A 57,448-nucleotide genomic window follows, 5' to 3' on the forward strand; every position below is an offset into this window, starting at 1 on the left:
GACGGCCTCCCCTCCGCGGGAGCAGTTCCGGACCCCGCGGGTGCAGTCCACGGCCCGGCCCCCGGCGACGGGGCCTCGGTCGGCCCGGACTCCGCGGCGGCGGTCCCGGCCGACCCGGACCCCGGAGCCGCGGTTCCGGTCGGCTCGGCGTCCGTGGAGGTCGGCTCGGCGTTCGTGGGGGCGGTCCCGGTAGGCCGGGACTCCGGGGCCGCAGCCCCGGTCGGCCCGGTCCCGGACTGCTCGGCCTCTGTGGGCCCGTTCCCGGCCGGCGGGGCCTGCCCGGCGGTCCCGGCAGCGGCGGGGTCCGCGCGGGCGGCGTGCCGGCCGGACGCCCCGGACCGGTCGGCGACCCGGCGGGCGATCTCCTGCTGCAACCAGTCCGAGCTGCCGCCGGTCCCGGGTCCCCCGCGGGCACGGCGGGCCGCCCGGCCGCCGCTCGACTCCGGTCCGGAGCCGCCGGGCCCGGGGTCCGCGGACGGGGCGGCGGCGCGCGGCGCCCGGGTCGGCTCGGGGTCCGGGCGCGGAGCGGGCCCCGGCGTCGGCTCGGGGGGTGGTTCCGGGGCCGGCTCGGCCGCGCTCATCCGGGCCGTCCCGGCGGCGTCCCGCTGCGGTACCAGGACGGGGCGGGGGTGCTCGGCCGAGATGCTCGGGCTGCGGGGTTGCTGCGGGACCGGTACCGGCGCGCGCTCCGACGGGCGGTGGTCGTGCGCGGCGTGGCCGGTGGGTCCGGGGGTCGGGCTCGCGGACCCCTCCCGGGACAAGACGTTCTCCGAGGCCGCGGTGTGCTCCGCGGGCGTGGTGTGCTCCGCGGGCGTGGTGTGCTCCGCGGGCGTGGTGTGCTCCGAGGCCGCAGGGCTTCTCCGGGCGGCAGCGCCCTCCCGGGCGGCAGCGCCCTCCCGGGCGGCAGCGCCCTCCCGGGCAGCAGCGCTCTCTCGGGCAGCAGCGCTCTCTCGGGCGACAGCGCTCTCCGGGGCGGCAGCGCTCTCTCGGGCGGCAGCGCTCTCCGGGGCGGCAGCGCTCTCCCGGGCCACGACGTGATCCGCGCCCGTGGCGCCGGCCCAGCGGTCGGTGGTGCCGTTCGGTCCCGCAGCGCGGCGCGTGCCCGCCGGGGACGTGCCGCCGTTCCGGGCGTCGGCGGCGCGCCGGAGGGCGGCGCCGTCCGGCCACCCCGCGGCGGTGTCCGGGTCCTCGGACCCGGCGAAGTCGTCCGGCGTCCGCTCGGACGTCGGACGCACCGACGGCTGGACGCCGCCGGTGGACCTGCTCACCTCTGGCTCCACGCCTGCTTGGTCGCGCGGACGAGGCGGTCCTTCAGTTCACGGGTGTGGCGGCGGCTGACCGGGAGCTCGGCCGTCTCCGGGCCGGACCCGATCCGGACGACGTAGCCGGACCCGGCCAGGCGCAGCTCGGTGACCAGCGGCAACGCGACCAGGAACGAGCGGTGGATCCGGACGAAGCCGGCGTCGCGCCAGCGGTCCTCGAGCACCGACAGCGGTATGCGGACGAGGTGGCTGCCCTCGGTGGTGTGCAGCCGGGCGTAGTCGCCCTGGGCCTCGACGTAGCGGACCGCGGACCGCGGGACCAGCTTCGTCGTGCCGGCCAGCTCGACCGGGATCACCTCGTCGTCGCCCGCGACGTCACGGACCGGCTCGACCGGGGCGGCGCGGCCGGTCGTCATGATCCGGTCCAGGGCGGCGGAGAGGCGCTCGGTGCGCAGCGGCTTGAGCAGGTAGTCGATGGCGCCGACGTCGTAGGCGTCGACGGCGCGGTCGTCGTGCGCGGTCACGAACACGATCGCCGGCTGCACGGCCATGTTCTTCAGCACCCGGGCCAGCTCGAGCCCGTCCAGGCCCGGCATCCGGATGTCGAGGAACACGGCGTCGATGTCGGTCTGCTCGGCGACGTCCGTCCCCCCACCGGGCCCGGCCGGACCACCGGCGGGTGCGGCCCGGCGACTGTTGAGGATGCGCAGCGCCTCGGTGGCCTCCCCGGCCTTCAGGACCGTCGCGACACGAGGGTCCTCGTCCAGCAGGAAGGCCATCTCCTCGAGCGCGGGCTGCTCGTCGTCCACCGCGAGCACGACCAGTCCCCGAGTGGTGGTGTCGTTGCTGTCCACGATCTCCTCATCCTGCTTCCGGGCCTGGGCCGGGAAGCCATCGTCATCGATGATCGCCCGGCGCCGCGACCATGGTGACGTGCGAACGCGCGGGATGCCAGGGCACGACCCGGATCGGTGACCGGCCGGACACGCTGGGCATCGTGGCGCACCCGTCCCCGGCCCGCTATCCGGGTCAGAGCCCGTACCGCGCCCAGACCGCTCTCGTCTCGATCGCGGAGAGCACCTCGGTCGCGAGGTCGCCCGGCCGCCCCGGCAGCGACGCCCGGGCGGCGGACCCCGCGCCGAGCCGGGCCAGCAGCGGCTTGCGCTGCTCGACCGGGCGCTGCTCGGCGTCCGGGAACCGTTCGGTCAGGACGTCGTGGACGTTGCCCACGCCGTCGACCAGGCCCAGCTCGCGGGCCCGCTCGCCCAGCCACACCTCGCCGTCGAACAGCTCGGCGCCGCCGCGCTTGAGCCGGTCCCCCCGGCGCTCGCGGACCCATCCGGTGAACCGCTCGTGCATCTGCTCCTGCAGGCCGTTCAGCCAGGCGACGTCCTCCGCTTTCTCCGGCAGGAACGGGTCCAGCCGGGACTTCGACCCGCCCGCGGTGTGCAGCCGGCGCGAGACACCCCACCGCTCGATCAGGCCGTCCAGCCCGAACCCGGCGCTGATCACCCCGATCGAGCCGACGATCGAGGTCGAGCAGGCGTAGATCTCGTCGGCGGCGCACGCGAGCCAGTAGCCACCCGAGGCGGCGACGTCCTCGCAGAACGCGAGCACCGGGACGCCCGACTCGTCGGCCAGGCGCCGGATCCGGTCCCCGATGAGCTGTGACTGGGTGGGCGACCCGCCCGGCGAGTTGATCACCAGCGCGACCGCGGCGAGCCGATCCGGGGCGAACGCGCGCTCGAGCACCTTCTCCACCGACGCGGCGTTCAGCGTCTGCCGCGGCACCGGGGCCGTCTGCGCGGTGATCACCCCGTGCAGGCGCACCACCGACACGACCGGAGCACCGGCCGCCGCACCGACGGTCGCGCCGAGCCTGCCGGGCAGCCGATCGGTCACCGCAGCGGGAATACGCAGGACGTCCATGCGGTCCCACCGTACGCGCGCGCACAGCGTGACGGCGGGTGACCGGAACGGCACAGCGGGCGCATCACACGTCGTCCGGGTGGAGCAGTCTCCCGGCCGGTTCAGGCCCGGATGCCCGCCCGGAACTTCGGCACCCGCAGCGTGATCTTCATACCGGCGCCGACGTTGGTGTCGACGACCAGGCCGAAGTTGTCCCCGAACGCGGAGCGCATCCGGTCGTCGACGTTGCCCAGGCCGACGTGCGCGCCGGAGAGGTGGGCGTCGTCGAGGTCCTCGTTCAGCCGTGCCGGGTCCATGCCGACGCCGTCGTCCTCCACCACGATCACGCACTCGGACCCGGCGTTCTCCGCGCGGATGGTGACGGTGCCACCGTTCGGCTTGCCGGACAGGCCGTGGCGCACCGCGTTCTCCACCAGGGGCTGCAGCGCGAGGAACGGCAGCACCACGTTCTTGATCTCGTCGTCGATCTGCAGACGGATGTTGAGCCGGTTGCCGAAACGGGCCTTCTCCAGCTGCACGTAGCGCTCGATGTTGTCGAGCTCGTCGGTCAGCGTCGTGTACTCACCGGCCGAGCGGAACGAGTAGCGGGTGAAGTCGGCGAACTCGATCAGCAGCTCCCGGGCCCGGGTCGGGTCGGTCCGGATGAACGACGCGATCGTGGTCAGCGCGTTGTAGACGAAGTGCGGCGAGATCTGGGCGCGCAGCGCGCGGACCTCGGCCCGGTTCAGCCGGGCCCGGGAGTCGTCGAGCTCGGCGAGCTCCAGCTGGCTGGAGACGTACCGGGCGACCTCCCCGGTGGCCCGCAGGACGGGCGGGCCCGCCGTCGACGGGGTCAGCGCGGCGAGCGTCCCGATGATGGCGCCGTCGCTCTCCAGCGGCACCACGACGATGCCGCGCACCTCGCAGCCCGGCTGGTTGCACTTGATGGAGGTGTGGCTCATCAGCTCCATCCGGCCGGTGGAGACGACGCGGTCGGCGAGCGTCTGGACGTCCTGCTGGTGCTGGTCGGCGCTGCCGTCCCAGCCCAGGACGGCGCCGCGCGAGTCGGTCATCGCCATCGCGGTGGTCTCCAGCAGCTGGCGCAGGTAGGGCAGCGCCTGCGAGGCCGACCGGGCCGAGAGTCCCTCCCGCAGCACCGGCGCGGCCAGCGCCACCGTGTGCAACGCCGAGAACGTCGCCTTGGCCAGCGGGGAGACCATGTTGTTGCGGCGGTTGCGCTGCCACATGAACACGAAGACCGCGACCACCACGACGACGACCACGACGGCCATCAGCAGCACCAGCGACGGCGAGATGCCGGCCGGTCCGTCGACCACCGCGAGATCCACCGCTCCGACTCCCGACACCGCCCGCACCTATTTCACCAACCGCGACAGCCGGCGGTCGGCGAGCGGCTTGCCGCCGGTCTGGCAGGTCGGACAGTACTGGAACGATCTCTCCGCGAAGGAGACCTCCCGGACGGTGTCGCCGCAGACCGGGCAGGGGAGCCCGGTACGGGCGTGCACCCGCAGGCCGGAACGCTTCTCCCCCTTCAGCTCCGCGGCCCCCTGCCCCACCGACCGGGCGACGGCGTCGGTCAGCACCCCGTGCACCGCCTCGGACAGCGCGTCCCGCTGCGCGGTGGTCAGCCGCGAGGCGGTGGCGTACGGCGACAGCCGGGCGGTGTGCAGGATCTCGTCGGAGTAGGCGTTGCCGATCCCGGCGAGGGTGGCCTGGTCGGTGAGCACCGTCTTCAGGCGCCGGCCGTCGCCGTCGAGGAGCGCGTCGAGCCCGTCGCGGGTCAGCTCCAGCGCGTCCGGGCCGAGCCGCGCGATGCCGGGGACCTCCGCGGGGTCGCGCACCAGGTACAGGGCCAGCCGCTTCTGGGTCCCGGCCTCGGTCAGGTCGAACCCCGGCCCGCCGACGGTGTCGAGGTGCACCCGCAGCTGCAGCGGGCCACGGCCAGGCTTCGGCGGACCGGCGCCGGCGCTCGCGTGCCAGCGCAGCCAGCCGGCCCGGGACAGGTGGGTGATCAGGTGCAGCGGGCCATCGTCCGGCCGGTCGACGAGGTCGACCGAGAGGAACTTCCCGAACCGCGACGCCCCGGTCACCACCCGCCCGGTCAGCGCCGACACCGGCGGATCGAACGTCTTGAGCGCGCTCATCGAGGCCAGGTCCACCCGGGCCACGGGGCGGTACACGGCGTGCTCGCGCAGGTGGTGGGCCAGCGCCTCCACCTCGGGGAGTTCCGGCACGGCGGCTCCTAGTCCGGGGCTCCTGGGGCGCCTAGTTGATGGGCTGCAGCGGGCTGTCCGCGTGCCCGGGGGTCGACCGGTTCTTCAGGCTGCGGATCACGACCTTCGTCTCCTCCCGGGCGGTCGCGAGCCCGCGCACCATCCCGGTCCACTTCTCCGGCGGCAGGTCGTAGCCGCCCTGGGTCTTCGCGGTGATCGTGAACGGCCGCCGCAGCAGCCAGCGGGCCGGGAAGAATCCGACGCCGACGAGCACCACGACCCAGTAGAACCAGGGGAAGACCACGTGCTCGGGCACCCAGATCAGCATCATCAGCCAGAAGAAGACGAGCATTCCCAGGATCAGCACGACCGCGCCGCTCCCGGCGTCCACGTCGTGCTCGAACTCGTCACCCACGGCCGGTGTGGTCCACTCGACCCGCCGCTGCACCTGCCACTCGCGGTAGTCCGCCGCGATCACCGTCTTCGTCGCCAAGGTCCGTGCTCTCCCTGCGCCGGGCCGGGCTCCCTGCCCGGTCCGTGGTCGATGTTCCCACAGCGCACCGCCAGAACCGAGCGAAACGCCCCACCCGCACCGTCACGCCCGACCCGCACCGCCACACCCGCACCCACCCGGACGAAGATCCGCCGCACGCTCACCGGATACGGGAACGCTCACCGGATGCGGCCCCTGCTCACGGGATCGGGTGCGCGTTCTCCGGATCGGTGAGCGACCGGCTCGGCGCGACGTCAGCAGGCCGGCGTCAGCAGGCCGGGGTGGTGGGTTCCCGTTCGGGGGTGTTGGGGGCCAGGAGCTCCGACCGGGTGAGGACGACGGGTTCCGCGCCGTCGTTGCGCAGCTCGTTGGGCTCGCCGTCGCCGAGGAAGAACGCCTGGCCGGGCCCGAACGTCTGCGGCTCGCAGCTGCCCGCCCGCTGCACCGTGACGGTGCCGGAGCGGACCGCCGACGTCGCTGTTCCGGGGTGCCGGATCCAGCCGGTCGCCTGGCCGGGCTGCAGCACCTCGGTGCGCACCAGCAGCTCCGCCGGCCCCGGGGTCGCGATCTCGACCGGGCGGTCGAGGGCGCCGCGGGCGTCCGAGCCGGCCTGCGCGACCGGTGCCCCCGGCACGCCGGGCAGTCCGGTCGCGGCCGGGGCGTCGGGCGCCGTGGATCCGGGATCGGCCGGTGCCGACGAGCGGTCCGGACCGGCGGCGCCGGACTCCTCGTGACCGAGCTGGCCGGGCTGCGCGCATCCGGCGAGCAGCGCGCCGACCACCACGAGCAGGGCGCCGGCGGCCACGTGGACACCGGTCGGGGTGCGGGTACGCACGAGCAGGGCCTCCCGGGGAGCGAGACGGATCTCCGCGAGGCTAACCCGGGTCGGCCGGCCCGGCTCACCACGCCAGCGGGAGCCGGGTGATCCCGTTGATGAAGTTCGAGGTCAGCCGCCGCGGCTCCCCGCCCGCGCGGGCCTGCGGCAACCGCAGGAACGCGGTGAAGAACACCCGCATCTGCAGCCGGGCGAAGTGCGCACCGAGGCACAGGTGCGGGCCCTGCCCGAACGCGAGGTGGTCGTTCGGTGCGCGGTCCGGGTCGAACCGGTGCGGGTCGGCGAAGCGCCGTTCGTCGTGGTTGGCCGAGCAGTGGTAGACGACGACCTTGTCGCCCGCCCGGATCCGCGCGCCGCGCAGCGTGAGGTCACGGGTGGCCGTCCGCCGGAAGGTCAGCACCGGCGGGTGCCACCGCAACATCTCCTCGACCGCGGCCGGCAGCAGCGCCGGTTCGGCACGCAGCCGGGCGTACTCCTCCGGGTGGTCGAGCAGGGCCAGCACCCCACCGGGCAGCGCGCTGCGCACGGTGTCGTTCCCGGCGATGACCAGCAGGAAGAAGAACATGTGCAGCTCGGGGCCGGTGAGCCTGCGCCCGTCGACCTCGGCTCGCACGAGCGCGGTCATGACGTCGTCGGCGGGCTCGGCCCGCTTGCGCTCGGCGAGGGCGTCGGCGTAGCCGAACATGTCGGCCAGCGCGGCCGGCGACCGCGGGTTCACCGGCGGTCCGGCGGCCGGGTCGTCCGTGCCGCCGTGCTCGGGGTCCTGGTAGCCGATGACCCGGTTCGTCCAGTGCAGCAGCCGGTCGCGGTCCTCGGCGGGCACGCCGAGCAGGTCGGACAGGTTCTGCAGTCCGAAGTCGTCGGTGACCCGGGTGGTCAGCTCGCACCCGCCGTCGTCGCGCACCGCGGTGAGCAGGCGTTCCGCCCGCTCGGCGACGACCGCCTCGAACGACTCCATCCGCCGCCGGGTGAACGCGCCGGAGACCAGGGTGCGCAGCCGCACCTGTTCGGGCGGGTCCATGTTGAGGATCATCCGGCGCAGGAACGGCAGGTCCTCCGGGTCCGGGTCGCGGATCTGGGTCGCGCCCAGCGACGAGGAGAAGTCGGCCGGGCTGCGCAGGACGTGCCGGACGTCGTCGTACCGGGTGATCGCCCAGAAGCCGGGCCCGGCGGGCCACGGGCCGACCGCGTGCTCGTCCTGCCAGGAGACCGGGGCCTCGTCGCGCAGCAGGCGCAGGTCCTCGTGCGGGATGCCCCGGGCGAAGGTCCGCGGGTCGAACACGTCCACGGTCACACCGGCACCGTAATCAGGTGGCGCGGCTCACGACCAGCCACTTTGCATTGCACTGGGTAACGGTGCAATGCTTGCGCGCGCCAACTAGTTGCGTGCTACATGCACTTTCGAGGGAGGGAGCCGCGATGCGCCCCGCGGAACCCACCGCCGAGCCGGACGAGGCCGAGCTCGAGCTCGCCGACACCGTCGTCCGCGAGCTGTTCCTGGTGACCCGGCAGGTCAAGCGCTCGGCCGAGCGGCACCGCCCCGAGATGATCGTCGACATGGCCGGCTACCACGTGCTGGCCCACCTGCACTTCGGCGGCCCGCAGCGGGCCACCGAGGTCGCGGCGACCTTCCACACCGACCCGTCGACGATCAGCCGTCAGGTGTCCTCCCTGGTCCGGACCGGGCTCGTGGAGCGCCGGGCCGATCCGGCCGACGGCCGCGCGTCGCTGCTCGCCGCCACCGCCGACGGCGTCCGGGTGATCGAGACCGAGCGACGCCGGCGCGCCCGGGTGATCGCGCAGGTACTCGGCTCCTGGGAGCCGGCCGACCGCGACGCGCTCACCGGGCTGCTCGGCCGCTTCCTCGCCGACTTCCAGGAGCACGAGGCGCAGCACGCCGAGGCCCGCACCACCGAGGTCCACACCAACACAGATCTCCAGCACGACCGAGCACAGGAGTCCTGAATGTCCACCGCTGCCGCCGGTGCGCGGCCCGCCGCCGCGAGTGCGGACGGGGAACTCACGCACCGGCAGATCCTGACCGTCCTGGGCGGACTGATGCTGGGCATGTTCCTGGCCGCCCTGGACCAGACGGTCGTCTCGACCGCGGTCCGCACGATCGCCGACGACCTGTCGGGACTGTCGCTGCAGGCGTGGGCGACCACCGCGTTCCTGATCACCAGCACGATCGCGACGCCGCTCTACGGCAAGCTGTCCGACATCTACGGCCGCAAGCCGCTGTTCATGATCGCGATCTCGATCTTCCTGGTCGGTTCGGTGGCCTGCACCGCGGCCTGGTCGATGTACTCGCTGGCCGCGTTCCGCGCGGTGCAGGGCCTCGGCGCGGGCGGTCTGATGTCGCTGGCGCTGACCATCCTCGGCGACATCGTCCCGCCCCGGGAGCGGGCCCGCTACCAGGGCCTGTTCCTCGCGGTGTTCGGCACCTCCAGCGTGATCGGCCCGGTGATCGGCGGCCTGCTGTCCGGCGTGGACACCTTCCTCGGGGTCGACGGCTGGCGCTGGATCTTCCTGGTCAACGTGCCGATCGGGCTGGTCGCGCTGGTCGTGGTCTACAAGGTCCTCAACATCCCGCACGTGCCGCGGCCGGCCCGGATCGACTGGCCGGGTGCGCTGGCACTGACCCTGTGCCTGGTGCCGTTGCTGATCGTGGCCGAGCAGGGCCGCGACTGGGGCTGGGCCTCGACGTCGTCGATCGTCTGCTACGTCATCGGTGCCGTCGGCCTGGTGCTGTTCCTGGTGGCCGAGCGCGCCTACGGCGACGACGCCCTGCTGCCGCTGCGCCTGTTCCGGACCGGCGTGTTCTCGCTGTCCAGCGTGATCAACCTGCTGATCGGCATGGCGATGCTCGGCGGGATCGCGCTGCTGCCGCAGTTCCTGCAGCTCGTGCACGGGGCCACCCCGATCGAGGCGGGCTTCATGATGCTGCCGATGGTCGGCGGGATCATGGTCGCCTCGGTCGCGTCGGGCCAGCTGACCTCGCGCACCGGCCGCTACAAGATCTTCCCGGTGCTCGGGACCGCCTTCATCACCATCGCGATGGTGCTGTTCTGGCAGACCCTGACGCCGGAGATCCCGATCCTGCAGCTCGACCTGACGATGGCGCTGCTCGGGCTCGGCCTGGGCCTGTGCATGCAGACCCTGGTGCTCGCCGTGCAGAACGCGATGCCCGCCCGGGACATGGGTGTGACCACCTCGTCGGTCACCTTCTTCCGGCAGATGGGCGGCACGCTCGGTACCGCGGTGTTCCTCTCGGTGGTCTTCTCCACCGCGGGCGACCGGATCGGCGAGGCGTTCCGCTCCGCGGCGGGCACCGCGGGGTTCCGCGCCGCCGTCGCCGACCCGGCGGTGCTCGCCGACCCGGCGAACCGGCAGGTCGTGCAGGGGATGCAGTCCGGCGCCGCGAGCTCGTCGGTGCTGAGCGACTCGTCGTTCCTGCAGCGAATCGACCCGCGGCTCGCCGCCCCGTTCCAGGAGGGCTTCACCAGCTCGATGACGCTGGCGTTCCTCGTGGCCGCCTGTGTGATCGCGGTGGCGTTCGTGCTGGTGCTGTTCCTCAAGGAGCTGCCGCTGCGCACCATGTCCGGTGCCCAGGCCGCCCGGGCCGAGGCCGAGGCCGAGGCGCGGGCGAGCCTGCCCACCGGGGACCCGGTCACCGCGGCGCCGGTCCCCGCACCGGCCGGGCGCGGGGGCGGGCACGAGCCCGCGGCGGCCCCGGTCCCGGTGGACCCGCCGACCGCACCGCTCGCGACGGTCCCGGCCCGCGGACCCGTCGCCGACGAGAGTGTCCCGGCGGACCGTGCGGTTCACGGGGGCCCGGAGCGCCTGACCAACCCGGCGGACGCGGCCACCGCCGGCGGACCCGGAGAGGGAGCCATGAGCAACGGAACAGCACCCGACGCCGCCACGGCGGGCGGACCGGGCAGCACGGGACCTGCCGTCGCCGGGCGGGTCCGGGACGAGGCCGGCACCGCGCTGCCCGGCGTGACCGTCACCGTCGCGCGGCTGTCCGGTGAGCAGATCGGCCGCACGGTCACCGACGACGACGGCCACTACCACGTCGCGGTGCACGCACCGGGCACGTACCTGGTCGTCGCCGCGTCCGGCTCGCTCCCGCCGCACGCGGCCACCGTCGGGGTCGGAACCGGGACGGCCCGGCACGACGCCCGCCTGGCCGGTGGCAGCGGGGTGCGCGGCGCGGTCCGCGACGCCGGCGGGCAGGGCGTGGCCGGGCTGACCGTCTCGCTGATCGACGCCGGCGGGGACGTGGCCGCCTCCGGCCGGACCGGTGAGGCAGGCCGGTTCGTCCTGACCGGTGTCCCGGAGGGGCGCTACACGCTCACCGCGGTCGGCGAGGCCGTCGACCCGGTGGCGGTCGGGGTCGAGGTCCCGGCGGTGGGTGCGGCCACCCAGGACCTGCGGCTGCCCCAGCGCGCACGGCTCACCGGGCGGGTGACCGCCGCACCGGACGGCCTGCCGGTCAACCAGGCGCTCGCCACGCTGATCGACGCCGACGGGGCCGTCGTCGGGTCGCGGCTGTCCGGCCCGGACGGCACGTTCACCTTCGACCGGCTGCAGGCCGGTAGCTACACGCTCGCGACCAGCGGCTACCCGCCGGTGGCGACGGTGGTGGCGCTGGAGTCCGGCCGGGTGACGCACTCGGACGTGGAGTTCCCGCACCCGCTCGACGAGCCGGGCAGCGCGCCCGCCCCGTCCCCGGCCGACAACGGGCGCGTCGTCCGGGAGGGCGACCCCCGGTAGTGGTTCCACGTGGAACGGCCCGGTCTCCCGTGCGGGGGGCCGGGCCGTTCCACGTAGCGGCACCGGTGGTCCGCGTACGTGGTTCCACCCTCCCCGCCCGGCCCGGACGGGTCGACCCTCGGGCACCCCATCGGACCCGAGGAGGCGTCGTGACCACCACCGACCTGCCGGCCGTCGCCGGCTTCCGCGGCACCCTGTTCGTTCCCGGCTCACCCGGCTACGACGACGCGCGCCGCGTCTGGAACGCCGCCGTCGACCGGCGACCCGCGATCGTCGCCCGTTGCACCGGCCCGGCCGACGTCGTCGCCGCACTGGCCCACGCCCGGGAACGGCGGCTGCCGGTCGCGGTGCGGGGCGGCGGCCACAGCATCCCCGGCTTCTCCACCTGCGACGACGGCCTGGTCGTCGACCTCTCCGGGCTGCGGGAGGTCCATGTCGACCCGAAGACCCGGTCGGCGACCGCCGGCCCCGGCGCGACCTGGGCCGAGTTCGACCGGGAGACCCAGGCGTTCGGCCTGGCCACGCCGGGCGGGGAGGTGTCCGACACCGGGGTGGCCGGGCTGACCCTCGGCGGCGGGATCGGCTGGCTGTCCCGGATGCACGGGCTGAGCTGCGACAACCTGCTCGCCGCCGACGTCGTGACCACCGACGGGAGACTGCTGCGGGCGAGCGCGCAGGAGCTGCCGGAGCTGTTCTGGGCGCTGCGCGGCGGTGGCGGCAACTTCGGCGTCGTCACCCGCTTCCACTTCCGGCTGCACCCGGTCGGGCCCGTGTGGGGCGGCCCGCTGATGTTCGCCCCCGACGAGGCCGCGGGGGTGCTGGCCGGTCTGCAGGACCTCGTCGCCGACGCCCCGCGCGAGCTGTCCGCGCTGTGCGTGCTGGCCACGCTGCCGCCGTCGCCGGAGCTGCCGACGGTGCTGCGCGGGCGGCGCGGGCTGGTCGTGATCCCCGCCTGGTTCGGCGACCCGCAGACCGGTCACGAGTGGCTGGACCGGGTGCGGCGGCTCGGAGACCCGCTGGTCGACGCCGTCGGCCCCACCGACTACGTGTCGCTGCAGTGCAGCACGGACGCGATGACCCCGCCCGGTCGGGCGTCCTACGTCCGCTCGGACCTGCTCGGCCCGCTCGACGACGGGGTCCTCGCCGCGCTGGTGGCGCGCTGGGCCGAGGTGACCTCACCGTTCTCCGGGGTGCTCCTGCGGGTCACCGGCGGGGCCATGAACGACCCGGGGCCGGGCGCGACCGCGTTCCCGCACCGCAGCAGCCGCTGGATCGCCACCGCGGCGGCGATGTGGGAGCCCGGCGGGGCGGCCGGGCCGCACGCGGCCTGGGCGCGCGCGGTGTGGCGCGCCATGCGCCCCGCCGCCGCGGGCACCTACGTCAACCACCTCGACGGCGACGAGGGGCCGGACCGGCTGGTCGAGGCCTACGGCGGTGCGGAGCGGCTGCACCGGCTCGCGGCCGTGAAGGCCGCCTACGACCCGGACAACACGCTGGCGCTGAACCAGAACATCCGGCCGATGGCCTGACGACAGGGCTGAACGGCCGTACCGCGGGTCGCGCCGGTGGCGATACTGACCGGGTGTCCCGGCTCCGGTGCCCCGTGCTCACCGGGCGCGAGGCGGAGCTGGCCCGGCTGCACCGGGGCCTGGAACGCGCCCGGCGCGGGCACGGCGGGCTGGGCGCGGTCGTCGGGGAGGCCGGCATCGGCAAGTCCCGGCTGGTCGACGAGCTGGCCGGCGGTGCCCGCGGCCGGCTGCCGGTGCTCATCGGTCGGGCGGTCGACGGCGACGGGTCGGCGCTGCGGCCGTTCACCGAGGCGTTGCTGGCCGGGCTGCGGCGCGGCCCCCCGCCGGACGCCCCCGGGCTGGCGGCGTTCCACCCGGCCCTGGGCCGGCTGCTGCCGCACTGGCGTCCTACCGCGGGCCCGCCCGCCGTCGCCGACCCGGTCCCCTGGCTCGCCGAGGGCCTGCTGCACCTGCTGCGGGCGCTCGCCACGCCACCGGGCCGGACTCCGGGCCTGGTGCTGGTGCTGGAGGACCTGCACTGGTCCGATCCGGACACGCTGACCGTGCTGGAGTACCTGGCCGACAACGCCGCCGCCGAGCCGGTGCTGCTGGTGGCCACCGGCCGCGACGGCCCGGGTCCGTGGCCCGAGCTGCTGCAGCGGCTCTCCGCACGCGGCGCCGCCGAGGTCGTCGCCCCCGGACCGCTGAGCGCCGCGGCGGTGTCCGCCATGGCCCGGGCCTGCCTGGACCGGCCGGTGCCCGGGGAGGTCACCGCCCGGGTCGCCGCCCGCAGCGGTGGCGTCCCACTGCTGGTCGAGGAGCTGCTGGCCGCCGCCCCGTCGGGAACGGCGCTGCCGCCGGACCACGCGGCCGGCGTGCGGGACCGGACGGCGGCGCTGTCCCCGCGGGCACGGCGGGTGCTGCGGCTGGCGGCGGTGCTCGGGGAACGGGTCGACCGGTCGCTGCTGCCGGCCGCCTCGGGCGCGGAGGGTGACGCCGTGCGGGACGCGCTGGACGAGGCCGCCCGGGCCGGGCTGCTGGAGGGCACCGGGCCGGGCGGCGTCCCGGCGTTCCGGCACGCGCTGACCCGCGACGCCGTGCTCGCCGACGTCTGGCCCGCGGAACGCGCCGAGCTGGCCGGGGCGGCGCTCGAGGCGGTCCTGGCCACCGGCGACGGCGAGCGGGGCGGGCTCGCCGCGCGGCTGGCCGAGGAGGCGGGGGAGCCGGACCGGGCGGCGGACCTGCTGGTCGGGGTGGGGCGCACCGAGCGGCGGCGCGGTGCGCTCGCGACGGCCCGCGACGCGCTGGACCGGGCGACGCTGCTCGCCCGGGACCCGCTCGTCGCCACCGCCGTCGCCGAGGAGCTCGCCGAGGTCCTGGTGCAGACGGGCCTGCCGCAACCGGCGGCCGCGGTGACCGAGCGGCTGCTGGCCCGGCTGGACGGCCTGGACGCGGCCGTGTCCCGGCGGGTCGGCGCCGTGCTGCGGCTCGCGCGGGCCCACGCCACCGCCGGGCAGTGGGACGCGGCCGACGCCCGGATCGCCCACGCCCGCGACCTCGGCGGGGCGGGCCCGGCCGCCGACCTCTGCGCGGCGCACGTCGCGATCGGCCGCAACCGGTTCGCCGAGGCCGAGCGGCTCGCCGCGGCCGTGCTCGACGCCACCGTGCCGGCCGGCCCGCACGAGCCGGCCTGCGAGGCGCTCGAGCTGCTCGGCCGGGTGGCCCGCCGCACCGACCTGGCCCGGGCGCAGCTGCTGTTCGAGCGCGGGCACGCCCTCGCCGAGGCCCACGACCTGCCCGTGTGGCGGGTCCGTGCGCTGCACGAGCTGTCTACTGTGGATCTGTTCACGGGTCTCCGGACGGACCGGGCCGAACGGGCCGTCGCCGAGGCGTCCGGTCTCGGGGCGCTCGCACTCGCCACGACCGCCGAGTTCCACCTGGCGGTGCTGCGGTGCTGGCGCGGCGAGACCGGAGCGGCGCTGGAACACCTGGGCCGCGTGGTCCCGGCCTGCGACCGGCTCGGGCTGCCGGTGCAGGCGATGGCGGCCGCCGTCACCGCCGAGGTGCACGCCGACCGCGGGGAGGCGGCCGCGGCACTGGCCCAGGCCGGGCGGGCCCGGTCCCTCGCCCCGGACGACGCGCACGTCGCCGCGGTCGCCGAGCACGTGACGGCGACACTGGCGCTGCTCGCCGAGGACCGGGCGGCCGCGCTGACCGCACTGGACCGGGCACTGGTCCACATCGCGCAGGACTCCGACACCACCTCGGGGCCGCCGCTGGGCCGGTGGGTGCTCGTGGCAGCGCTCGAACGCGGCCGGGTGGCGCTGGACGCGGTCGCCGGGTATCCCGGCCGGTCGCTGGCCCGCTGGACGGTCGCCCACGTGTACTGGGCCGAGGCGGTCTGCCACGGGCGTGCGGGCGACCGGGTGGCCGCGGAACGGGCCTTCGCCGCCGGTCAGCGCGCGTTCACCGAACCGGTGCCGATCCCGCACTTCCTCCACGTCGGACGGCGGCTGGTCGCCGAGGCCGCACTGGCCGACGGCTGGGGCGACCCGGCGGGCTGGCTGGCCGAGGACCTCGCCTGGTTCACCGCCGCCGGGTTCGAGGCACCGGCCGCGGCCTGTCGCAGGATGCTGCGGCACACCGGCGCCCGGATCGCCCGGCCCGGCCCGGTCGCCCCGGCGCTGCGCCGGCACGGCGTGACCGCCCGCGAGGCCGAGGTGCTCGGCCTGCTCACGGCCGGGCTGTCCAACCGCGACATCGCGGCCCGGCTCGGGCTGTCGCACCGGACCGTGGAGAAGCACGTCGAGCGGCTGCTCGCCAAGACCGGCTCGGGCGGCCGTGCCGAGCTCGCGGTCCGCTCCGCCACCGGGGACTGGTGACCGGCCCGGCGCCGCGGCGGCGTCACACGGCGATCGCCGCACCCACCCCCGAACGCGGGTCGACGGCCGCGTGCAGCGCGCCCGGCCCGCCACCCCCGGGCACGGCGCTGCCCCGGCCGACCGCGCACATCCGGCCCAGCGCCCAGTTCCCGGCGTCGACGACGTCGTGCCCGCGGCGCCGGAGCCCGGCCAGGGTGTCCGCACCCAGCCGGGACTCCACGACCAGCCCGTGCGGCTCCCAGCCGCGCGGTGCGAACGACGCCGGGAACGCCGTGGAGTGCCAGGCGGGGGCGTCGATCGCGGCCTGCAGGTCAAGCTCGCCGTGGATCATCGCCAGCAGCAGGCACAGCTGCCACTGGTCCTGCTGGTCACCGCCCGGGGTGCCGAGCGCGACCGCGGGCTCGCCGTCGCGCAGCGCCAGCGACGGGCTCAGCGTGGTGCGGGGCATCCGGCCCGGGGCCATCGAGCTGGGCAGGCCCTCCTCCAGCCAGAACATCTGCCCGCGGGTGCCGAGGCAGAACCCGAGGGCCGGGATCGTCGGCGACGACTGCAGCCACCCGCCCGACGGCGTCACCGAGATCATGTTCCCGGCGGCGTCGACGACGTCGACGTGCACGGTGTCCCCGCGGGCGACGCCCTCCCGGCTGACCGTGGGCTCGCCGGTGCCCGGGCCCTGGACCCCGGTGCCGCGACCGGCCCCGGGCCGCGCCGCGTAGGCCCCGATCCGCGGCCGTCGCCCGGCGGGCGAGCCCGGGCGCAACGTGCCGTCCGACGTGGACCCGATCAGCGCCCGGCGGGCGGCGGTGTAGTCGTCGGAGAGCAGCTCGGCCAGTGGCACGTCCCCGCCGGCCGGATCCCCGTACCAGGCCTCCCGGTCGGCGAATGCCAGCTTGGCCGCCTCGGCGGCGGTGTGCACCGTGCCCTCGCTCGCCACCCCGCCCGGCAGTTCGAGGTCCGTCCCGGACAGCAGCCGCAACTGCTGCAGCAGCACCGGGCCCTGGGACCACGGCCCGCACTTGGCGACCGACCAGCCGCGACCGGCGTCGGCGACGACGGCGTCCTCGTAGTGCGCGGACCAGCGCGCCAGGTCGTCGGCGGTCAGCAGGCCGGTGTGGTCGCGGCCGGTCTCGTCGCGGACCGGGGTCGCGCAGAAGCGTTCGATCTCCTCCGCGACGAAGCCGCGGTACCAGGCGTCGCGGGCCGCGTCGATGCGTGCCTCCCGGTCCGGCCCGGTCGCGGCACCAAGCAGCCGCTGCCAGGTCGCGGCCAGCGCGGGCAGCCGCACGATCTCCCCGGCCCGCGGCACCCGTCCGCCGGGCAGCCAGGTCGCCGCCGAGCTCGGCCAGTGCGTCCGGAAGTGCTCGGCGACCACCGCCAGCGCGTCCGGGATGCGCGGGACCAGCGGGAACCCGCCCGCGGCGTAGCCCAGTGCCGGTTCGAGCACGTCGGCGAGCTCCCAGGTGCCGTGATCGCGCAGCAGGCTCAGCCAGCCGTCCCAGGCGCCGGGCACGGTCGCCGGCAGCAGCCCGGTGCCGGGCACGATCTCGCACCCGGCTCGCCGTAACCGGTCGATGCTCGCGGCCGCCGGGGCGACACCCTGCGCGCAGAGCACCCGCGGGACCGGGTCCGCGGCGGTGACCAGGACCGCGGGGAGCTCTCCCCCGGGCCCGCACAGGTGCGGTTCGACGACCTGCAGGACGAACCCGCAGGTCACGGCCGCGTCGAAGGCGTTGCCACCCCGGGCCAGCACGGACGCCGCGGCGGCGGTGCCGAGGTGGTGGGTGCTGCTGACCGCGCCGCGCGGGCCGATCCGGTCGTGCACGAGCGGGCTGGGCGGACTGTGGGAGCTGTGCGGGTCCACGGCCCGCATCCTCACACGGCGGTGTCGGCCAGCTCACTCACCAGGGGGACCTCCTCGAGGATCCGCTCCGAGGACATCCACTCCCGCAACGCCTGCGTGGCGAGCACGTCGTCGGTGTTGTAGCCGATGAGCCGCTCGCGCTGGCGCGGGTCGGGCTCGCCGCCCTCCAGTGCGACGGCGTCGCGGTACCAGCGCATCGAGTTCTCCCCGCCCGCCTCCGGGTCCCGCCAGCTGAACCCGGCCGCGGGCGCGATCTTCTTCAGGCCCTTGCCCTGCGCGCACAGGAACCAGGTGGAGACGACGCCGTAGAGATCCACCCAGCACGGGTCCTCGATGAACGCGCGCACCTCCGCCTCGGTCGGCACACCCGGCACCCCGCCGAACCGCTGCGCCGACGAGAGCATCCACCGGTTCTCGGCCTGCTCGTTGTAGCAGTACGCGGCGAACGTGCGGCCCGACGCGAGCGCGGCCGCACGGGTCCGCATCAGCCAGGTCCAGAACTCGCCGAACGAGCGCCCCTCGTCGGGGGTGGGCAGCGGTTCCCAGGTCGCGAACGCGCGGTAGCCCGGCTCCGGATCCCCGTCCCGCCGGCCACCGGGATGGGACAGCAACGCACCCCACAGGTAGGCGCCGGACTCACCGAAGCTCTCCATGTCGACGTCGACCTCGACGTCGGCCCGCGGCACCGGCACCCGCGGCACCCGGCGGGCCACGGCGAGACCGTGCCGGCGGGCCCGGGCCAGCGGCACCAGGTCGGTGAGCGGCGGGCCGGGCAGCGGGGTCACCAGGTGCCGCGGCGGCGCCGCCGGATCCAGCGCGGCCAGCGCCGCGACCGTGCCGACACCGGACTCCCGCAGCAGCCGGCCGGTCTCGCCGTGCGCGACCAGGCTGACGTCGTCGGCCCGCTCCAGCTCGGCCTCGCAGGTCGGCCACCACGGGCAGCGCCGGCACTCGGTGACCCGCGACGGCGCGGCCAGCGCCGGGGCACCGGTCGCGGCCGCGCGGGCGACGGCCGAACGGTCGGTGAACCGGGCGTCGTACTCGGCGAGGGTGGACCGGTCACCCGGCCAGTGCGCGGCGTGCAGGTCGTGCCAGACCACGACGTCGGCGTCCAGCCCGATCACCCCGCCCGGCCGGGGCGCGGACGCCGGGGGTGCCCAGCCGGCCGCCTCGAGCAGCCGGGTCAGCTGGGCCAGTGCCAGCAGGTCCCGCGGCTGGGACCGGACCTTGCGGTCCGGGTCGGGGCGGGCGCGCTGCGGCCACGGATCGGTGACCGCGGTCGTGCGGGCCCCGGAGCCCGGGTCGGTGATCCGGCGGCGGACCACCAGCACCGGGACGTACCCGCCGCCCGGCACCCGGACCAGCAGCTCGGCCGTGCCGCGCCGGTCGGCGTCGAGCGGGAGGACCGCCCCCCAGATCATCGGGGCGCCGGCCGCCACCAGCTCCGCGGTCCGTGCGGCCCGGGCCGCACGCGAGCCGGGTCGCGGCCCGGGGTCCGCACCGCCGCCCGCTGCCGGGGCGCCCGCCCCGGGATCCGGCGTGTCCGCGCCGCTCGCGACCGGCTCCGCACCGGGCCCGGACGGGTCCGACCGGTTCGCCGCCGGTTCCGCGCCGTTCCCGGGTTCCGCGCCGTTCCCAGGTTCCGCGCCGTTCCCGGCGAACCCCGCCCCGCCACCGATGACCGGCCCGGCCGCACCGCCCGGCCAGGTGCTCGCCCAGTCCGCGCCCCAGGTGCCGGCGAGCAGCTCCCCGATCCGCACCCGGTGCGCGGCCGCATCGGAGCGCCGCTGCTCGATGGCCGGATCGGGCAGCGCACGCGGCGAGCCGGCCGCCGCCGGGTCGTGGTCCAGGTGCACCCGGCGCCGGCAGCCGCTGAGCGCAGCGGCGTCCAGGAGGACCCGTGGTGCGGTCCGGGATCCGGTCGAGGTGCTCACAGGGGTCGAGGGTAGAGACCACCCCCGACGGTTCCGGCGGGGTACCGATCCGGTGGACCAGTCGGTCACGCGCCGGTGTCGGACCTGCGCCCGCTCACGCGTGGGGCCTAGGCTGCGGCGACGGCAAGGCGATCAACGGCGGTCGGACCGCCCACGGGAGGACACGAGATGGGACTGCTGCGCAGGAAGCCGGGTGCCGGCGAACGCGCTGCCGCGGCGACCAGGGAGGCGGCGGTCGACGCGTCCGAGTGGGTGCAGGAGGCCGCCGGCTACACCCGTGAGACGGCCGACCGTGCCGCGGAGAAGCTGCACACCCGCGCCGTGAAGGCGCGGAAGAAGGCGGACGCGGCGAGCCGGCGGGCACAGAAGGCGGACCGGAAGGCCGACCGCACCACCCGGCGGGCGATCGGGTCCACCACGACCGCGATCGGTGCCGCCTCGGGCGGCCTGATGAACGAGGCGGACCTCAAGTCCCGCTCGGCGGACCGGAAGGCCACGCGGACCGCCGCGAAGGCCGACGCGAGCGCCCGCAAGGCGGAGGCGAAGGCCGCCCGGGCCACGGAGAAGGGCCGGCTCAAGAGTGAGGCCCGTGCCGCGAAGGACGCCGAGCGCGAGCGCGCCGCCCGCGAGTGGAACGCCAAGCGGGTCCAGCGTTACCTGGGCATCGTGAAGCTGGTGGCGCCGCTGGCCGCGCCGTACGCGATGGCCGCCGCGGGGACGCTGCGCCACCGCCTCGACGAGCACCGCTCCCGCAAGCTGGGGGTCTCCCCCGACGAGCTCGGCGGCTACTCGGGGCCCGGCGGCAGGCTGCACGCGCGGATGTCGCGGATCTCCCGGACGATCCTGGAGCTGCGCGAGGACGGCACGACCGACCGGGACGTGCGGGCCAAGCGGTTCGCCGACGAGACCGAGCCGCGGCTGCACGACCTGGCCGCCGCGGTCCGGGCGGCCGAGAACATGCCCGCCTCCCGCCGCCGGGCCGCGTTCCGGACGATCGCGCACGACCTGGACCGGATCGAGGTCGAGCTGCTGGACCACCTGGGTGTTCAGGCGTGAGCGGACGGCCGTGAGCAGGCCGGCCGCTCATCCGGCGCGGTAGGTCTCCAGCAGCCGCAGCCAGACCTCGCTGATCGTCGGGAACGCCGGGACGGCGTGCCACAGCCGGTGCAGGGGTACCTCGCCGACGACGGCGATCGTCGCGGCGTGCAGCAGCTCGGCCACCCCGGGCCCGACGAAGGTCACGCCGGCCAGCACCTCGCGCCGCCGGTCGACGACGGCGACGACCCGGCCGGACCAGCCGTCGGCGGTCAGCGCGGAACCGGCCACGGCGATGTCGAGCTCGACGACGCGGACGTCCAGGCCGTCGCGCCGGGCCGCGTCGGCGGTGCGCCCGACCCAGGCGACCTCGGGGTCGGTGAACACCACCTGCGGGACGGCGTGGTGGTCGGCCGTGGCGGCGTCCTCGCTCCACGGGGCCGGGTCCGGCTCGCGGCCGGCGGCCCGCTCGGCGATGGCGTGCGCGGCGATCCGGGCCTGGTACTTGCCCTGGTGGGTCAGCGGCGCGCGGCCGTTGACGTCGCCGACGGCGTACAACCAGGTGCCCCGGGCCAGGCCCGACTCGTCGACCCCGACCGCGCCCCGGCCGGTCGTGGTGACCCCGACGGTGTCCAGGCCGAGGTCGTCGGTGTTCGGGCGCCGACCGGTGGCGACGAGCAGCCGGTCGACCTCGACGGTGCCGGCCCGCGCACCGGAACAGTGCAGCACCGTGCCGCCGGTCCCGCCGGAGCCCTCCACCCGGTCGAGCCCGGTGTCGAGCCGCAGGTCGACGCCGGCCTCCCGCAGTCCCCCGGCGACCCGTTCGGAGGCCACCGGCTCCGCGCCGGGCAGCACCCGCGGCCCGTGGTTGATCAGCGTCACCCGCGAGCCGAGCCGGGCGAACGCCAGCGCCATCTCGCAGCCGACGACCCCGCCGCCGAGCACCCCGAGCCGCTCGGGGACCTCCTTCGCGGCGGTGGCCTCGCGGGAGCCCCAGTACCCGACGGTGTCGAGGCCGGGGATCGGCGGCGTCACCGGGACGCTGCCGGTCGCGAGCACCACGGCCCGGCGGGCGGTGACGGTGGTCGTCCTCCCGTCGGCCCCGGTCACCTCGACCGTCCGTTCCCCGGCCAGCCGGCCGCGGCCGCGCAGCACCGCGGCACCGGCACCCTCGGCCCACTCGACCTGACCGGCGTCGTCCCAGTTCGAGGTGAACGACGTGCGGCGTTCCAGGACCGCACCGGGGTCGAAGTCCGCGGTCACGCCGGGCAACCGCCGGGCGTCGGCGACCGCCTGCGGGGTCCGCAGCAGCGCCTTCGACGGGATGCACGCCCAGTAGGAGCACTCCCCGCCCAGCAGCTCGGACTCGACCAGCGCCGCCGACAGGCCGGCGTCCACCGCGTACCCCGCGGCGTTCTCCCCGACCGGACCGGCGCCGATCACGACCACGTCGTACTCGTGCTCCGCCATGACGGCAGCATTCCCGATCCGGGCGGTTCCCTCACCCCTGCAGAGCGGCCACCGCGCCGGCGACCGGGACATCGCCCGCTCGCAGCTCCAGGGTCGACCCGATCGTGTGGTCCGCGCTCAGCAGGGCGGCCAGGACGGCGGCGGTGTCGTCCCGGGTGACGTCGGAGCGGGTGACCGGGGGCGGCGCGAGCAGCACGCTCCCGGTGCCGGGGTCGTCGGTGAGCCGGCCCGGGCGCAGGATGGTCGCCTCCAGCCGGTCATCGCCCCGGACCGCCTCCTCGGCGGCCTTCTTCGCCCGGATGTAGGCGACCCACACCGCGCCCCGCTCCGGGTCCGGCTCGCTGTCCACCCCGGTCGAGGAGACCAGCAGGTAGCGGCGGATCGCGGCGAGCGCGGCGGCGTCGGCGAGCAGCACCGCCCCGGCACGGTCCACGGACTCCTTGCGTTCGGCCGTGCTGCCCGGTCCGGCCCCGGCCGCGAACACGACCGCGTCCGCGCCGGTCAGCTGGCCGGCGAGGACCTCGGCGGTCGTCGACTCCAGGTCGGCCACGACCGGTCGCGCGCCGGTCGCCGACACCTCGTCGGTGTGGTCGGGGTTGCGCACGATCGAGCGCACCGTGTGCCCCTGCCCGGCGAGCAGGGACGCCAGCCGCATCGCGATCTTCCCGTGTCCTCCGGCGATCACCACGTCCATACGACGACGCTACTCCCGGCTCACCGGTGCGGCTTGAGCGTCCACACGATCGTCATCGCCCCGGTCCGCACGCCGCCGGCGTCGGTGATCGTCACGTCGACGGTGAACTCCGGACGCCGGCCGTCGTCCAGTTCGGCGAGGACCTCGGCCGCCGGACGGGTCAGCACCGCCTCCGCCCGCAGGTCACCGCGCGCGAGCTTCAGGTAGTGGATCTCGGAGCGGACGACCAGCGGGACCGCCCGGTCCCCGGCCGAGGCGAAGGCGGCCAGGCCGACCGCCCCGGAGGCCGTCTCCCCCAGCCCGAACATCACCGCGGCGTGCGGGCCGCCCACGTGGTTGTGCTGATCCGGCCGGTCGGGCAGGAACGCCTCCACCCGATCGGGGGTGATCGTCCCGAAGGTGATCCCGGCCGTGCCGACCCACGGCACAGCCTGCGTCATCGCCCCGGACACCCAGCTCACGTCGTCGGTCATGCCCGGATGCTACTCGCGAGTAACCACGGCGTGCAGCTGTCCGACAAGTCCTGATTATCGGTGAGCGAGAAGGGACCCCCTTGTTCGGCGTGCGTGCCGGGGTTCTGATCGCTGTGACAGGCGGCACAACGCGATCACGGTCGGCGGACCTGCCGTCCCGCACCGACGCGAGTCCACCACGACCGACGCGCACCACCCCGCGCGTCCGACGCCAGGAGGTACCTCCAGTGAAAGCCGTGCGGGTGCACGCGTACAAGCAGGACCCCCAGATCGACGACATCCCCGAACCGACGCTCCAGGGCCCGCTCGACGTCATCGTGAAGGTCGGCGGCGCCGGCGTCTGCCGGACCGACCTGCACATCGTCGACGGCGACTGGGCCGCGATCCAGAACCCGAACCTGCCGTACGTGATCGGCCACGAGAACGCGGGCTGGGTGCACGCCGTCGGCGACGCCGTCACCAACGTCAAGGTCGGCGACACCGTCATCCTGCACCCGCAGCCGTCCTGCGGGCTGTGCCTGGCCTGCCGGGCCGGCCGGGACATGCAGTGCACCGGTGACGCGTTCTTCCCCGGCCTGTCGAACAACGACGGCGGGATGGCCGAGTACCTGCGGACCAGCGCCCGGGCCTGCGTGAAGCTGAACCCGGACACCAACCCGGCCGACGTCGCGGCGCTCGCCGACGCCGGCATCACGGCCTACCACGCCGTGCGCAAGGCCGTGCCGCACCTCTACCCGGGCACCACGGCCGTCGTGCAGGGCGCGGGCGGGCTGGGCCACATCGGCATCCAGGCGCTCGCCGCGCTGACCGCCACCAAGATCATCGTCGTCGACAAGAACCCGGCGGCCCTCGAGCTGGCGAAGAAGATCGGTGCCGACGAGACCGTCGTCGCCGACGGCAACCACGTCGAGGCGGTCCAGGAGCTCACCGGCGGCGGCGCGACGGTCACCTTCGACTTCGTCGCCGAGCAGGGCGCCGAGCTCGACGCCTGGGCGATGACCGGACCGGCCGGCTACACCTTCGTCCTCGGCTACGGCGGCCAGTTCACGGCCCCGACCCTCGACTTCGTCGCGGGCGAGAAGAACGTGATCGGCAACATCGTCGGCACGTACAACGACCTGGCCGAGCTCATGGTCCTCGCCCAGGCCGGGAAGGTCACGCTGCACACCGTCCAGTACCCGCTCGACCGGGCGCTGGACGCCCTGCACGACCTGGACGCGGGCAAGGTCCGCGGCCGGGCGATCCTCGTCCCCTGACCCCCTGATCACACGTCCGTACCAGACGCACGTCATTTCCATTCCTGACCACCACCGATCGGCGGCGACGCCGGCGCAGGAGGAGCCACCATGTACGAGAAGGACGGCGAGAAGTACTTCATCGTCGACTCCCACAGCCACTTCTGGGACGCGTCCCGGGAGAACTGGGTCGAGGGCCGCGAGCAGTACGCCAAGGGCTGGATCGACTGCTTCTACGGCTACCACCAGCTGGGCCCGCCCGAGACCCACTGGGACTGGGAGAAGTACCTCAAGGTCTCCGTCGACGACTTCGAGCGGGACATGTTCGTCGAGGGGCACGTCGACTACGCGATCTTCCAGTCGACCTACCTCAAGGAGTGGTACAAGAACGGCTTCAACACCACCGAGCAGAACGCGGAGCTGATCCAGCGCTTCGGTGACCGGATCATCGTCAACGGGCGGTTCGACCCGCGCGAGGGCGACGCCGGGATCAAGCAGCTCGAGGCCGACCACGCGAAGTTCGGCTTCAAGGGCGTCAAGCTCTACACCGCGGAGTGGAACGGCGACTCCCGCGGCTACAAGCTGACCGACCCCGAGGCCTACCGCTTCCTGCAGGCCGCGCAGGACATGGGCATCAAGAACGTCCACATCCACAAGGGCCCGACCATCTGGCCGCTGGACAAGGACGCGTTCGACGTCGCCGACGTCGACCACGCCGCCACCGACTTCCAGGGCATGAACTTCATCGTCGAGCACGTGGGCCTGCCGCGGATCGAGGACTTCTGCTTCATGGCGGTGCAGGAGCCCAACGTCTACGCCGGCCTCTCGGTGGCCGTCGGCGGCCTGATGCACGCCCGCCCGAAGTTCTTCGCCAAGGTGATGGGCGAGCTGCTGTTCTGGGTCGGCGAGGACAAGATGACCTTCGGCAGCGACTACAACATCTGGACGCCGAAGTGGCAGGTCGAGGGCCTCGTCGACTGGCAGATGCCCGACGACGACCAGTTCGCCGACTACCCGCGGCTCACCACCGCGAGCAAGAAGAAGATCCTCGGGCTGAACGCCGCCAAGCTCTACGACATCCCGGTGCCGGACGAGTGCAAGCTGCAGGACGCCCCCGGCGAGCAGCTGGTAGCGGGACAGTGACCGCCGGGCCTGCGCTCGACACGGCCTCGGGCACGGTCGACCGGCAGGCCGTGTGGTCCGCCCTGGGGACGGTGCTCGACCCGGAGCTGGACGAGCCGATCACGGACCTCGACTTCGTCGAGACGTGCACCGTCTCGCCCGACCCCGACGACACGGCCAACGGGTCGTTCGTCCGGGTCGGGCTGCGGCTGCCGACGTTCTTCTGCGCACCCAACTTCTCGTTCCTGATGGTCGCCGACGCCTACGACGCGGTGACGGCGATCCCGGGGGTGAGCAGGGCGCAGGTGACGCTGGCCGACCACCACGCCTCCGCCGAGATCAACGGTGGCGTCGCGGCACACGCCGGCTTCGTCAAGTCCTTCGAGGGCTCGATCAACGGCTCGGCCGCGGCCGAGCTGGACGAGCTGCGGCACACGTTCCTGTCGAAGGCCGCACTGGCCGGGCAGGACCGGGTGGCGCGACCGCTGGTCGACGCCGGTCAGGGCCCGGAGGAGCTCGCCGCGCTGACGCTCGGTGAGCTCGCCGGGACCGAGGCCGACACCGACGAGCTGACCCGGATGCGGACCCGCCGGGAGGCCATCGGCCTGCCGGCCGGGGACGACGCCCCGCTACTGGTGCACTCGGACGGGTCACCGGTGACGGTCGAACAGGTCCCGCTCCACCTGCGCCGGGCGCGGTTGCAGCGGGTCGGGATCGAGACCAACGGGGAGTACTGCAAGTCGCTGCTCCAGATCCGGTACGCGGAGAACGCTCCGGCCGCCGCCGGACACTAGGGCAGTAACGGGTTCCGGACCCTGCCGGATCCGTGACACGTGGGCCGTGCCTCGCCGCCGGAGGCACGGCCCACGTGTGTGTCCGGGGCTCTGCCGCCGGCTACGGCGCCGGGTCGGGACCGTGAGTCGTGTCGACGCCGGGGATGGTGTCGACGACACGGACGGTGTCGGTGAGGCGGTAGCCGGCGCCCGCGCGGAACGGCTCCAGCGCCTCCAGCAGGGCCGTGCGGACGGCGCCGGGCCCGGCCGCGCGTGCCGCGTGCCGCCCGGGCCCGGAGGCCAGCACCCCGGCCACGAGGTCGTCGGCGTCGGGATGGTCGGCCGGTACCCGCACGACCGCGATCTCCCGGACCGTGAGCCCGGCCAGACCGCAGAGCTTCGCGACCCGGTCCGGGTCGGTCAGCGGGGGCGCGCCGGTCCCGCTGCGGTCGACCCCGGCGGGGCGGTCCTGCCGTGGCGGCGGCGCCGGGACGGTCAGCGGGGCCAGCGCGGCACCGATCACCGAGGCGTCGCACTCGTCGGGGGCGCCCCAGACGGTGGCGCGCACGGCGCCACCGGGCGTGCAGACCCGGCGGGCCTCCCGCAGCGCCAGCACCGGGTTGGTCACGTGCTCGAGCACCTGCACCAGCGTGACCAGGTCGAACGCGCCGTCGTCGAACGGGAGCTCGTGGGCGTCGGCCTGCCGGAGCACGGCGGCGGGGGCCTCCTGCCCGGCCGCCGCGAGCGCCTGCGGCGCGACGTCCACACCGGACACCTCGAGCCCGTCGGTGGCGGCCCGGGCGAGCAGCGTCCCGGTGCCGCAACCGACGTCGAGCAGCCGGGAACCGGGGCCGGCGCCCGCGAGCACCCGGTCGTGCAGGGGGGACGGGGCACCGGTGCGCACGGGAGGAACCTAGCGCCCTCCAGTACCTGACGCCCTCCAGTACCTAACGCCCCCAGACGTCCTCGGCCACCGAGACGATCAGCTCGAGCTTGCGCCGCTGGTCGTCGATCGTCAGCTCGTTGCCCTCCACGGTGGAGGAGAACCCGCACTGCGGGGACAGGCACAGCTGGTCCAGCGGCACGTACCGCGCGGCCTCGTCGATCCGGCGCCGGAGCAGGTCCGGGTCCTCCAGGGTCCCGGACTTGGTCGTCACCAGCCCGAGCACGACCTGCTTGCCCGGGGGCACGAACCGCAGCGGGGCGAACGTGCCGGAACGCTCGTCGTCGAACTCGCAGAAGAAGCCGTCCACCGCCAGCCCGCCGAACAGCGCCTCGGCGACGTGGTCGTAGCCGCCCTCGGCGGCCCAGGAGGAGCGGTAGTTCCCCCGGCACATGTGCGTGGTGACCGCCATGTCCGACGGCCGGTCGGCGATCGCGGCGTTGATCTGGCGGATGTAGCGCAGGTGCTGGGTGTCCGGGTCGTCGCCCTTCTCCGCGAGCTCCGCGCGGTGCGCGGGGTCGTTGAGGTAGGCCAGGGCGGTGTCGTCGAGCTGCAGGTAGCGGCAGCCACGGTCGTACATCGCCCGGAGCTCGTCGGCGTAGGCCGCCGACAGGTCCGTCCAGAACCCTTCGAGGTCCGGGTAGACGTCCTGGTCGATCACCGCGCGGCCGCCGCGGGCGTAGACCATGCTCGGCGAGGGGATCGTGAGCTTCGGTGTCGCGGTCGTGACCTGCCGCGCGAGGTGCTCGAACGCGTCGGCGAAGATCGGCTCGTCGAGCCGGACCCGCCCGTCGACCGCCATGCCGGCAGCGGTGAAGCTGCTCTGCCCAGCGGCGTTGCGCATCCGCACCTCGACCCGGCCGGAGGTCGTGGAGACCCCGCCGAGGCGGTGGATGAAGTCCATGTGCCAGGACGTGCGGCGGAACTCGCCGTCGGTGGCCGAGCGGAGTCCCACCGACTCCTGCAGCGCGACGACGTCGGTCACCGCCGCGTCCTCGGCGGCCCGCAGCCCGGCGGCGTCCAGCTCCCCGGCCGCGTGCCGCTCCCGGGCCGCGAGCAGCTCCGGCGGGCGCAGCAGGCTCCCGACGTGGTCGGCACGGAACGGCGGCACGGTGCGGGTCTGCTGCCCTGGTTCCGACATGGGCGTGACGGTAGCGCCGCCCGCGCGGGCCCACCGAACGTGCTTCCGGGGTACGGAAGACCGATCAGCGGGCCCGCCAGTGCGACGCGCGGCGCTCCCGGGCCGCCGCCGCACCCTCGGCGGCGTCCTCGGTCCCGGCCACGACCCGGCGCATCGTCTCGCCGAACCGGATCGCCTCGGTCGTGCCCATCTCGGGGCCGCGCACCACCATCTCCTTGATCGCGCGCTGGGCCAGCGGCGCGCCCGCGGTCAGCCGGCCGGCCAGGGCCCGGGCCTCGTCCATCAGCGACTCCCCCGGGACGACCCGTCCGGCCAGCCCGATCTCGTGCGCGCGCCGGGCGTCGATCGTCTCCCCGGTCATCAGCAGCTCCATCGCGTGCTGCCGGTCGATCATCCGGGGCAGCCGCAGGGCGCCGACGATCGTCGGGACGCCGAGGCGCACCTCGGGGAACGAGAACGTCGCCTCCTCCGCGGCGATCACGAAGTCGCACCAGGTCAGCAGCGTGACGCCGTACCCGACGGCCGGGCCGTTCACCGCGGCGACGATCGGCTTGAAGATCTCCCAGCCGCTCTCCAGCGAGTTCACCGTCGGCCGTTCCCAGAAGCTGCCCGGGAAGTCGCCCGCCGGGTTGCCGGTCGTGGAGCGGGTGTCCGCACCGGCGCAGAAGGCGCTGCCCGCGCCGGTCACGATCGCGACCCAGGCCTCGTCGTCGGTGCGGAACCGGTCCCACGCGGCATTGATCGCGCGGCGCATGTCCCCGTCGATGGCGTTGCGCTTCTCCGGCCGGTCGTAGGTGATCGTCACGACGTGCCCGTCCCGCTCGTAGCGGACACCGCCTCCAGATGGCTCCATCGGTCCATCGTGGCCGGACCGGCGCCGGTGGTCACCCCGGCACCAGCGGCGTCAGCCCGACGCGGCGGCCCCCGGCACGGCCGCGAGGTGGCGGGCGAGCGGCCCGGCGGCCTCGCGCACGGCCTGCTCCAGCTCCCAGCGCCGCCCGGCGAAGTCGGCCCGGCTGACGACGACCGCCAGCGCCGCGGTCGCGCCCGCGGCGGGGACCGCGACGGCGAGCCCGGCGCGGCCGCGGGCGTGCTCCTCGACCTCCACGGCCACCCCGGCCGAGCGCACCCGCAGCAGGTCCCGGTCGAGCAGCCTGCGGTCGGTGAGCGTGTGCGGGGTCAGCGCGTCGAGCCGCCCGCCGCCGGTCCCGAGCACCTCGCCGAGCCGGCCCGGGTCCAGCCCGGCCAGCAGCGCCTTGCCGGGGGCCGTGGCGTGGGCCGGGATCGGCTCGCCGGTCGTCGCACCGGGGCCCGGGTGCGCGGCACACGTCTCGGTGTGGGCGACGACCACGTCGCACGCCCGCAGCACCGCGAGCACCGCGGCGGCGCCGACCCGGGTGTGCAGCTCGGCGAGGATCTCCCGGGCGGGCTCCGGCGGGACCATCCGTTCGGTCATCCCCCGGTACAGCCCGACGACGCCGTAGCCGAGGCCGTAGCCGCGCACCGCGTGCAGCCGGACCAGGTAGCCCTCCTCGACGAGGGTCCCGAGCAGCCGGTAGGTGGTCGGGAGCGGCAGCTCCAGCCGGCGCGCGAGCGCCTTCGCGGTCACCCCGTCGCCCGCCTCGGCGACGGCCTCGAGCAGCCGCAGCGCACGCCGCAGCCCCGACCCGCCTGCGACGGCATCACCCGTCCCGGACACCACCGGCCTAGTGTCGCGGGCGGGACCGACGGACACCAGCGACCCGGGAGGGGCGAGTGGCGGGGGATTTCCGGCCGGTGGACCGCGACGGGCTGGTCGCGCACCTGGCGGAGCGGATCACGGCGCTGCCGGGCCGGCTGCGGGTGATCGTCGACGGGGCGCCGCCGGCCGGGCCGGTCACGCTGGCCCGCGCGGTCGCCGACCGGCTGCGGTCCACCGGCCGGGACGCGCTCGCGGTCGACGTCGACGACTTCCTCCGGCCGGCCTCGGTGCGGCTGGAGCTCGGCCGCACCGACCCGGACATGTTCCTCGACGGCTGGCTCGACGAGCCGGCACTGCGCCGCGAGGTGCTGGCCCCGATGGCGGCCTGCGGCACCGGCCGGGTGCTGCCCCGGCTCCGGGACGCGGAGCGGGACCGTGCGTTCCGCGACGATCCGGTACCGCTCGGCGCCGGCGGGGTCGTCGTGCTGGCCGGTGGCCGGCTGCTGGGCCGCGGGCTGCCCGCCGACCTGACCGTGCACCTGCGGATGAGCCGGGCGGCGCTGGACCGGCGGCTCGACCCGGGACAGGCGTGGACCGCGGCGGCGTTCGACCGCTACGCGCAGGAGGGTGACCCCGGCGGGTACGCCGACGTGCTCGTGATGGCCGACCACCCCGATCGGCCCGCGTTCCGGGAGAGGTAGGAGCGACGGCACGACGACGGAGCGTGTCGGCCCGCCGTGTCCACACCGGATCGGATGACATCCGATACCGATCTTGGGATGGCGATCGTGACGCCCGGGGAGGAAGAATCTGCACCGGAGGTGAAAGTGTGGGCGAGGAGGGAGTTGAACCCTCACGTCCTTACGGACACACGGACCTGAACCGTGCGCGTCTGCCATTCCGCCACTCGCCCTGAGCGACGGGAGAAAGTTAGCACCCGGCTCCGGAACCGGTTTCAGGGGGGTCCCCCCGGGGCCCCCGGACCGGGCGCGAGCTGCTTGCGGAGTGCTGACGAGATGCGCGGAAGGGCCGGCACGGGTACATCGGAGAGGCACAGGGTGAACCGCGGGCAGGACCCCCGGGAGCCGTTGGGTCGGGCGCCGCCGGACCCCGCGGATAGCACAGATACGATCGGTCGCACATCACCGACACGCCGATGCGGACGGAGGAGATCATTTGGGCCGCGTGGATCGCTTCGAGCGCCGACTTCAGGGGTTCGTGGGCGACGCCTTCGCGCGGGTCTTCGGAGGCAGTGTCGTCCCACAGGAAGTCGCACAGGCACTGCTGAGGGAAGCCGAGGACAACGTCGAACAGCTCGCCGGAGGTCGCCTGCTGGCGCCCAACCGGTACACCGTGCTGCTCAGCCCCAGGGATCTCGACCGGATGGCGGGCGACGAGGACGGGGTCGTCCGATCCCTCTCGTCGCACGTGGCGAAGGAACTCACCGACCAGGGCTGGGACACCTACGGTGAGGTCGTAGTCTTTCTGGAGCGCTCCGAGGCGCTGCACACGGGACAGTTCCGCACCCGCTCCGCTGTCGACCCCGACGCTTCCCGTCGGGCCGCCACCAGAGCACGCACCGCAGGAGAAGCACCCATGAGCCAGCAACCGGGCCACCCCGAGGAAAACGGGCAGTACGGATACGACCGGGGCGCCCCCGGCGGGTACGGCCAGCAGACCTACGCGCCTCCGGGGTACGACCAGGAGCAGGGCCAGCAGGGCTACGGCCAGCAGCAGGGCGGGTACGACCAGTACGGGCAGCCTCAGGGCTACGGCCAGCCGGGTTACGACCCGTACGGCCAGCCTCCGCCCGGCCAGCCCGGCTACGCCCAGCCCGGATACGACCAGTACGGCCAGCCGCAGGGCTACGGCCAGCCGCAGGGCTACGGCGCGCCCCAGGCCTACGCCGACCCGAACCAGGGCTACGGCGGCTACGGCCAGCAGCCCGGCTACCCCCAGCAGGGCTACGACCAGGGCTACGACGGCTACGGCCAGCCGCAGGCCCCGTACGGCGGACAGCCGCAGGGCTACGCCCAGCCCGGCTACCCGCAGCAGGGCTACGACCAGGGTTACGACGGCTACGGCCAGCCGCAGGGCTACGCGCAGCCCCCCGGCTACCCGCAGGGCGGCTACGACCAGGGCTACGACGGCGGCGGCTACGGCGGCCAGGGTGGCTGGGGCGCTCCGGCGCAGCTCACCGCCATGCTGATCCTGGACGACGGGTCCAACCGCAACTACCAGCTCGCCGAGGGCACCCACGTCATCGGCCGCGGCCAGGACTCGAACTTCCGGCTCCCGGACACCGGCGTCTCCCGCCGGCACCTGGAGGTCACCTGGGACGGTCAGGTCGCGACCCTCAACGACCTGGGCTCGACCAACGGCACCACGGTGAACAACTCGCCGGTGCAGTCCTGCCAGCTCACCGACGGCGACGTGATCCGCGTCGGGCACTCCAGCCTGGTCTTCCGGACCCAGGGCTGAGCCCGCCGGAGCCGACACGTCAGACTGGGCGCGGCAGCACGGCCCGCTCACCCGGCCCCGAGCCGGGCGGGCGGGCCGTACGACCAACACGAGAAGGGCGAGCGGGCTAGTGCCGGAACTGGTGCTGCAGCTGACCAGAGGTGGCTTCCTGGCCCTGCTCTGGCTGTTCGTCCTGCTCGCCCTGCAGGTGGTCCGCTCGGACCTCTATGCGGCGTCGGGGCTGAAGTCCGGCGTGCCGGGCCGCTCCGGTCCCAAGCCGTCGCGGATCCGCGGCGCAGGCCGGGCGAAGGTGGCCCGCCAGCTCCTCGTCACCCAGGGCCCGCTCTCCGGAACCCGGATCACCCTGGACTCCCGGCCGATCCTGATCGGCCGCGCCGACGACTCGACGCTCAAGCTCGACGACGACTACGCCTCCACCCGGCACGCCCGCATCTCCCAGCAGGGCGACGAGTGGTACGTCGAGGACCTCGGGTCGACCAACGGCACCTATCTGGAACGTAATAAGGTCACCGGGCCCACCCGGGTCCCCCTGGGGACGCCGGTCCGCATCGGCAAGACGGTGATCGAGCTGCGAACGTGACGGGCTCGGACGAAGCATGAGCGAACGACCATGACGAACCTGCCGCGACCGCCCGCTCCCCCGGTGCCGCGGCCGCTCGACCGGTCCCGCGGCGCGGGATCGCACCGACGTGCCCCGACCGAAGCCGGAGCCGCCCCGTGACACTGGTGCTGCGCTACTCGGCCCGCAGTGACCGCGGACTGGTCCGGCAGAACAACCAGGACGCCGTCTACGCGGGCCCCCGCCTGCTCGCACTCGCCGACGGCATGGGCGGCCACGCCGCCGGCGAGGTCGCCTCGTCACTGGTGATCTCCGCACTGGCCCCGCTCGACGACGACGTGCCCGGTGACGACCTGCTCGCCGAGCTCCGCGACGCGACCCACGAGGGCAACGACGCGATCTCCCGGCACGTCGCCGAGGCCCCCGACCTGGAGGGCATGGGCACCACGCTGACCGCGATCCTGTTCGCCGGGTCGCGGCTGGGCATGGTGCACGTCGGCGACTCCCGGTGCTACCTGCTCCGCGAGAACGAGTTCTCGCAGATCACCAAGGACGACACGTTCGTCCAGTCGCTGATCGACGAGGGCCGGATCACCGAGGAGGAGGCGCACACCCACCCGCAGCGTTCGCTGCTGCTGCGCGCCATCACCGGCCAGGACGTCGACCCCTCGCTGTCGATCCGGGAGGCCCGCGCCGGCGACCGCTTCCTGCTCTGCTCGGACGGCCTGTCCGGGCCGGTCAGCGACGAGACCCTGCAGCAGACCCTCGAGGACTACCCCGACCCGCGCGAGTGCGCCGACCGCCTGATCGAGCTCGCGCTGCGCGGCGGCGGACCGGACAACATCACCTGCATCGTGGCGGACGTGGTCGACGTGGCCTACGCCGACGACGCCCCGATCATCGGCGGCTCGGCCGGGCGGAACCCGCGCGCCGGCGACGGCGACTACCAGCGCGACGAGCGCGCCCCGGGCTCGTCCGCGCAGCGCGCCGCGGCGACCACCCTGCCCCGCACCGAGCCGGTCCGGCTCGAGCCCGCCCGCCCGGAGCCGTCCGGCGGGCGGCGGCGCGGCCTGCGGCCGGTACTGGCGCTGCTCGGCGTGCTGGTCGTGCTGGGTGCCGGCGTGTTCGTGGCCCGTGCACTGGTGCTGCAGCAGTACTACGTGGGCGTGGACCAGGAGCAGGTCGCGATCTACCAGGGAGTGCGCGGGAACGTGCTGGGGATTCCGTTGCAGCGGGTGTCGGAACGGTCCGACATCGACCTCGACGACCTGCCGCAGGCGGTCCGGACCCAGGTCACCGGCGGGATCGTCTCCGAGGACGGCGAGACCGGCGCCCGCGGCACGGTGGACCGGCTGCGGGCCCAGATGCTGCCGCTCTGCTCCACGCTGAACCCACCGGCACCCCCGATCGTCGCCCCGCCGGCCGTGCCCGGCGGGCCCCCGGTGACCACCACCCCGCTGCCGACCGTGACCCCGGAGCCGGGCCGGAACTGCCGGCTCGACGGCTGATGGCCAGGGACAGCTCGGCCGCGGCGTCCCCCACCGGCCGGGGCATCGAACTGGTGATGCTCGCCCTCGCCGCCGTGCTCACGACCGGCGCCCTGGTGCTGGTCGAGGCCAACCAGGAGCAGTCGCTCACCACCGACCTGCTGTTCGTGGGCCTCGCCTACCTGGTGCTGTTCTCGCTGGCGCACGTGGCGGTGCGGAAGCTGGCGCCGTACGCCGACCCGCTGATCCTGCCGTCGGTGGCCCTGCTCAACGGCCTCGGCCTGGTCATGATCCACCGGCTGGACCTGGCCTACGCCGCCCAGGCCGAGCTGCGCGGGCGACCGGCGCCGTCCGAGCTCATCGGGGCCCAGGTGACGTGGACGGTCGCCGGGCTCGTGCTCTTCGCGGCGGTCCTGTTCTTCGTGCGCGACCACCGCACGCTGGCCCGGTACGGCTACACCGCGGGCTTCGTCGGCCTGGTGCTGCTCGCGCTGCCCGCCGTGCTGCCGTCGTCGATCTCCGAGGTCAACGGCGCGCGGCTGTGGATCCGCATCCCCGGCGGCCCCGGCATCCAGCCCGGCGAGTTCGTCAAGATCCTGTTGATCATCTTCTTCTCGGCCTACCTGGTCCAGAAGCGCAACCTGCTCTCCACCGCCGGGCGCCGCTTCCTCGGCATGGAGCTGCCGCGGGCACGGGACCTGGCGCCGCTGCTGGCCGCCTGGGGCCTGTCGGTCGCGATCATGGTGTTCCAGCGCGACCTGGGCAGCTCGCTGCTGATCTTCGGCCTGGTGCTGGTCCTGCTCTACACCGCCACCGAGCGGATCTCCTGGATGGTCATCGGGCTGTCCGCGTTCGCGGTCGGCGCGACGATCGCCTACCAGCTGTTCGGGCACGTCCGGGTCCGGGTGCAGATCTGGCTGGACCCGTTCGAGGACTACGAGGGCGGGGGCTTCCAGCTCGCCCAGGCACTGTTCGGGCTCGGCACCGGCGGGGTCGGCGGCACCGGGCTGGGCGCCGGCCGTCCGGACCTCGTGCCGTTCGCCGAGACCGACTTCATCTTCGCCTCGCTCGGCGAGGAGCTCGGTCTGATCGGGCTCGCCGCGATCATGCTCGTCTACCTGGTGCTGATCACCCGCGGCCTGCGCTCGGCGCTGGCGGTGCGCGACTCCTACGGCAAGCTGCTCGCCACCGGACTGTCGTTCTCGGTGGCGCTGCAGATCTTCGTCGTCATCGGCGGCGTGACGAAGCTGATCCCGCTGACCGGCCTGACCCTGCCGTTCCTGTCGTACGGTGGGTCCTCGCTGCTCGCGAACTACGCACTGGTCGCGATCCTGCTGCGCATCTCGCACGTGGCCAGGGCGCCGCTGCCGCAGCGCCCCGCACAGCCGCGGGCACCGATCGCCGAGGCCAGCACCGAGCTGGTGCAGCGGCCCGACCCGGCGAACCGGCGCGGCGGGACCACCCCGACCCCGGCCGGGGAGCCCGGCCCGGCGCCGTCCGGTCCTGGGCCGGCCGGTCCTGGGCCGTCGGGTCCTGGGCCGTCCGAGAGAGGGAGGAGTGACCACTCGTGAACCGTCCGGTCCGACGCGTCGCCCTCGCCGTGATGATCATGGTCGTCGCGCTCCTCGCGAACATCACCTACGTCCAGGTCGTGATGGCCGGGCAGTACCGCGACGACCCGCGCAACCAGCGCTCGCAGATCGACGAGTACTCCCGCCAGCGCGGCCAGATCACCGCCGACGGCCAGGTACTGGCGCAGAGCGTCGAGTCCGACGGCCGGCTGCGCTTCGCCCGCCAGTACCCGGAGGGCCCGGCGTTCGCCCCGATCACCGGCTTCCTGTCCACCGTCTACGGCAAGGGCGCGCTCGAACGCTCCGCCGACGACGTGCTCAACGGCACCGACGACCGGCTGTTCGTCCGGCGGCTGTCCGACCTGATCACCGGTCGCGACCCGGCGGGCGGCAACGTGCTCACCACCATCGACCCGGAGGTCCAGCGGGTCGCCTACGAGGGGCTGGAGTCGCGCGGCTACACCGGCGCCGTGGTGGCGCTCGAGCCGCAGACCGGCGCCATCCTGGGCATGGCCTCCACGCCGTCCTACGACCCCAACCGGCTCGCGTCGCCGGACCCGAAGGACCAGCAGGAGGCGTGGAAGGAGTACAACAACGCCGAGCTGAACCCGCTGACGAACCGGGCGATCAGCGAGATCGAGCCACCCGGGTCGACGTTCAAGCTGGTCACCACGGCGGCGGCGCTGCAGAACGGCTACACCCCGGAGAGCCGGCTGACCGCGGCACGCAACATCCAGCTGGCCGACTCCACCACCACGCTGGAGAACTACAACGGCACGCCGTGCGGCAGCGGGGACACCGCGTCGCTGCGCGAGGCGCTGGCCCGCTCCTGCAACACCGCGTTCGCCCAGCTCGGCGAGGAGCTCGGGGCGGACAAGCTGCGCGCGCAGGCCGAGGCGTTCGGCATCGGCCGCTCCGACCTGCAGATCCCGATGCCGGTCGGCGCCTCCCAGGTCGGCCCGATGTCGGACGTGCCGTCCACCCAGCAGTCCGCGATCGGCCAGCGCGACGTGCGGCTCACGCCGATGCAGCTGGCCATGATCGGCGGCTCGATCGCGAACGGCGGCCAGACCATGGCCCCGCACCTGATCAAGGAGATCCAGAGCGCGACGCTCGACCCGGTCGACACCACCGAGCCGGACCGGATGGCCCGCTCGATGCCGCCCGACGTGGCGGGCACGCTCACCGACCTGATGCTCGGCTCCGAGGAGCGCACCCAGGGCGGCGGCAAGATCACCGGGGTCCGGATCGCGTCCAAGACCGGTACCGCCGAGCACGGCGAGAACCCCAAGAGCACCCCGCCGCACGCCTGGTACGTGGCCTTCGCCCCGGCCGAGGACCCGAAGGTCGCGGTCGCGGTGCTGGTGGAGAGCGGTGGCGACCGCGGTGCCGAGGCCACCGGCGGCTCGGTGGCGGCGCCCATCGGGCGGTCCGTGATCGCCGAAGCGCTGCGGGACGCCCAGTGACCCCGCGGGCGACGTCCGGGACGGCACGGCGCAGGTCCCCGGCGGTGTCATGAGCGCCCTCGCGGCCGGCCAGCTGATCTCCGAGCGCTACCAGCTGGACCGGCGGATCGCGGTCGGCGGGATGGGCGAGGTCTGGGAGGCCTCGGACACCCGGCTCGGCCGCAGCGTCGCGGTCAAGGTGCTCAAGGCCGATCTGTCCGACGACCCCGAGTTCCTGCACCGGTTCCGGATCGAGGCCCGCACAGTGGCCTCGCTGGACCACTCCGGCATCGCCGCGGTCCACGACTACGGCGAGGACGACGGCGCCGCCGGCGGTGGCCGGACGGCCTACCTGGTGATGGAGCTGGTCCGCGGGGAACCGCTGTCCACCCGCATCGGGCGCGGCCCCATCCCCTCCGACGAGGCGCTCGACATCCTCGAGCAGGCCGCCCGGGCGCTGCAGGCCGCGCACGAGCGCGGGTTCGTGCACCGCGACGTCAAGCCCGGCAACATCCTGCTGCGCACCGACGGCGTCGTGAAGCTGACCGACTTCGGCATCGCCAAGGCGGCCGACGCGGTCCCGGTGACCCGGTCCGGCATGGTCATGGGTACCGCGCACTACATCGCACCGGAGCAGGCCTCCGGCGAGGAGGCCGGGCCGTCCGGTGACGTCTACTCGCTGGGCGTCGTCGGGTACGAGTGCCTGGCCGGCGTGCGCCCCTTCCGGGCCGAGAGCGCCGTCGCGGTGGCGATGATGCAGGTCCGCGACGACCCGCCGCCGCTGCCCGGGGAGCTCCCCGAGCGGGTCCGCGAGCTGATCGCCTCGGTGCTGGTCAAGGACCCGGAACAGCGCTACGCCGACGGTGCCGAGTTCGCCGACGCGGTCGCCGCGGTCCGGCGTGGCCACCGCCCGCCGCCCGCGGGCATCCCGGCACCGACCGGGAACGCACCGGGCTTCAGCGGCGACGACGAGCCGCCCGCCGCCCCGCGCCGGCACGCCCGGACCGACGACGGCGACCCGGACCCGGCGCGCCGCGACGGCGGGCCGTCGGGCCCCGGCATCCCGGCCCCGGCCGACCCGCCGGCGCGCTCGCCCCGGCACGGTGTCGACACCGGCCGTCCGCCCGGACCGGCGCACCCGCCGCCGGCCGGACCCGGCGCGCGCCCGGCGACCGGCGACCCGGCCGCCCGCTCCGGTGGGATGCCGCTGCCCGGCGGTCCCCCGGCGCGGCCGCGGTCCGGGCCGCTGCCCGCCCCGCCGCCGGGGACACCGGCGCACGGCCGGGAGTCCCAGCACCCCGGGCCGGCCGGCCGTGCCCCGGCCGGTCCACCACCCCCCGGGCCGCAGGGTCCCCACGCCCCCGGCGGACGTCCGGCGCCGCTGCGGCCGCCGGTCCACCGGCCGAACTCCGACCGGGTGCCCGAGCAGCACCCGTCCGGACCACTGGACCTGACCCCCAAGCGCTCCGGGCGGGCGAAGGCCTGGCTGGCGGTCTTCTTCGTGCTGCTGACCGTCGCCGCCGTGCTGCTGGCGGTCATGATCCTGCGCGACGCGCCGCCCGGTACCGGCCGAACCGGGTCACTCGGCCCGCCCGCCGGTACCGTGGCCCTCGCCGCCGGACGGGAGGCCGACCGGACGGGACAGACGGCCGTCGGCCGCCCGCTCGTCGCGGTACCGACCCACGAGGGACCGGAGGTCCTCCGGTGATCCCACGCAACCGGCGCTCCGGCGCACACGACGAGCACACCGGCGTGCTCCCGCCCACCGACCGGCATGATGAGTACGCCACCGACCCCGGGAACCTGAACCGATGACGACACCGCGACTGCTGTCCGAGCGCTATGAGCTGGGCGACCCGCTCGGCTACGGCGGCATGTCCGAGGTCCACCGCGGCCTCGACACTCGGCTCGGCCGGGACGTGGCGGTGAAGGTGCTGCGTGCCGACCTCGCCCGGGACCCGCAGTTCCAGCTGCGCTTCCGCCGCGAGGCGCAGAACTCGGCGTCGCTGAACCACCCGGCGATCGTGGCGGTGTACGACACCGGCGAGGTCGAGTCGGAGTTCGGGCCGCTGCCCTACATCGTCATGGAGTTCGTCGACGGCCAGACGCTGCGCGAGATCGTCAAGACGCAGGGGCCGCTGAGCCAGCAGCGGGTCGTCGAGGTGATGGCCGACGTCTGCGCCGCGCTCGACTTCTCGCACCGGCACGGGATCATCCACCGCGACGTCAAGCCGGCGAACGTGATGATCAACGGTGTCGGCGCCGTGAAGGTGATGGACTTCGGCATCGCCCGCGCGCTCGGCGAGGGCCAGAACGTCACCCAGACCGCGGCGGTCATCGGCACCGCGCAGTACCTCTCGCCCGAGCAGGCCCGCGGCGAGTCGGTCGACGCCCGGTCGGACGTCTACGCCGGCGGCTGCGTGCTGTTCGAGCTGCTGACCGGCGAGCCGCCGTTCACCGGGGACACCCCGGTCGCGGTCGCCTACCAGCACGTCCGGGAGGACCCGCGGGCGCCGTCCGAGCTGAACCCGTCGGTGCCGCCCGCGCTCGACGCGGTGGTGCTCAAGGCGCTGAGCAAGAACCCCGCCAACCGCTACCAGTCGGCCGCCGAGATGCGCGCCGACCTGGTGCGGGTGCGCAACGGCGAGCCGGTGCACGCGCCGCTGGTGATGAGCGAGTACGAGCGCACCCAGATGATGGCGCACGACGGGGGCTCCGACGCGACCGCCGCGATGGCCACCCGCCGGCTCGAGCCGGGTGCGGGCGGGCCGCCGACCGGGCGGCACACGATGCCCCCGGGTCACCCGGACTATCCCGACGACGAGCGGAGCGGGCGCGGGCGGAAGGCCGCCCTGTGGGTGGTCGCGCTGGCCGTGCTGGGCCTGCTCGGGTTCGTCGGGTTCCAGATGTTCTCGAACTCCGGACCGGACCGGATCACGGTGCCGGACGTGCTCGGCCAGACGCCCGAGGAGGCCCGCGCCGCCATCACCACCGCCCAGCTGCTGGTCGACCTGCAGAACCAGCCGTCGGACGTCGGGCAGGTCGGCAAGGTCGTCCGGACCGATCCCGGGGGCGGCAACCAGGTCGCCGAGAACAGCCGGGTGACCGTCTACGTCGGGACCGGGCCGTCCGAGGTGACCGTGCCGTCGCTGGCCGGTCGGACCCCGCAGGAGGCCGAGGCGCTGCTGCGGGACGCGGGGCTCCAGCTCGGCGGGACCAACGAGCAGGACACCAGCGACACCAGCAAGATCGGCAAGGTCATCTCGTCCAGCCCGGGGCCGGGTGAGAGCGTCGCCGGCAACTCCGCCGTGTCGATCGTGGTCGGCCGCGAGCAGCAGACCGTCCCCGTGCCCGACGTGGCCGGCCAGTCACCCGAGGCCGCCCAGTCGACGCTGCGCGGCAGCGGCTTCACCTCGGTCTCGGTCAGCGAGGTCGACGGCGGCGGGGACGCCGGCAAGGTGGTCGGCACCGACCCGGCGGCCGGCACCCGGGTCGCGAAGAACCAGACGATCACGATCCAGGTCAGCCGGGGCAACCGCTCCCAGATCCCGGACGTGGTGGGCCGGCGCGTGGACAGCGCGGTCAACACGCTGCGCGAGGCCGGGCTGTCGTTCCGGATCGAGACCACCGACGTCTCGGACCCGTCCCGCAACGGCGTCGTGCTCAGCCAGAGCCCGTCCGGGGGGTCGCAGGCCTCCGACGGCCAGGAGGTCACGCTGACCGTCGGCCAGAACTCCGGCGACGGCGGTGGCGGCGGCAACAACGGCAACGGCGGCGGACGCGACGACAACAGCGGTGGCGACTCGACCGACACCACCAGCCAGGGTTTCCCGTTCGACTGATCACCGGCCAGGGAGGATGAGGACGTGCGCGTACTCGTCGTCGACAACTACGACAGCTTCGTCTACAACCTGGTCCAGTACCTGGCCCAGCTCGGGGCGGACCCGGTCGTCCGCCGCAACGACGAGGTCGAGCTCGACGAACTCGACGACGTCGGTGCCGTGCTCGTCAGCCCCGGCCCGGGCACGCCGGAGCGGGCCGGGCGCAGCGTCGAGGTGATCCGCCGGGCGGCCGAGCGGGGCACCCCGCTGCTGGGTGTCTGCCTGGGCCACCAGGCCCTGGCCACCGCCTGGGGCGGTGTCGTGGAGCGCGCCCCGGAGCTGCTGCACGGCAAGACCTCCCAGGTGTTCCACGACGACGTCGGCGTGCTCCGCGGGCTGCCGTCGCCGTTCACCGCGACCCGCTACCACTCGCTGACGATCGCGCCGGACGGGCTGCCCGCCGAGCTGGAGGTCACCGGGCGCACCGGGACCGGGCTGATCATGGCCGTGCGGCACCGCGAGCTGCCGATCGAGGGCGTGCAGTTCCACCCGGAGTCGGTGCTGACCGAGGGGGGACACCGGATGCTGGCCACCTGGCTGGGCGGGTCCGGGTTCGCCGTGCCCGAGGAGATCGTTTCCCGGCTGACCGACGAGATGGCACTGCTGGTCGCCGGGACGTGACCTACCCGCCGGTTCCCGGCGTGTGACGCGACCGGTGCGGGATCCGCGCTACCGTGGTGGCGGATCTGTCCGGGTCGGCCGCTCCCCAGGGCGTCCGCCGCCCCGTCGCAGGTCCCGCCCCCGGCCGGAGCACCAGCCGGAACGCAGTGTTCGCCAGCGACAGCCGATGAGGTCCGACCATGCCCAAGTCGAAGGTCCGCAAGAAGGCGGCGTACACCCCGCCGCCGGTCAGCCGTACGCCGCAGAAGGTGGCCGGCCCGACCCACCCCGCCTACATCGCGGTCATGGTCGCGATGTGGATCCTCGGCCTGGCCTGGCTCGTCGTGAACTACCTCGCCGGTCCGTCGATCCCGTTCATGGCGGCACTGGGCAACGCCAACTTCATCATCGGGTTCTCCCTCATCGTGATCGGCCTGCTGATGACCATGCGGTGGCGTTGACCGTGCCGGGCAGCGGTGTCCCGGCCCCGCCGCATCGCCGCCGCGTCGTCCGCACTGTGGATGAGGGTGTGGACGACCTCACGTGAGCACCCCGGGCGAGGGCCACGAGCGGCGGTCCTGGGCCACGCCGGCCGGGGCCGTCGCCGCGTTGTGGGTACTGGCCGTGGTCGCCGCCGGCTGGCTCGTCGCGCTGGTCGTCGCCGGTGCGGACCCGGCCGGACGGTTGATCTCCGGTGTCGCCGCCGCCGGTCTGGCCCTCGCCGCGGCGTCCAGCACCCGTGCCCGGCCGCGGCTCGAGGCGGGGCCGGACGGGCTGACCGTGCGCCGGCTGACCTGGACCCGGCACACCCCGTGGAGCCGGGTGGACGACGTCCGCCTGCTGCGGACCCGTCGCCTCGGGCGCGAGTCGGTCCTGCTGGAACTGGACCTGCGCGACGTCGACGACGGTGAACGGCTCGTCGTCCTCGGGCGCGCGGAGCTGGGCGCCGACCCGGCCGACGTGGCGGAGGAGCTGACCGCGCTCCGGCCCCTGCGATAGCCAGCCGTGGCACTGCGCCAGCAGCCGTGCCACCGCGGTGGCAGGCCGCTCAGACCAGTACGACCCCGGCGCCGATGAGCACCAGCGCGAGCAGGGCGAGCCCGGACACCGCGACGATCTGGACCTGGCGCCGGCTGTGGGAGCGCACGCCCAGGTAGAGCAGGGCCGCGGTCACCGCCGCACCGAACAGCAGCCCACCGAGGTGCCCCTGCCAGGAGATCTGCGGGATCGTGAAGCTGATGACGACGTTGATCGCGATCACGCCGATCACCTGCCCGGCAGGCAGCTTCAGCCGGCGCAGCAGCACGAACAGCGCGCCCATCAGGCCGAACACCGCCCCGGACGCACCGGCCGTCGGGCCCAGCGGGTTGCTGAGCAGCATCACCGCCGCGGACCCGCCGAGCAGCGAGACCGCGTAGACGGCGCCGAACCGGGCGCGGCCCAGTACCGTCTCGACCTCCCGCCCGATGATCCACAGGGCGACCATGTTGAACGCCAGGTGCAGCGGGCCGACGTGCAGGAAACCGGACGTCAGCAACCGCCAGTACTCGCCGTTCGCGACGAGCGCGGGCAGGAGCGACCCCTCGGCGAACAGCGGGGACGCGAAGTTGCGGTTGAGGCTGCCCGCCGTGACCACCGTCAGCACGAAGACCGCCACGTTCGCGGCGATCAGGCCGGGCACGATCACCGGCCGCCCGGTGCGGGTCGCGCCGGCGACGTTGCGCCACCGCGGGACCGCACCCGCCGAACCGGCCAGGCAGTCCACGCAGTGCTGGCCGACCGAGGCCGGCTGCAGGCACTGCGGGCACGCCGGGCGCTCGCAGCGGGTGCAGGCCAGCCGGGTCGGCCGGTCCGGGTGCCGAACGCACGCCGGCAGCCCGCCGTGGCCCGCGGGCGGTCCGCCCGGTGGCGGCGGGCCCGCGGGCTGTGATGTACCGGGCTGTGCTGTACCGGGCTGCGGCGGCCCGGCGTACGGCGGCCCGGGTGGGGCGGCCGGCCGGGGCCGGCCGTCGGCCTCACCGCGCCCGGCAGCGCCGTGCCCGTCCTGCATGTCCCGGCCGGACCGGGGACCGGTGGCGTCTGGTCGTTCGGTCAGGGCTGTCTCAGCTCCGCTCGATGTCGACCTTCTCGATGACCACGTCGTTGAGCGGGCGGTCGGCCTGCCCGGTGGTCGTGTTCCCGATCGCGTCGACGACGGCGCGCGACTCGGCGTCGGCCACCTCACCGAAGATGGTGTGCCGGCGGTTCAGGTGCGGGGTCGGGCCCACCGTGATGAAGAACTGCGAGCCGTTCGTCCCGGGGCCGGCGTTGGCCATCGCGAGCAGGTACGGCCGGTCGAACTTCAGGTCCGGGTGGAACTCGTCGCCGAACTGGTAGCCCGGCCCACCGCGGCCGGTCCCGGTCGGGTCGCCACCCTGGATCATGAATCCGCTGATCACCCGGTGGAAGATCGAACCGTCGTAGAACGGTCCGTCGTCACCACCGCTCGCGTTCGGGCCCGTGTAGTCCTTGGTGCCCTCGGCGAGACCGACGAAGTTCGCCACCGTCTTCGGGGCGTGGTCGGGGAACAGCGCGACCCTGATGTCGCCCTCGTTGGTGTGCAGAACGGCCGTCGTCTTGGCGTTTGCTGGCTCCGTCACGACTACCATCGTGCCAGTACGCAGCCGCATCCGTGGGAAGCAGGTCCGGATTATGAGTACCGACCGCAAGCGAGCGAAGGCCCGCAAGGACGCCGGCGAGGCCGTGCGCACCCTCGCCGACGCGGGCCGGATCGCAGGCGGGGCCGCAGCGTCCACAGTGTCCGAGCACGTGACCGAGCTGTCCGGTTCCGTCTCGCACGGGGTCGAGGACGCCCGCCGGGCACTCGCCTCCGCGATCGACCCGGGGCCCGTGAGAACGCGGCGCGCGCCGTGGATCCTGGCCGTCCTGCTGCTCAGCGGCCTCGCCGCCTACGCGTGGGCCTCGCTGCTCCGCCGGGAGCGCGCCGTCGACCCCGGCACCCCGGTGCCGACCACGCCGCCGTCGGAGCAGCAGATCCACGGCAAGCCGGTCGGGCAGGGCCCCACGTCCTGACCCGCCCTCGGAACACCCGCTCCCAGAGCACCCGACCTACAGCGCCCGACCTCACAGCGCCCGGCCTCACAGCACCCGGCGCAGGAATTCGGTGACGGCGGCGCCGTACGCCTCGGGGTCGGCGTTCCAGCTGCCGGTGTGCTCGGTGCCGGCGAACTCGCGGTAGCTCACCGGCCAGTCCAGGCCCGGTGCGGCCGCCGCCAGGTCGCGGCTCAGCGTGACGGGCACGGCGGTGTCGCCGTCGCTGTGCAGCAGCAGCGTCGGTGGGCGGACCGCCGGTGGGTGGCGGACGAGGTCGAACCGGTCCAGGTCGATGCCGATCCGGCGTTCGGTGAACCGGGCGGCCACCCCGGCCAGCGACGGCGGCAGGGCGCGGTTGCGGGCCTGGCGGCGCAGGGTGCGGCGCCAGTCGAGCAACGGCGCGTCCCACATGACCGCGGCGACCCGCTCCGCGACCTCGCAGCGGTCGAGGAAGGCACCGCCCACGGCGGCACCCATCGACCAGCCGACCAGCACCAGCCGGTGCGCGCCGTGGCCGAGCGCGTACCGGGCGGCGGCGGCGACGTCGCGCCACTCGGTGTCGCCGAGGTGTGATCGGCCGTCCGGGGAGTCGGGTGCGGTCCCGTCGCCGCGGTAGCTGAGGACCAGTGACGTGAGTCCGGCGTCGTGCAGGGCGGGCAGCGCGCGCAGTGCCTCCCGGCGCGACCCGCCGCGCCCGTGCACGCACAGTGCCCAGGTGGAGGAGGACGTTGGTCCTGGTCCTGGTCCTGGTCCCGGGACCAGCCAGGCCGGAGCCGGACCGAGCTCGGTGGGGACCTCGACCTCGTCGAACGCCAGGCCACGGGCACCCGGGTCGGGGTCGAACGGGCCGGCGTCCAGCACGGCGGGCCCGGCCGCCGGGACCGGCCCGTCCCGCAGCTCCCGCACCACCCGGCGCCGGTGCCGCTCGAGCACCGGCCCGACGACGCTCAGGCCCGCCGCGCTGCGCAGGCCCCACACACCGGGCTGGGCGGTCAGCCGGTTGCGGGCCAGCTCGACGACGCCGTCACCGGCCACCAGCACGCGTTCGGGCAGCCCCGGCGTCGACGCCGGGTTCAGCAGCACCGACGAGTAGTGCCAGCCGACCGCCGCGGCGGCCGCCGTCCCGGCCCCGCCCAGGGCGCCGACGACGACACCGGCGGCGCAGCCGGGAACCGGGCGGGCCGACGGGCTCGGGACTGCGTGCACGCGGTCATCCTGCTCCCCCGCACGTCCGTGCCACACTCGGGATACGCGCCACCGACGGTCACCCCGGCGCCACGCCCTACGTGCGAGACCCCTCTCAGGTTGCCACTCGTACGAGTGAAACCCGGGCCCATGATCACTGCGGAGCGAAACCGGCCCACGTCGCACGTCGTTCTCCCGTCGGAGGCCCTCGGGCCTTCGCTCCCCGACCCATAGTTCGAAAGGACGCGCGACATGAACTCGCTCGCCCGCAACGCGCTCCGGTTCTCCCTGGCCGGCGCAGGTATCGCCGTGCTGGGTGCCGGCGTGGCCGGTCAGGCCTCGGCCGCCGAGCTGCCCGACCTGCCGGAGGCCCCCGACGCCGGCACTGTCACCGACACCCTGCCGACCCCCGACACCGACGTCGCCCAGGGCGCCGAGGGTGAGGCCACCTTCGGCCCACTGCAGGCGCCGGAGCTGTCCTCGGACGGCCTGCCCGAGCTGCCCGCCGCCGACTCCCTCCCGGCCCTGCCCGGCCTGCCCTCGGAGGCCCCGGCCGCGACGCACCAGGCCGACGAGATCTCCGGCGAGGAGGCGTCCGACGAAGAGGCCTCGGACGAGGAGGCCTCCGGTGACGAGGCCTCCGGTGACGAGGCGTCCGGTGACGAGGCCGCTGCCGAGGAGCCGGCTTCCCCGCTCGGCGCGCTGCCGACCGACGCCCTGCCGCTGGACGCCCTGCCCCTGGACGCCCTGCCGCTCGACGCACTCCCGACCGACGCACTCCCGACCGACGCGCTGACCGAGGCCGTCCCGGCCCCGAACGCCGAGGCCCTCCCAACGCTGGACATCCCGGGCGTCATGTACATCGAGGCGCCGAACGTCACGGCCTGACCTCCGGTTCCTCGTCGGTCGCCGGGCTCCCCGACCGGCACTCCCACGGCCGTCCGTCCCGCGCATCCCGCTCGCCCGAGAGCCCGGGAGCGGGACGGGCGGCCGTCGCCGTCGGCCCGGGACCGCCGCGCACAACCGACCCCGCACACCGCACCCGCGCCACCACGCACCGCGGCGCACCCTCGGCGCACTCCGCGACCGCGCCGCACAAGTTGGGGACCCGCCGCACAAGCCCAGTCCTGTGCGACGCCCGCACAACCTGTGCGGCGTCCAGCGACACCACTCCGGGACGGGCCCGGCGAACTCGCGCCGCACAGACTCGCGACCCGCTGCACGGCTCCGGGCGTGGACGCACCGCGACCTGTGCGGGCATGTCGTCCCCGGCGCTGTCGGTGACCGCGCAGCAGACGTCCGAACCGGCGCACGGGGTTCCGTCCCGCGCGGGCACACCCGCAACCTGCGCGGCGCCTGCCGGCACCGCTCCCGGCTCGCACTCCCCGCGCCGCACAAGCTGGGGACCCGCCGCACAAGCCCAGACCTGTGCGACGCCCCCAGAAGCTGTGCGACGGGAATGCACACGCACCGGCACGTGGCACCCGCCGCGGCGCGCGCCGGACGGGCCCAGAGCCCGTGCGATGCACCGGCACGCACGAGCGCGGCTCCGAACGGCGGCCTGCGACCTCGTGCCGCACAGGTTCGCGACCCGCCGCACGAGTCCGGTCCTGTGCGGCACGCGGCCAACCTGTGCGGCGCGACGAGGCCTGTGCGGCGCCGGGGCGCCCGAGCCGCGCCGGCGATCGTGCGCAGCTGCGCCGGCGAGGCGGCGGGTCAGGGCCGCCCGTGGCGTGGAGGTGGCGGCGGGGCCGGCACGACCGGGGCCCGGACGCGCAGCTCGTAGCGGTCGAAGTCGCCCTCGTCGTCGGTCACGTGGCGGAGGAAGCGGAACCCGGCACGGCGCGCCACGCCGATCGACGGCACGTTCTGCGGGTCGACGTCGATCGAGATCCGGTGCACGTCCCCGCGTTCACCGAGGTAACGGGCCGCCAGGCGCACCGCACGCGTCGCGAGCCCGCGCCGGCGGTACGCCGGGTAGATCCCGTAGGAGAGCCCGGCCCGGCGCTCGGCCCGGTCGAGCTCGGCGTCGATGGTGCCCGCGAGCACCGCTCCACCGTCGACCCGGATGCCGAAGCTGAGCTTCGGACCGTCGTCGTGCCACCGCTCGATGGCCCGCCGGACGTGCGCCCGCACGGTCGCGCGGGTGCCTCGACCACCGCTGAGCCAGCGGACCAGCTCGGCGTCCTCACCGGCGAGATGCGGCTCCACGTCACCCCAGTCGAGCGGGCTGAGAACGACCACGCCGTCCGCCAGCGTGTTCGAGGGACGAGGCACGCCGACCATCCTGCCGCACCCGTCGCCGTCCGTGACCGGGACCTCCCACCACCGTGACCCGGTCGGCCGCATCAGGTCGGCGAGGAGTCCCCGACCCGGTAGCGGATCAACAGCGTGTCGTCACCGGTGATCACGCTGACCAGCTCGAGACGTGCCGGGTCCATCCCGGCCCCGCGGGCGATCCGGGCGGCCTCGCCGGAGACCACGAACGGTGCCACCGTGAGGCGCAGCTCGTCGACCATCCCGGCCTCGGCCATGCTGCCGAACAGCGCCGGGCCACCCATGCAGTTGACCCGGTACAGGTCGCGGCGACCCAGCTCGGCGACCGCGGCGGTCAGGTCCACCGTCCCGTCACCGACGAGCACGACGTCGGCGCCCGCATCGGTCCACCTCGCGCGCAGGTCCTCCGGAACCGCGGCACAGGTGAACACGATCGTCGGGACCAGGGTGTCGCGCAGCACCGGCGCGGACGGGTCGAGCGAGCGCCCCGTCGCCGTGACGACCGCGGTCACCGGCGTCTCGGACAGCCCGAAGCGGCGGCGCCGCTCGGCCCTGCGGTCGGTCGGCTTCACCCCGGTGAAGCCCTCCACGGTGGCGGTGTTCGCGCCGACCAGGACGACGTCGGCGAGGTCGGTCCCCAGCTGCAGCACCACCCGGTCCGGCGGTGTGGACAGCGGCCGCGCGATCCCGTCCACCTCGACCGCGCCGTCCGCGCTGCTCACGAAGTTGACCGCGACGTACGGGGAGGTGCAGTCGGGATAGGTGTAGAGCCGTTCGATGTCCTCGGTCGTCAGCGGTCCGGCGGCGGTGGGCGGGTAGATCTGGTGGATCTCGGTCACGCCAGCAGTCTCACCGCTCGCGACGGGCTCCGCTCGCCCCGGACGGTGGCGACCATCTCGCAGGTCTCGCGGGTCGCCCGCGCCTGATGGGCCCGCACCATCGCCACGCCGCGGTCGGCGGCGATCGCCGTCGCGGCCAGGGTGCCGGTCAGCCGCTCCTCCAGCGGTACGTCGAGCGATTCGCCCACCACGGTCTTGTTCGACATCGCGAGCAGCACCGGCCAGCCGGTCGCGACCATCGCCTCGATGCCGCGCAGCACCTGCAGGCTGTGCAGGGTGTTCTTGGAGAAGTCGATGGCCGGATCGATCAGGACGCCCTCGGCGGGGACCCCGGCGGCGACCGCCCGCTCGGCGAGACCCACGGTCTGCGCGATCACCGTGTGCAGCACGTCGGCGTAGCGCGGCCGGTGCGGCTCGGTACGCGGGGTGACGTGGTCGGTGTGCGCACTGACGTAGCCGGCGCCGTACCGGGCGGTGACGTCGAGGATCCCCGCGTCGGCCGCGGCCCAGTTGTCGTTGACGAGGTCGGCGCCGGCCGCGCAGACGGCGTCGGCCGGCCCGGCGCGGAAGGTGTCGACGCTGATCACGACGTCCGGGAACTCGCGGCGCGCCCACTCGACCGTCGGCACGACCCGGTCGATCTCCTCCTGCTCGGTGACCTCGGTACCCGGGCTGGCCGGCACGCCCCCGATGTCGATGACGTCGGCACCCTCGCGGACCACGGTGGTGATCCGGTCCCGGGCGGCCTGCTCGGCGAAGGTCACCCCGTGGTCGTAGAACGAGTCGGGGGTCCGGTTGACGATCGCCATGACCATCGCCCGGTCGCGGTTCCAGGTGCGTCCGCGGAACGTCACGCTCGGCACTCGTCCTCCTCGCAACACGGCCGGGCTCCGTCGGCGGGCCCGGCTCGTACTCCATCTTGGTCAGCGGGGCGGCCGACCGGCCACCCGTCCGCACTCGGCGACACGGATCACCGGGCCGGGCCGAAGAGGAACTCCGTCGCCCGGGCCAGGATCTCACCCCGTGCCCGGCCCTCCGTGTCGGCGGCGAGGAAGTGACTGCCGATCGCCGCGCAGAAGGCCAGCAGGCTGCGCGCCTCGATCTCGTCCGGGTCGGTGACCGACTGCCCGATCATCTCCCGCAGCACCTCCATCCGCCGGTTGTCGACCCGGCGCAGGCGCTCGGCGACGTCCGGGTCGCGGCGGGCCCAGTCGCGCACGGCGAGGTCGATCGGCAGCAGGCGGTCGTCGGAGAACGTCAGTGCCCCGGCCCGGCGGGCCCGGACCGCCGGCGACCCGCCCTCCCGCTCGACCTGCTCGAGCACGTCGTCGGTCGCCTCCCGCTCCCAGGTCTCGAGCAGTGCGGTCAGCAGGGCGCCACGGTCGGCGAACGCACCGTAGAAGCCGCCCTTGGTAACGCCGAGCCGCGTGGCCAGCACCTCGATCCGGACGGCGTCGGGGCCGCCGTCGGCCAGCGCGCGCAGGCCCTCCTCGATCCAGCGTTCGCGCGGCGTGCGCGTGACTCCCACGTCCTCACCCTCTATACGGCGGCGTATACATCGGCTACCTTGCTCGCATACGGCAGCGTATACGAGGGGGACTCATGACCATCGCAACCTCCGGGGTGAACGGCGGACGGACCGAATCGGCGGAGCACGCCTCGCTCCGCGTGGACTACGCCGACCGGTTCGTGCTCACCACCGGTGCCGAGGCCGATCCCGAGCAGTGGGCGCGCGCCATGTTCGGCGACACCCCGGGATTCTTCGGGACGCTCGTGTGGCAGGGCCTGCTGCACCTGCGCCTGGACCGCGGCCGGTCCGCCGACAACGTCGCCGGCTGGCGGATCACCGACCGGGGGGACGACTGGATCCGCTTGGAGGCGCGGTCGTGGTTCCTGGGCGGGAACCTGATCGTGCAGATCGAGCCGGGGCAGGTGGCGCTGACCACCGCGGTCCGCTACGACCGGTTCCCGGCCCGGCAGTGGTGGCCGCTGCTGGCCCGGGTCCACCGGCGGCTCATCCCCGGCGTGCTGGTCGGGGCCGCCGGGCAGCTGTCTCGTTCCACGGTCCGTTGAACCAGCGCTTGTCGTCGCAGTGACATGAACCCATGACCTCGCAGGTCATGGCGCCGTCGTGCGGTGGTCGGCGAGGATCGGCGGCCCGGACCCATGACCAGGAGGCACCGTGCCCGCACCCGATCCGGCGCAGCTCGTCGCCGCCATGCCGTTCGCCGAGCTGCTCGGCGCGACCGTCGTCGAGGCGACGCCCGACCGGGTCGTAGTGACGCTGACCCACCGGCCGGAGCTCTGCACCGCCGGCGGGCTCCTGCACGGCGGTGTGCTCATGTCGCTGGCCGACTCGGCGGGCGGGCTGTGCGCGTTCCTCGGCCTGCCCGAGGGTGCGACGACCGCGACCACCAGCTCGCACACCGTCCTGCTGCGCGCGGTCCGCGGCGGGACGGTCACCGCCACCGCCCGGGTGGCGCACCGGGGGCGCCGCGACGTCGTCGTCGACACCGAGCTGACCGACGACGAGGGCCGCGCGGTCTCCCGCACCACCCAGACCCAGGCCGTACTGCCGCCCCGGCAGTGATGAGCCGTCAGGTGGACCCGCCCGCGTACTCGCCGACGTAGTCGCGCAGGGGCGGTTCCGCGACGACCCACGGCTCGGTCGTCAGGCTCGTCGCCACCTGCCCGAGCACCCGGGCCTCGTTGCCGACCAGCCGGGTCCGGTCCACGGCCGGCATCACGTCCTGACGGCAGACCGAACGGTCGACCCGGCTCGCATCACCGGGTCCGTCGTGATCGAGCGCATCGGCGACGACGGCGTACCCGACCGGGTCCGTCGTCCCCATCGTGACGTGCTCGGCCACGTGCACCGGGCAGATCTCCTGCACCGGGATGTTCGCGAGCTCACCCTCGCCGCCGCGCAGCTCGGAGCTCGCGGCGGGCGGAAGGTTCGGCACGACGACCTCGTCGGTGACCGTGTAGACCACGGTGTAGTCGATCCCGGCGAAGGTCTCGGGACCGTCGTTCAGCGCGGCCAGGAAGGCCGAACCGGTCTGCTGCTGGACGATCGCCGGGACACAGCCGGGGCCACAGACCGGGTAGGCGTCGAGCGTGCCGTGGTTGGACGGGTCGATGCCGATCATGTCCTCGACCATGGCGCGGGTGTCCGGCCAGTACTTCAGCGCCCAGCGCGGGACCATGCCGCCCTGGCTGTAGCCGACGACGGAGATCCGGGAACCGGCCTCGTCGTGCATCGTCCGGATCGCGTGCACGACGTGCTCGGCCGCGACCTGGATGTCACCGGTGCTGTGCGCGGGAAGCGTCACCGTGCAGTACGGCCGGCCTTGGTCGGCGAAGGCACGGGCGTAGTTCCAGTCGTAGTTGACGTCCGGCTCCAACAGGGTGCCCGGTACGAGCAGGACGGGCGCACCCGCGGAGTCGTCGGCGAGATCGCCGGCGCAGGTGAGGCTCTCCTCCCGGCCGGGCGCGGTGAGCTCGGGGCCGGTGCCGGCGTCGTCGGGCGCCGCCACGGCGACACCGGCCACGCCCAGCAGGCAGGCTCCGGCCGCGGTGAGGGCGAGCAGTGCGGACCTCGTCGTCCTGATCATGATGCGTCCCGCTCGTTGATCTTCTTTGCAGGGGAAACGACCGGCAGGCGATCCGGTGACGAGCAAAGCCGTTGCCCGGACCAGGACTAGAAGAATATTCTAGTCCGGTGACCACCCACGACCGGCGGACCGCGATCCTCGACGCGGCCCTCGCCTGCTTCGTGGAGAGCGGCCTGGCCGGTGCGTCGATCGAGGACGTCCGGGGCCGCAGCGGCGCCAGCGTCGGCAGCATCTACCACCACTTCGGCGGCCGGGAGGGGCTCGCCGGAGCGGTCTACGTCCGGGCACTGGCCGGCTACCAGGACGTCTTCACCGCGGCCGTCACCACCCACGACGACGCCGAGGCCGGCGTCCGGGCCGCCGTCGCGGCGCACCTGCGCTGGTGCCTGTCCGACCGCCCGGACGCCGCCCGGTTCCTGCTGTTCTGCGGGGACGCCGCGCGCGCCGCCGCAGCCGACCGGCTCGGTGAGCAGAACCGTGCCTTCTTCCGGACCGTCGTCGGCTGGTGGCGACGCCGGGTCGCCGACGGCGCGTTGCAGGACCTGCCGGTGACCGTGCTGTACGCGCTGTGGCTCGGCCCGGCGCAGGAGTACTGCCGGCTCGAGCTCGCCGGGCGGTCGACCACCGACCCGGACGTCGCGGCAGCCGCGCTCGCCGAGGGCGCCTGGCGGGCGCTCCGGCGCGGCTGACCGCCCCGACCACGAAGGAGTCATCGATGGAGATGTCGTACGCGGACGTGGTGGCCGCCGCCCGGGCCGAGACCCGGACGGTCGTCGAGGTCGACCACCGTGGGGACCACGCGGTGCTGCGGCTCGCCGACCCGGACAAGCTCAACGTGCTCAGCGCCCCGCTGATGCTGCAACTGCTCGACGCCACGACCGCGCTCGTCCGGGACCCGGACGTGCGGGCCGTCGTGCTCACCGGGACCGGCCCGGCGTTCTGCGCGGGCGGCGACCTGCGGATGATGCAGGAACAGGCCGAGCGCGGCAGGCGCGCCGACGACGTCGAAGGCGCCGCGCTCCCCTGGCGCTGGATCCGGCAGCAGTTCGGCGCGATGGCCAGGCTGCTGACCCGCTCCGACACCGCGTTCGTGGCCGCCCTGAACGGCCCGGCAGCCGGTGTCGGACTGGCGTTCGCGCTCAACAGCGACCTCGCCCTCGCCGCCGACGGAGCAGTCCTGGTCCCCGCCTTCGGCCGTCTCGGGCTGGTCCCCGAGGTCGGGACGAGCTGGGCGCTCACCCGGGCGCTCGGCTACCGGCGGGCGTTCGCGTTCTACGTCGAGGGCCGCCACCTGGACGCGGCGGAGGCGTGCCGGCTGGGCCTGGTCGACGAGGTCGTCCCCGACGGCGAGCTCCTCGACGCCGCCCTGGCGTGGTGCCGGCGGATCGTGGCACTGCCGCCGCACGCGGTCGAGATGGCGAAGCCGCTGCTGCGCAGCGCGGCGGACCTTCCCTGGGAGCAGGCGGTGACCATGGAGGAGTTCGCCGAGCCGATCTGTTTCACCACCGCCGGGTTCCGGGACGGTGTCGGCCGGGTCGTGGCCGACACGTCCTCCGGGTGAGGACGGCCCGGCCGGGCAGCTCAGGCCAGGTGCATCCCGGAGATCGCGCGGGCGATCACGAGCTGCTGGATCTGCTCGGTACCCTCGAAGATGTCGTAGATCTTCGCGTCGCGGTGCATCCGCTCCACCGGGTGCTCGCGCGAGTACCCGGCGCCGCCCAGGATCTGGATGGCCCGCTCGGTCGACCAGACCGCGACCCGACCGGCCTTCAGCTTGGACATCGAGCCCTCACCCGCGGTGAACGGGACGCCGTTGCGCCCCATCCAGGCGGCCCGGTGCACGAGCAACCGCGCGGCGTCGATCTCGGTCCGCATGTCGGCGAGGGTGAACGAGATCGACTGGTTCTCGACGATCGGCCTGCCGAACGCCACCCGGTCCTTCGCGTAGTCCAGGGCGTACTCGTAGGCGGCCCGGGCGATGCCGATCGCCTGCGCGCCGACCGTCGGGCGGGACAGCTCGAAGGTCTGCATCGCCGCCGACCCGGTGCTCCGCACCCCCTCGCGGGCCCGGGCGAGTCGCTCGTCGAGCTTCTCCTTGCCGCCGAGCAGGCAACTGCCGGGGAGTTTCACCCCGTCGAGGAAGACGTCCGCGGTGTGCGAGGCCCGCAGGCCCATCTTTTTGATCTTGCGGGTGGACTCCAGTCCCGGCGTGTCCGGCGGGACGACGAACGCCGCCTGCCCCTTGCTGCCCAGCTCCGGATCGACGACGGCCTGCACGACGTGGATGTTCGCGATGCCGCCGTTGGTGGCCCACGCCTTCTGCCCCGTCAGCGTCCACTCGTCGCGGGCCTCGTCGTACACCGCGCGGGTCCGCATGGCCGAGACGTCGGAGCCGGCGTCGGGCTCGGACGAGCAGAACGCGCCCACCTTCGGCTCCGACGCGTCGCCGTAGCACTGCGGGATGAACTCGACCATCTGCTCCGGGGTGCCGGAGGAGAAGATGCCGGCCACCGCCAGCGTCGTCCCGAAGATCGCCATGCCGATGCCGCCGTCGCCCCAGAAGAGCTCCTCGTTGACCAGCGGCATGGACAGCCCGGTCTCGTCGCCCCAGAACGAGGCCAGCGTCTCGAAGTTGTAGAGCTCGATCTTCGCGGCCTCCTGCAGGATCGGCCACGGGGTCTCCTCGCGCTCGTCCCACTCGGCGGCGGCCGGGCGGACGACGTCGGCGGCGAACCCGTGCACCCACTCCCGCAGCTCGCGGTGCTCGTCGGACAGTTCGAACGAGGTCATCGACGTCTCCCCTGCTCGGGTCCGGTTGTCGTCAGGCCGACGGGATCTGGAACATGTTCGGCAGCGCGGTCGCGAACCCGACGTCGCCGGAGACCTTGAGCTTGCGCGTCATGAACAGCGTGACCGGGTTGGCGTTGTTCGTGACGATCTTGAGGAACTCGGTGCCCGCCAGGGTCAGGGCCGTGCGCGGCTCCTCGTCGGTGCCCGCGGTGACGGTGCAGGTGCCGTCGTGCAGCACGGTCTGGAAGCTGTCCTCGCCGGCGTCGTCCTTGATGTGCCAGTGCACGACCTGGCGGTTCCCGCTCGCACCCTTCGACGAGTAGAACTCGCTCATCCGGCCGAAGATCGCGTCCAGCACCGGACGCCGGACGTCGGAGGCCATCACGGTCGCCAGCTGCTGCTTCGACGCGCCCTTGACCAGCCGCGCGAACAGCGACGGGTCCACCGTCTTCGGGTCACCGTCGCGCAGGGCGGTGTCCAGCGTGCCGATCAGCTGCTCGTCGGACAGGGACTTCGGGTCGATGCTGCGTCCCAGCTCGTTGATGTCGACCGTGTCGGCCATCGCTCGTTCCACCTCGCCGTGGTCCGGGAAAGTGCCCGGTACTCGCGGTACCGGTGCAGGATGCGCGGTACTTTACGCAGCAGTAGCTAAGCTGTCGAGATGACCCCCTCGACGGGTACGTCCCGCCGGCGCCTGCCACCGGAACAGCGGGAGGAGCAGGTGCTCGACGCGGCGGTGCGGGTGTTCTCGCGGACCGGCTTCCACGACGCCTCGATGGACGCCGTCGCGACCGAGGCCGGGGTGTCGAAACCGATGGTCTACACGCACGGCGGCGGTTCGAAGGACGAGCTGTTGCGCCGCTGCATCCGCCGGGAGGCCGCACGCCTGCTGGACTCGGTGTCGGGTGCGGCGGGCCCGGCGGCGGGTGCCGAGCAGCGGCTCCGGCACGGGGTGCGGGCGTTCTTCAGGACGGTCACGACCCACCGCGACGGCTGGTCGGTGCTCTACCGGCAGGCCCGCACCGGTGCGTTCGCCGACGAGGTGCACGAGGCCCGGTCGCGCATCGTGGACCGGGTCGCCGAGCTGCTCGCCGCGGAGCTCGGCGTGCCCGGGACGGGCGCGGGCGCGACGCCGGTGGCGGCGGCGCTGGTCGGCGCGGCCGAGGGGCTCGCCGACTGGTCGGCGGCCGGCGGGACCGACGACCCGGACGAGCTCGCCGACCTGCTGCTGGCCCTGCTCTGGCCGGGCCTGGAGCGCCTGCGCGGCTGACGCGGCGCTCCCACGTGCCCCGAGGGGCACCTCCGTAGCGTCAGGTGCCCCGGGGGTGCCCCTGGGGGCGGCGGGCCCCCCAAACCCGGCGCC

General features: G+C 74.5%; 53 protein-coding genes and 1 tRNA gene (1 of these 54 running past the window's edge). 26 read left to right on the forward strand and 28 right to left on the reverse strand.

Annotated elements, in window-relative coordinates:
- From BM093_RS11190 to BM093_RS11225, 8 genes are all read right to left on the reverse strand, one after another.
- Window positions 1–1,268, reverse strand: the 5' end (the start) of a protein-coding gene (locus BM093_RS11190; protein ID WP_093341220.1) for a hypothetical protein. Its footprint begins 1,435 nt before the window's first position; the window shows 1,268 of its 2,703 coding nt (coding positions 1–1,268); the start codon lies at window positions 1,266–1,268; its stop codon lies off the left edge, out of view.
- Window positions 1,265–2,116, reverse strand: coding sequence for a LytR/AlgR family response regulator transcription factor (locus tag BM093_RS11195; protein WP_093341223.1), 852 nt, complete (start codon window positions 2,114–2,116; stop codon window positions 1,265–1,267). Before BM093_RS11195 ends, BM093_RS11190 begins: the two co-directional genes overlap by 4 nt.
- 175 nt (window positions 2,117–2,291) lie before the next feature.
- Window positions 2,292–3,191 carry a S49 family peptidase gene (locus tag BM093_RS11200; RefSeq protein ID WP_093341426.1) on the reverse strand — a complete coding sequence of 300 codons (900 nt, stop codon included), beginning with the start codon at window positions 3,189–3,191 and terminating at the stop codon, window positions 2,292–2,294.
- 101 nt (window positions 3,192–3,292) lie between these two features.
- A complete protein-coding gene (locus BM093_RS11205; protein ID WP_245773453.1) occupies window positions 3,293–4,537 on the reverse strand; it encodes a sensor histidine kinase in 1,245 nt (414 codons plus the stop codon).
- Between the two features lie 9 nt (window positions 4,538–4,546).
- Entirely contained in the window at window positions 4,547–5,425 is an 879-nt protein-coding gene (locus tag BM093_RS11210) for a DNA-formamidopyrimidine glycosylase family protein (RefSeq protein ID WP_093341226.1), read from the reverse strand.
- Between the two features lie 31 nt (window positions 5,426–5,456).
- Entirely contained in the window at window positions 5,457–5,897 is a 441-nt protein-coding gene (locus BM093_RS11215) for a hypothetical protein (protein ID WP_093341228.1), read from the reverse strand.
- A 268-nt stretch (window positions 5,898–6,165) separates the two neighbouring features.
- Window positions 6,166–6,732 carry a cupin domain-containing protein gene (locus BM093_RS11220; RefSeq protein ID WP_093341231.1) on the reverse strand — a complete coding sequence of 189 codons (567 nt, stop codon included), beginning with the start codon at window positions 6,730–6,732 and terminating at the stop codon, window positions 6,166–6,168.
- Window positions 6,733–6,796: 64 nt separating this feature from the next.
- On the reverse strand, window positions 6,797–8,026 hold the full coding sequence (locus tag BM093_RS11225) for a cytochrome P450 (RefSeq protein ID WP_218162736.1): 1,230 nt from the start codon (window positions 8,024–8,026) through the stop codon (window positions 6,797–6,799).
- Window positions 8,027–8,151: 125 nt separating this feature from the next.
- Here BM093_RS11225 and BM093_RS11230 point away from each other — a divergent pair, with 125 nt between their 5' ends.
- The 4 genes from BM093_RS11230 (at window position 8,152) to BM093_RS11245 (ending at window position 15,901) form a co-directional block, all read left to right on the forward strand.
- Entirely contained in the window at window positions 8,152–8,697 is a 546-nt protein-coding gene (locus tag BM093_RS11230) for a MarR family winged helix-turn-helix transcriptional regulator (protein ID WP_093341234.1), read from the forward strand.
- Entirely contained in the window at window positions 8,698–11,511 is a 2,814-nt protein-coding gene (locus BM093_RS11235; RefSeq protein ID WP_093341237.1) for an MFS transporter, read from the forward strand.
- A gap of 149 nt (window positions 11,512–11,660) precedes the next feature.
- Window positions 11,661–13,040, forward strand: a complete 1,380-nt coding sequence (locus BM093_RS11240) for an FAD-binding oxidoreductase (protein WP_218162737.1) — start codon at window positions 11,661–11,663, stop codon at window positions 13,038–13,040.
- Window positions 13,041–13,093: 53 nt separating this feature from the next.
- Window positions 13,094–15,901, forward strand: a complete 2,808-nt coding sequence (locus BM093_RS11245) for an ATP-binding protein (protein ID WP_177238397.1) — start codon at window positions 13,094–13,096, stop codon at window positions 15,899–15,901.
- 22 nt (window positions 15,902–15,923) lie between these two features.
- On the opposite strand, the gene BM093_RS11250 is transcribed toward BM093_RS11245, so the two are convergent.
- Both BM093_RS11250 and BM093_RS11255 read right to left on the reverse strand, forming a co-directional pair.
- Window positions 15,924–17,762 (reverse strand): gamma-glutamyltransferase family protein, encoded by a 1,839-nt coding sequence (locus BM093_RS11250; RefSeq protein ID WP_425439134.1) that lies wholly within the window; start codon window positions 17,760–17,762, stop codon window positions 15,924–15,926.
- 11 nt (window positions 17,763–17,773) lie between these two features.
- Window positions 17,774–19,696, reverse strand: coding sequence for a TM0106 family RecB-like putative nuclease (locus BM093_RS11255; RefSeq protein ID WP_245773454.1), 1,923 nt, complete (start codon window positions 19,694–19,696; stop codon window positions 17,774–17,776).
- A 168-nt stretch (window positions 19,697–19,864) separates the two neighbouring features.
- On the opposite strand from BM093_RS11255, the gene BM093_RS11260 reads away from it, so the two are divergent.
- Window positions 19,865–20,752 carry a DUF6474 family protein gene (locus BM093_RS11260; protein ID WP_093341246.1) on the forward strand — a complete coding sequence of 296 codons (888 nt, stop codon included), beginning with the start codon at window positions 19,865–19,867 and terminating at the stop codon, window positions 20,750–20,752.
- A gap of 27 nt (window positions 20,753–20,779) precedes the next feature.
- Here BM093_RS11260 and BM093_RS11265 read toward each other — a convergent pair whose 3' ends face one another.
- Genes BM093_RS11265 through BM093_RS11275 form a run of 3 tightly spaced genes read right to left on the reverse strand, consistent with a single transcriptional unit; the run spans window position 20,780 to window position 23,368 of the window.
- Entirely contained in the window at window positions 20,780–22,201 is a 1,422-nt protein-coding gene (locus tag BM093_RS11265; RefSeq protein WP_093341442.1) for a dihydrolipoyl dehydrogenase family protein, read from the reverse strand.
- Between the two features lie 31 nt (window positions 22,202–22,232).
- Window positions 22,233–22,895, reverse strand: coding sequence for an NAD(P)H-binding protein (locus tag BM093_RS11270; protein WP_093341250.1), 663 nt, complete (start codon window positions 22,893–22,895; stop codon window positions 22,233–22,235).
- Between the two features lie 20 nt (window positions 22,896–22,915).
- Window positions 22,916–23,368, reverse strand: coding sequence for a DUF4442 domain-containing protein (locus tag BM093_RS11275; protein WP_093341253.1), 453 nt, complete (start codon window positions 23,366–23,368; stop codon window positions 22,916–22,918).
- A 227-nt stretch (window positions 23,369–23,595) separates the two neighbouring features.
- Between BM093_RS11275 and BM093_RS11280 the strand changes: the two genes are divergently transcribed.
- The 3 genes from BM093_RS11280 to BM093_RS11290 all read left to right on the forward strand — a co-directional run bounded on the left by BM093_RS11280 (window position 23,596) and on the right by BM093_RS11290 (window position 26,519).
- Window positions 23,596–24,624 carry an NAD(P)-dependent alcohol dehydrogenase gene (locus BM093_RS11280; RefSeq protein WP_093341256.1) on the forward strand — a complete coding sequence of 343 codons (1,029 nt, stop codon included), beginning with the start codon at window positions 23,596–23,598 and terminating at the stop codon, window positions 24,622–24,624.
- Window positions 24,625–24,714: 90 nt separating this feature from the next.
- Window positions 24,715–25,746, forward strand: a complete 1,032-nt coding sequence (locus BM093_RS11285; protein ID WP_093341260.1) for an amidohydrolase family protein — start codon at window positions 24,715–24,717, stop codon at window positions 25,744–25,746.
- A complete protein-coding gene (locus tag BM093_RS11290) occupies window positions 25,743–26,519 on the forward strand; it encodes an iron-sulfur cluster assembly protein (RefSeq protein ID WP_093341263.1) in 777 nt (258 codons plus the stop codon). Before BM093_RS11285 ends, BM093_RS11290 begins: the two co-directional genes overlap by 4 nt.
- A gap of 100 nt (window positions 26,520–26,619) precedes the next feature.
- Here BM093_RS11290 and BM093_RS11295 read toward each other — a convergent pair whose 3' ends face one another.
- The 4 genes from BM093_RS11295 to BM093_RS11310 all read right to left on the reverse strand — a co-directional run bounded on the left by BM093_RS11295 (window position 26,620) and on the right by BM093_RS11310 (window position 30,284).
- Window positions 26,620–27,402, reverse strand: coding sequence for a class I SAM-dependent methyltransferase (locus BM093_RS11295; RefSeq protein WP_093341270.1), 783 nt, complete (start codon window positions 27,400–27,402; stop codon window positions 26,620–26,622).
- Between the two features lie 43 nt (window positions 27,403–27,445).
- Window positions 27,446–28,582, reverse strand: a complete 1,137-nt coding sequence (locus BM093_RS11300; protein ID WP_093341275.1) for a 5-methyltetrahydropteroyltriglutamate--homocysteine S-methyltransferase — start codon at window positions 28,580–28,582, stop codon at window positions 27,446–27,448.
- A gap of 64 nt (window positions 28,583–28,646) precedes the next feature.
- Window positions 28,647–29,435, reverse strand: coding sequence for an enoyl-CoA hydratase/isomerase family protein (locus tag BM093_RS11305; RefSeq protein ID WP_093341277.1), 789 nt, complete (start codon window positions 29,433–29,435; stop codon window positions 28,647–28,649).
- 51 nt (window positions 29,436–29,486) lie between these two features.
- Window positions 29,487–30,284, reverse strand: coding sequence for an IclR family transcriptional regulator domain-containing protein (locus BM093_RS11310; RefSeq protein WP_245773455.1), 798 nt, complete (start codon window positions 30,282–30,284; stop codon window positions 29,487–29,489).
- A 53-nt stretch (window positions 30,285–30,337) separates the two neighbouring features.
- Between BM093_RS11310 and BM093_RS11315 the strand changes: the two genes are divergently transcribed.
- Window positions 30,338–30,964, forward strand: coding sequence for a nucleoside/nucleotide kinase family protein (locus BM093_RS11315; protein ID WP_093341279.1), 627 nt, complete (start codon window positions 30,338–30,340; stop codon window positions 30,962–30,964).
- Window positions 30,965–31,093: 129 nt separating this feature from the next.
- Here BM093_RS11315 and BM093_RS11320 read toward each other — a convergent pair.
- Window positions 31,094–31,176 (reverse strand) — tRNA-Leu (locus BM093_RS11320).
- Window positions 31,177–31,439: 263 nt separating this feature from the next.
- Between BM093_RS11320 and BM093_RS11325 the strand changes: the two genes are divergently transcribed.
- The 10 genes from BM093_RS11325 to BM093_RS11370 all read left to right on the forward strand — a co-directional run bounded on the left by BM093_RS11325 (window position 31,440) and on the right by BM093_RS11370 (window position 43,286).
- The gene (locus BM093_RS11325; RefSeq protein WP_093341281.1) at window positions 31,440–32,744 is read left to right on the forward strand and encodes an FHA domain-containing protein; all 1,305 of its coding nucleotides are present in this window, start codon (window positions 31,440–31,442) and stop codon (window positions 32,742–32,744) included.
- A 109-nt stretch (window positions 32,745–32,853) separates the two neighbouring features.
- On the forward strand, window positions 32,854–33,324 hold the full coding sequence (locus tag BM093_RS11330) for an FHA domain-containing protein FhaB/FipA (RefSeq protein ID WP_093341284.1): 471 nt from the start codon (window positions 32,854–32,856) through the stop codon (window positions 33,322–33,324).
- A 137-nt stretch (window positions 33,325–33,461) separates the two neighbouring features.
- Window positions 33,462–34,811 carry a PP2C family protein-serine/threonine phosphatase gene (locus BM093_RS11335; RefSeq protein WP_093341285.1) on the forward strand — a complete coding sequence of 450 codons (1,350 nt, stop codon included), beginning with the start codon at window positions 33,462–33,464 and terminating at the stop codon, window positions 34,809–34,811.
- Window positions 34,811–36,361, forward strand: a complete 1,551-nt coding sequence (locus tag BM093_RS11340; RefSeq protein ID WP_093341286.1) for an FtsW/RodA/SpoVE family cell cycle protein — start codon at window positions 34,811–34,813, stop codon at window positions 36,359–36,361. The genes BM093_RS11335 and BM093_RS11340 overlap by 1 nt, the downstream gene beginning before the upstream one ends.
- Window positions 36,358–37,827, forward strand: a complete 1,470-nt coding sequence (locus tag BM093_RS11345) for a peptidoglycan D,D-transpeptidase FtsI family protein (protein ID WP_093341287.1) — start codon at window positions 36,358–36,360, stop codon at window positions 37,825–37,827. Before BM093_RS11340 ends, BM093_RS11345 begins: the two co-directional genes overlap by 4 nt.
- A gap of 49 nt (window positions 37,828–37,876) precedes the next feature.
- Window positions 37,877–39,514: a serine/threonine-protein kinase gene (locus tag BM093_RS11350; protein ID WP_093341288.1), complete on the forward strand. Its 1,638-nt coding sequence runs from the start codon at window positions 37,877–37,879 to the stop codon at window positions 39,512–39,514.
- 103 nt (window positions 39,515–39,617) lie between these two features.
- A complete protein-coding gene (pknB, locus tag BM093_RS11355; RefSeq protein WP_093341289.1) occupies window positions 39,618–41,648 on the forward strand; it encodes a Stk1 family PASTA domain-containing Ser/Thr kinase in 2,031 nt (676 codons plus the stop codon).
- Between the two features lie 24 nt (window positions 41,649–41,672).
- Window positions 41,673–42,308: an aminodeoxychorismate/anthranilate synthase component II gene (locus tag BM093_RS11360; protein ID WP_093341291.1), complete on the forward strand. Its 636-nt coding sequence runs from the start codon at window positions 41,673–41,675 to the stop codon at window positions 42,306–42,308.
- Window positions 42,309–42,487: 179 nt separating this feature from the next.
- The gene (gene crgA, locus BM093_RS11365) at window positions 42,488–42,748 is read left to right on the forward strand and encodes a cell division protein CrgA (RefSeq protein ID WP_093341293.1); all 261 of its coding nucleotides are present in this window, start codon (window positions 42,488–42,490) and stop codon (window positions 42,746–42,748) included.
- An 82-nt stretch (window positions 42,749–42,830) separates the two neighbouring features.
- Window positions 42,831–43,286, forward strand: a complete 456-nt coding sequence (locus BM093_RS11370) for a PH domain-containing protein (protein WP_093341294.1) — start codon at window positions 42,831–42,833, stop codon at window positions 43,284–43,286.
- 49 nt (window positions 43,287–43,335) lie between these two features.
- On the opposite strand, the gene BM093_RS11375 is transcribed toward BM093_RS11370, so the two are convergent.
- Window positions 43,336–44,337, reverse strand: coding sequence for a rhomboid family intramembrane serine protease (locus BM093_RS11375; RefSeq protein ID WP_093341296.1), 1,002 nt, complete (start codon window positions 44,335–44,337; stop codon window positions 43,336–43,338).
- Window positions 44,338–44,389: 52 nt separating this feature from the next.
- Window positions 44,390–44,935, reverse strand: coding sequence for a peptidylprolyl isomerase (locus BM093_RS11380; RefSeq protein ID WP_093341298.1), 546 nt, complete (start codon window positions 44,933–44,935; stop codon window positions 44,390–44,392).
- Window positions 44,936–44,978: 43 nt separating this feature from the next.
- Between BM093_RS11380 and BM093_RS11385 the strand changes: the two genes are divergently transcribed.
- Window positions 44,979–45,359, forward strand: a complete 381-nt coding sequence (locus BM093_RS11385) for a hypothetical protein (protein ID WP_093341300.1) — start codon at window positions 44,979–44,981, stop codon at window positions 45,357–45,359.
- A 66-nt stretch (window positions 45,360–45,425) separates the two neighbouring features.
- Here the strand turns inward: BM093_RS11385 and BM093_RS11390 are convergent, their stop codons facing one another.
- Entirely contained in the window at window positions 45,426–46,586 is a 1,161-nt protein-coding gene (locus BM093_RS11390; protein ID WP_093341302.1) for an alpha/beta hydrolase family protein, read from the reverse strand.
- Window positions 46,587–46,817: 231 nt separating this feature from the next.
- Here BM093_RS11390 and BM093_RS11395 point away from each other — a divergent pair, with 231 nt between their 5' ends.
- The gene (locus BM093_RS11395; RefSeq protein ID WP_093341304.1) at window positions 46,818–47,453 is read left to right on the forward strand and encodes an ICP22 family protein; all 636 of its coding nucleotides are present in this window, start codon (window positions 46,818–46,820) and stop codon (window positions 47,451–47,453) included.
- A gap of 828 nt (window positions 47,454–48,281) precedes the next feature.
- Here BM093_RS11395 and BM093_RS11400 read toward each other — a convergent pair.
- The 4 genes from BM093_RS11400 to BM093_RS11415 all read right to left on the reverse strand — a co-directional run bounded on the left by BM093_RS11400 (window position 48,282) and on the right by BM093_RS11415 (window position 51,209).
- Window positions 48,282–48,842, reverse strand: coding sequence for a GNAT family N-acetyltransferase (locus BM093_RS11400; RefSeq protein WP_177238399.1), 561 nt, complete (start codon window positions 48,840–48,842; stop codon window positions 48,282–48,284).
- Between the two features lie 71 nt (window positions 48,843–48,913).
- Entirely contained in the window at window positions 48,914–49,681 is a 768-nt protein-coding gene (locus BM093_RS11405; protein ID WP_093341309.1) for a dihydrofolate reductase family protein, read from the reverse strand.
- Window positions 49,678–50,544, reverse strand: coding sequence for a dihydropteroate synthase (gene folP, locus BM093_RS11410; protein WP_093341312.1), 867 nt, complete (start codon window positions 50,542–50,544; stop codon window positions 49,678–49,680). Before folP ends, BM093_RS11405 begins: the two co-directional genes overlap by 4 nt.
- A gap of 107 nt (window positions 50,545–50,651) precedes the next feature.
- Entirely contained in the window at window positions 50,652–51,209 is a 558-nt protein-coding gene (locus BM093_RS11415; RefSeq protein ID WP_093341314.1) for a TetR/AcrR family transcriptional regulator, read from the reverse strand.
- 74 nt (window positions 51,210–51,283) lie between these two features.
- Here BM093_RS11415 and BM093_RS11420 point away from each other — a divergent pair, with 74 nt between their 5' ends.
- Together BM093_RS11420 and BM093_RS11425 are read left to right on the forward strand one after the other, a co-directional pair.
- Window positions 51,284–51,754, forward strand: a complete 471-nt coding sequence (locus BM093_RS11420; RefSeq protein ID WP_093341316.1) for a hypothetical protein — start codon at window positions 51,284–51,286, stop codon at window positions 51,752–51,754.
- 109 nt (window positions 51,755–51,863) lie between these two features.
- Complete coding sequence (locus BM093_RS11425; RefSeq protein WP_342742982.1) at window positions 51,864–52,271, forward strand: PaaI family thioesterase; 408 nt, start codon at window positions 51,864–51,866, stop codon at window positions 52,269–52,271.
- Window positions 52,272–52,278: 7 nt separating this feature from the next.
- Here BM093_RS11425 and BM093_RS11430 read toward each other — a convergent pair whose 3' ends face one another.
- Window positions 52,279–53,295 carry an esterase/lipase family protein gene (locus BM093_RS11430; protein WP_093341319.1) on the reverse strand — a complete coding sequence of 339 codons (1,017 nt, stop codon included), beginning with the start codon at window positions 53,293–53,295 and terminating at the stop codon, window positions 52,279–52,281.
- A gap of 107 nt (window positions 53,296–53,402) precedes the next feature.
- On the opposite strand from BM093_RS11430, the gene BM093_RS11435 reads away from it, so the two are divergent.
- Window positions 53,403–53,984 carry a TetR/AcrR family transcriptional regulator gene (locus BM093_RS11435; protein ID WP_177238400.1) on the forward strand — a complete coding sequence of 194 codons (582 nt, stop codon included), beginning with the start codon at window positions 53,403–53,405 and terminating at the stop codon, window positions 53,982–53,984.
- A 26-nt stretch (window positions 53,985–54,010) separates the two neighbouring features.
- A complete protein-coding gene (locus BM093_RS11440) occupies window positions 54,011–54,856 on the forward strand; it encodes an enoyl-CoA hydratase/isomerase family protein (RefSeq protein WP_093341324.1) in 846 nt (281 codons plus the stop codon).
- 20 nt (window positions 54,857–54,876) lie between these two features.
- Here the strand turns inward: BM093_RS11440 and BM093_RS11445 are convergent, their stop codons facing one another.
- Both BM093_RS11445 and BM093_RS11450 read right to left on the reverse strand, forming a co-directional pair.
- Window positions 54,877–56,085: an acyl-CoA dehydrogenase family protein gene (locus BM093_RS11445; protein ID WP_093341326.1), complete on the reverse strand. Its 1,209-nt coding sequence runs from the start codon at window positions 56,083–56,085 to the stop codon at window positions 54,877–54,879.
- A 31-nt stretch (window positions 56,086–56,116) separates the two neighbouring features.
- Entirely contained in the window at window positions 56,117–56,647 is a 531-nt protein-coding gene (locus tag BM093_RS11450) for an SCP2 sterol-binding domain-containing protein (protein ID WP_093341328.1), read from the reverse strand.
- 99 nt (window positions 56,648–56,746) lie between these two features.
- Here BM093_RS11450 and BM093_RS11455 point away from each other — a divergent pair, with 99 nt between their 5' ends.
- Window positions 56,747–57,355, forward strand: a complete 609-nt coding sequence (locus tag BM093_RS11455) for a TetR/AcrR family transcriptional regulator (RefSeq protein WP_093341330.1) — start codon at window positions 56,747–56,749, stop codon at window positions 57,353–57,355.
- Window positions 57,356–57,448 lie beyond the last annotated feature (93 nt).

It is taken from the genome of Pseudonocardia ammonioxydans, assembly GCF_900115005.1.
Taxonomy (GTDB): Bacteria; Actinomycetota; Actinomycetes; order Mycobacteriales; family Pseudonocardiaceae; genus Pseudonocardia; species Pseudonocardia ammonioxydans.

Bases quoted from the DNA above. Each gene is read 5' to 3' on its own strand.
- BM093_RS11200 (WP_093341426.1), bottom strand. From the start codon at position 3,191: ATGGACGTCCTGCGTATTCCCGCTGCGGTGACCGATCGGCTGCCCGGC.
- BM093_RS11230 (WP_093341234.1), top strand. From the start codon at position 8,152: ATGCGCCCCGCGGAACCCACCGCCGAGCCGGACGAGGCCGAGCTCGAG.
- BM093_RS11235 (WP_093341237.1), top strand. From the start codon at position 8,698: ATGTCCACCGCTGCCGCCGGTGCGCGGCCCGCCGCCGCGAGTGCGGAC.
- BM093_RS11260 (WP_093341246.1), top strand. From the start codon at position 19,865: ATGGGACTGCTGCGCAGGAAGCCGGGTGCCGGCGAACGCGCTGCCGCG.
- BM093_RS11265 (WP_093341442.1), bottom strand. From the start codon at position 22,201: ATGGCGGAGCACGAGTACGACGTGGTCGTGATCGGCGCCGGTCCGGTC.
- BM093_RS11270 (WP_093341250.1), bottom strand. From the start codon at position 22,895: ATGGACGTGGTGATCGCCGGAGGACACGGGAAGATCGCGATGCGGCTG.
- BM093_RS11275 (WP_093341253.1), bottom strand. From the start codon at position 23,368: ATGACCGACGACGTGAGCTGGGTGTCCGGGGCGATGACGCAGGCTGTG.
- BM093_RS11285 (WP_093341260.1), top strand. From the start codon at position 24,715: ATGTACGAGAAGGACGGCGAGAAGTACTTCATCGTCGACTCCCACAGC.
- BM093_RS11300 (WP_093341275.1), bottom strand. From the start codon at position 28,582: ATGTCGGAACCAGGGCAGCAGACCCGCACCGTGCCGCCGTTCCGTGCC.
- BM093_RS11305 (WP_093341277.1), bottom strand. From the start codon at position 29,435: ATGGAGCCATCTGGAGGCGGTGTCCGCTACGAGCGGGACGGGCACGTC.
- BM093_RS11340 (WP_093341286.1), top strand. From the start codon at position 34,811: ATGGCCAGGGACAGCTCGGCCGCGGCGTCCCCCACCGGCCGGGGCATC.
- BM093_RS11350 (WP_093341288.1), top strand. From the start codon at position 37,877: ATGAGCGCCCTCGCGGCCGGCCAGCTGATCTCCGAGCGCTACCAGCTG.
- pknB (WP_093341289.1), top strand. From the start codon at position 39,618: ATGACGACACCGCGACTGCTGTCCGAGCGCTATGAGCTGGGCGACCCG.
- crgA (WP_093341293.1), top strand. From the start codon at position 42,488: ATGCCCAAGTCGAAGGTCCGCAAGAAGGCGGCGTACACCCCGCCGCCG.
- BM093_RS11375 (WP_093341296.1), bottom strand. From the start codon at position 44,337: ATGCAGGACGGGCACGGCGCTGCCGGGCGCGGTGAGGCCGACGGCCGG.
- BM093_RS11380 (WP_093341298.1), bottom strand. From the start codon at position 44,935: ATGGTAGTCGTGACGGAGCCAGCAAACGCCAAGACGACGGCCGTTCTG.
- BM093_RS11385 (WP_093341300.1), top strand. From the start codon at position 44,979: ATGAGTACCGACCGCAAGCGAGCGAAGGCCCGCAAGGACGCCGGCGAG.
- BM093_RS11395 (WP_093341304.1), top strand. From the start codon at position 46,818: ATGAACTCGCTCGCCCGCAACGCGCTCCGGTTCTCCCTGGCCGGCGCA.
- BM093_RS11420 (WP_093341316.1), top strand. From the start codon at position 51,284: ATGACCATCGCAACCTCCGGGGTGAACGGCGGACGGACCGAATCGGCG.
- BM093_RS11430 (WP_093341319.1), bottom strand. From the start codon at position 53,295: ATGATCAGGACGACGAGGTCCGCACTGCTCGCCCTCACCGCGGCCGGA.
- BM093_RS11440 (WP_093341324.1), top strand. From the start codon at position 54,011: ATGGAGATGTCGTACGCGGACGTGGTGGCCGCCGCCCGGGCCGAGACC.
- BM093_RS11445 (WP_093341326.1), bottom strand. From the start codon at position 56,085: ATGACCTCGTTCGAACTGTCCGACGAGCACCGCGAGCTGCGGGAGTGG.
- BM093_RS11450 (WP_093341328.1), bottom strand. From the start codon at position 56,647: ATGGCCGACACGGTCGACATCAACGAGCTGGGACGCAGCATCGACCCG.
- BM093_RS11455 (WP_093341330.1), top strand. From the start codon at position 56,747: ATGACCCCCTCGACGGGTACGTCCCGCCGGCGCCTGCCACCGGAACAG.